Source organism: Rhizorhabdus histidinilytica, from assembly GCF_900167915.1.
Lineage (GTDB): Bacteria > Pseudomonadota > Alphaproteobacteria > Sphingomonadales > Sphingomonadaceae > Rhizorhabdus > Rhizorhabdus histidinilytica.
In genome coordinates this window covers 226,283-282,405 of sequence record NZ_FUYM01000007.1, presented here as the reverse complement: position 1 = coordinate 282,405, position 56,123 = coordinate 226,283, and the positions used below count along the sequence as shown (strand labels likewise).

Below are 56,123 nucleotides of genomic sequence, written 5' to 3'. Positions count from 1 at the left end.
GGGCGAAGACGCCGGCGGCCCCCGCCCTCCCTTCGCTGGGGGCATGGACGTCGCTCGACAAAGCGGCGCTGCTCGCCGCGTCGGGCTATGGCTTCGTCGAGGAGGAGGTCGACCGCTTCCTCCTCCCCGACAAGCCCGACGCCGCGTTCGAGGCGGCGCGGGCCGCTGCCCGCGCCGCGCCGATCCCGGTCCGCACGCTTGTCCGGCTGCTGCCGCCCTCGCTGCAGAGCGTGGGGCCCGACACCGCGCATGACGGCATCGTGACCTTTTGTGAGACCGTGTTCGCTCGCGCCCGCCGCGCCGGGGTCGAGACGGTGGTGTTCGGCAGCCCGCGATCGCGCCGCATCCCCGAAGGCTTCCCGCGCGCCACCGCCCAAGCGCAGCTCATCGACCTGTGCAAGCGGCTCGGCCCGATCGCCCAGGCGCACGGCGTCATCCTCGCGCTCGAACCGCTCAACCACACCGAGACCAACTTCATCAATCGGGTGAGCGAAGGCGGCGCCATCGTCCGCGCGGTCGGCCATCCGAGCGTCGGGCTGGTCGCCGACCTGTTCCACATGCGTATGGAGGACGAAGGGCCCGCCAGCCTGATCGAGAACGGCCCGCTGATCCGCCATGTCCAGATCGCCGAGAAGCAGGGGCGCCGCGCCCCCGGCGTGGCGGGCGAGGACTTCTCCGCCTATTTCGAGGCGCTGCGATCGATCGGCTATGCCCGGCGGCTGTCGGTCGAATGCCTGTGGTCGGACATCGCGCAAGAGGCACCGGTCGCCACCCGCACCATCCGGGCGCAATATCCGGCCGCCGCCGGCAAGGCCGCACGCGGATGATCGGCGCAGCCATCGCGCTGATGCTGGCGGCGTCCGCCCCGCCGCCACCCGACCCCGCCGCGGTCGACGCCTTCCTTCGCCGCGCCGGTGCCGCGGTCGGCGCGCCGGTACGGATCGACATGGCGCGGACGATGGGTCGCAACCGGGACATCTCACGCAAGATCACCGAACAGGTCCTTGCCGGCGAGAAGCGCGCGACGCTCGCGCGGGAGGCGGAGTTCGCCGAGAAGGGATGGCCGCTGCCCCGGCCCGGGCAGATCGTCCTCGTCTACGATTTCGAAGGCAAGCCGAGCTTCATCTACCGGGTGGTCGCCGCGCAGGTCCTGCCGCTCGGATCGGTCGCCCCCTGGCACCTGATGACGGAAAGCCCCGCGCTGCGCGACCTGTCGGCGTGGCGCAAGGCCCATTTCGGCCTATGGAAGGACGCGATCGCCCGGATGAGCCCCGACGAGGTCGAGCGCATGCCGGTCGTCTGGACCCGCTTCGAACCCGTCTTCCCGGCCGCCAGCCCGCCGCGCTGAGCGGTTCCGTCATCTCCCCGGCCCGGCGGTCAGCGCTGCCGGGCCACCTCCGCCGCCGCGATCGCCGTCAGGTTCAATATCCCGCGCGAGGTGACGCCGGGGGTGAGGACGTGGATCGGCTGGCTCAGCCCCATCAGCATCGGCCCCACCGTCGGCGAACTCGACGAGGCACCGAGCGCGGTCAGGGTGATGTTGGCGGCGTCGAGATTCGGCATGACCAGCAGGTTGGCCGACCCCTCGAAGCGCTGGTCGGGGACGAGCCGCTCGCGCAGCGACTGCGACAGCGCGACGTCGGCATGCATCTCCCCGTCGACGCACAGGTCGGGCGCGATCAGGCGGACGATCTTGACCGCCTCGCGCATCTTGCGCGCGCTGGGGCTGTGCGACGCGCCGAAATTGGAGTGCGACAGCAGCGCGACGCGCGGGTCGAGCCCGAACTGCCGCACCGCCCGTTCGGCGAGCACCGTCATCTCGGCGATCTGCTCGGGCGTCGGATCGGGCACCATATGGGTGTCGGTGATGAACAGCGCGCCCGCGTCGAGGATCAACCCCGACAGCGCATAGACGCGCTGCGCGCCCTCCGCCCGGTCGATCGTGCGCAGCACATGTTCGACCTGGCCCCAATATTCCGAGTTGCAGCCGACCAGCGCCGCCTCGACATGGCCGGTCCGCAGCAGCATCGCCGCGGTGACGGTCGGCCGGCGGTAGACGTGGCGGACGATTTCGGCCGAGGGCACGCCGCGCCGGCCGGCGACGGCGCGATAGGCGTCGACCAGCGGGCCGAGGATATCATGGTCGGTCTCCGGATCGACCAGGTCGACGTCGCGGTCGAGCTCGAAGCGCAGGCCGAGGCGCGGCATCTTCTCCGCCAGGATGCGGCGGCGCGCGACCAGCGTCGGGCGGACGAGACCGTCGTCGAGCGCATCCTGGACGGCGCGCAGCACGCGCTCGTCCTCGCCCTCGCCATAGGCGATCCGGGCGCGGGCGCCGCGCGCACCCTCGAATACCGGCATCATCAGCTGGCCCGAACGCGCGTTCTGCTGCGCCAGGCCGCGGCGATAGGCGTCGATGTCGATCGGCCGCCGTGCGACGCCCGAGGCAATCGCCGCCTGCGCCACCGCCGGCGCGATCTCGACGATCAGGCGCGGGTCGAACGGGGTCGGGATGATATAGTCGGGCCCGAAGGTGAGCTTGCCGCCGCCATAGGCCTGGGCGACGCTCTCATGCGCGGGCAGGCGGGCGAGCGCGGCGATCGCCTCGGCCGCCGCGACCTTCATCGCCTCGGTGATCGCGGTTGCGCCGACGTCGAGCGCACCGCGGAAGATATAGGGGAAGCACAGGACGTTGTTGACCTGGTTGGCATAGTCCGAGCGGCCCGTCGCGACGATCGCGTCGGGCCGCTCGGCGCGGGCGATCTCGGGCAATATCTCGGGCTCGGGATTGGCGAGCGCGAAGATCAGCGGCCGGTCCGACAGCAGCGGCAGCCATTCGGGCCTGAGCACGCCGGGCGCCGACAGGCCGAGGAAGATGTTCGCGCCCGGCAGAACCTCGGGCAGAGTCCGCGCGTCGGTCGTTCGGGCGTAGCGCGCCATGTTCGGTGCCATGCCCTGCCGCCCGGCATGGACCACGCCGTCCTTGTCGGTCAGCGTGACATTGTCGGCCGGCAGCCCCATCGACACCAGCAGGTCGACACAGGCGAGCGCCGCCGCCCCCGCGCCCGAGGTCACGAGCTTCGCCTCGGCGAGGCTGATGTTCTGCAGCACCAGCGCGTTGCGCACCGCCGCTGCCACAACGATCGCGGTGCCGTGCTGGTCGTCGTGGAAGACCGGTATGTTCATCCGCGCCTTGAGCGCCGCTTCGATCTCGAAGCATTCAGGCGCCTTGATGTCCTCCAGGTTGATGCCGCCGAAGGTCGGTTCGAGCAGCGCCACCGCCTCGACGAAGCGGTCGGGATCGGTGGTGTCGATCTCGATGTCGAACACGTCGATCCCGGCGAACTTCTTGAACAGGACGGCCTTGCCCTCCATCACCGGCTTCGACGCCAGCGCCCCGATCGCGCCGAGGCCGAGCACCGCGGTGCCGTTCGAGATCACCGCGACGAGGTTGCCGCGCGCGGTATAGTCGAGCGCCTTGTCGGGATCGGCGGCGATCTCCTCGCACGGTGCGGCGACGCCCGGCGAATAGGCGAGCGCGAGGTCGCGCTGGTTGACCATCCGCTTCGTCGGCTCGATGCGCATCTTCCCCGGCTTGGGGAATCGGTGATAATCGAGCGCAGCCCGACGAAGCGTGTCTTCCATGGTGGGATCATTCCTGTGCAGGCAAGGCGGTCCGGACCCCGACGCTGTACCAGCGCCGCCGGATTCTTCAATGATGCTGCGGGTATGGAACGATGCCCGGTACGTCTGGCGGCGCGGGCCGCCGGTTCCGCCTCAGCGGTCCTCGCCCTCCATGATCACCAGCTCGCAGCCGTCGCACGCGGCGCGCCGGATCGCGGCCGCCTCCTGATATTCGGGCGAATTGTAGAAGGCGAGCGCGCTATCCACCGACGCGAAGCGGTGGAGGAAATAGCGGTCGAAATGCGTCGTCCCCTCGACGATGTGGACCTGGCCCGACCGCGCCAGCGTCTGATAGGGAAAGCGCTGGCCGATATCCCCGATGATCCGGGCATATTGGTCCTGCCCCTCCATGTCGCGCATCCGCGCGCGGGCGATCCAGTAAGCCGACATCGCTCTTCCTCCCTTTCATCGTCCCTTGAAATCGGGCGCCCGCTTCTCGGCGAAGGCGCGCAGGCCTTCCCGGAAATCCTCGGTCGCGAAGATCGCCTTGGCGCTTTCATAGGCGTGCGAGCCGAGCAGCCCTGGATCGACGAGGCCGGCGCGGCGGGCGAGGTTCTTCGCCGCCTGGATCGCGAGCGGCTGCTTGGCGGCGATCCGGCCGGCCATGGCGAGGGAGGTTTCCATCAGTTCGCCGGCCGGAACCACCCGGTTCACGAACCCCCACAGGTGGAGCTGCGCCGGACTCATCATGTCGCCGGTGTAGAGCAGCTCGGCGGCGATCTTGCGCGGCAGGACGGTCGGCGCGACGACCGCCGACACCGGCCCGAAGCCGACGAAATTGGCGTGGGCGTCGCCGATCCGCGCATCCTCCGCCGCGATGACGATGTCGGCGAAGCAGCAGATCTCGAACCCGCCGGCCGCCGCCACGCCGTTGACCGCGGCGATGACCGGCTTGGGGAATTCCTCCAGCCCGCGGAAGAAGCGCGGCGCCAGCGTGTAGAAGCGGTCGCGAAGCCCGGGGTCCTTCTCCCACTGGTCGAGCTGGCCGATGTCCGCCCCGACGCAGAAGGCGCGTCCCGATCCAGTGATGATCAGGACGCGGATCGCCGCGTCCTCGGCAGCCTCGGCCAGCGCCGCGTCGAGCGCCTCGATCATCGCGACGGTGATCGCGTTGAGCGCGTCGGGCCGATCGAGCGTGATCGTCGCGATCGACCCGGTCGTCTCATAGCGTATCGGTGCAGCCATTGGTTCGGTTCCTATGCGTTCAGCAGCATGTCCGCGAGCCGGTCGGGCGCATCGAGGGCGACCTCATGCCCGCAGGCGACGTCGATCGTCGACCAGCCGGCCCCGGCCTCGACCTTCGCCATCGGATCGAAGCCCAGCGCCGCATAGCCGGCCCATCCAGTCGCGCGGACATAGGTCTTGCGCGCGATCCTCTCCCAGGCGCCGGTGAGCTCGACCGGCTCGCAGAAGCATGGGAGCGGGTGCGGCGTGCAGAGCGCCTCGACCATCGCCATGTCGGCTTCGTTGAGGCCGAACAGCGTGGCGGAAAGCGGCGGCACCAGCCGGCCGCCATTGGCCGCCGCGGATCGCAGCAAGCCGGTCGCCACCTCCTCGGCCGCGCAGATGTCGAGCAGCGACTTGCCGGCCTCGGGCAGGATCGCGTCGAGGAACAGCAGCGCGGCGATCCGGTCCGGCATCGCGTCGGCGACCGCCGCCGCGACCATCCCGCCATAGGAATGGCCGCACAGCACGACATCGTCGAGCCCCTCCCACCGCAGGAGGTTGGCGACGTCGTCGACATGGGTGCGGAAACCGACCGGTCCCGCCGCCAGATGCGATCTCTCGCCAAGCCCGGTCAGGGTCGGGGCGAAGACGCGATGTCCGGACGCGCGCAGCAGCGCGGCGGTCCGCGCATAGCACCATCCGCCCCGCCAGGCGCCGTGGATCAGGACGAAGGTCTTGCTCATCGCCGCGCCTCCGATCCATGGCCGGCCCCGAGCTGCCGGCGCGACCAGTCGGACAGGGTGAAGCGCCCGTCCTTCACCCGGGCGACCGCGATGTCCGCCACGTCGAGCCCGGCATGGTCGTCGGCCGTGTAGCGATAGACGCCCTGCGGTGTCGCGAGGGTGAGCCCTTCGAGCGCGTCGCGGATCGCCGCCGGGCTGGCGCTGCCGCCGCGTTCGATCGCGGCGGCGATCAGCCGTATCGCGACATAGCCGTCGACCGCATATTGGGACGGGCCCTGGCCATGGTCGCGGCGGAAGCCGGCCGCCATAGCGCGGGCCGCGTCGCCGACCGCCGAGGCCGGCGCCTCGTCGGCGAGGGTGGCGATCGAGGTCGCGACGAACAGCCCTTCGGATGCCGCACCGGTTTCGCGCAGGAAGGCGCCGCTGGCGACGCCATGGCTCACCACCACCGGCAGGCCGACCTGCGCCGCCACATAGGCGCGGGTGAAGCCGACCGCCGGCGGACCGGTCAGCCACGCCATCACCGCCTGCGCGCTGCTGCCGCGAAGCGCGGCGATGGTCGCGCCGAAATCCTTGGTGTCGACGCGGACGGCCTGCTCCTCGACCAGCGCGATGCCGTAGCGATCGAGCAGGGTCCGCTGCTTCGCCCAGCCCGAGCTCGCGAAGCGGCTGTCGTGATCGTAGACGACTGCGAGGCGGGTGACGCCGCGATCGCGGAGGAAGCGGAGGAGCTGCTCCCCGACGAGCCGGCCGGCCAGCGAGGTCATGAAGACATGGGGCCGCACCGGATCGACCTGCCCGTCCGCGGCGCCGGTCGAGAGATAGGGGATTCCGGCCTGCTCGACATGCGGGATGATCGCGAGGCTGATGTTGGAGAAGGAGCTGCCGACGACGGCGGACGCGCCCGCGCCGACGAGGCGGGCAAGGGCGGCGATGCCGGGCTCGACCTGGGTCTGATCGTCCTCGACGTGCAGCTCCAGCCGGCGCCCGCCGAGCAGGCCGCCGGCCGCGTTGATCTCCGCCACCGCCTGCATCGCGCCATTCTCGCCTTCGCGCCCCGCCGGGTTGTTGCCGGTCCGCGAGGAGAGCTGGCCGATGACGATCGGCGGCAGGGCCTCGCGCGCCGCGGCCGGGCCGGCATGGGCCAGCGACAGCAGGCCGGCGAGCAGCGCCGCCACGCGCGACGGACGGGAGGAGCCTGTCGTCAATGGACCATCCTTTCCTGATCGGCCCAGAAGCGGCCGCGCAGCGCCTTCTTGTCGATCTTGCCGACGGCGGTCAGCGGCATCCGGTCGACGACATCCACAGTCTTGGGCGCCTGGTGCGCGCCCTTGCGCGCGCGGACCAGCTCGATCAGCCGGTCGGGATCCACCCGCTCGCCTGGCCGCGCGACGACCACCGCCTTCACCGCCTCGCCCCATCTGTCGTCGGGCACGCCGATCACGGCGACTGCCGATATCTCGGGCAGCTCGGCGATCACGTCCTCGATCTCGCGCGAATAGACGTTGAAGCCGCCGGTGATGATCATCTCCTTCTTGCGGTCGACGATATAGACGAAGCCGTCCTCGTCGACCGTGGCGAGATCGCCCGAATGGAGCCAGCCGTCCTTCAGCGCCTGCGCGGTCTCCTCAGGCCTGTGATGATAGCCCTTCATGATGCCGGGTCCGCGCACGCAGATCTCGCCGACCTCGCCCGGCGCCACCGGCCGGCCGTCCTCGCCGAGCACCTCGACCCGCATGCCGAGCACCGGCCGGCCGCAGGAGCGCAGCAGTTGCGGATTGCCCAGCGGATCATGCTCGTCCTTGCGCAGGGTGGTGGCGAAGGAGACGCACTCGCTCTGGCCATAGGCCTGCAGGAACACCGGCCCCATCGCCTCATGCGCTTCGGCGAGCCGGGCGGCGGACATCGGCGAGGAACCGTACATGATCGTCTCCAGCGAGGAGAGATCATGGTCCTCCGGACGGCCATGGTCGAGCAGCGAATAGAGCATCGTCGGGACGATGAAGCTCCAGTTGATCCGTTCCGCCTCGACGCAGGCGAGCCATTTCGCGGGATCGAAACCACGCTGAAACACCACCGTCCCGCCCCGGAACAGGGTCGGCACGATCGGCAGCACCCCGGCATGGGAGATCGGAGCGACCGCCAGGAAGCGGGGGTTCTCGGGCAAGCCCAGCGAGGTGGTGACGGTCTGCACCTGCTGCACCAGCGCCCGGTCGGGGATCTCGACGCCCTTCGACCGGCCGGTCGTGCCCCCGGTATAGGCGATCCAGTGGACGTCCTCCCGCCCGCAGGCGCGCCGTTCCAGGCGGCGGACCGGGAAGGGATCGGCCAGCGCGAGCAGGTCCTCCGCATCGCTATTGGGGCCGAGCGCCAGGATGTGGCGGACCGACGCCGCCCGCTGCCCGAGCGCCAGGCCGCGCTCCAGATAGGCGGGATGGACGACCAGCATGTCGACCGCCAGCTCGTCGCAGATGTGGAGATGATCGTCGACCGAGCCGAGCGGGTGCAACCCGGTGAAGGCCGCGCCGAGCAGGCAGGCCGCCATCTGCGCCATCCACGCCTCGGGCACGTTGACGGTGAGGATGGCGAGCGTCGCGCCGGGCCGCAGGCCGCGGGCGTGGAACAATTGCATGAACTGGCTGATCCGGGCCGCGCTCTGGGCGTAGCTGAGGCGCCGGTCGCCATCCACGAAGGCTTCGCGGCCCGGATAGCGGGTCAGCGCCTGCACGAGCAGGTCGGTATAGTTCACGTCGGACGTGGCGAGGGACAAGGGAAGGCCTTCCTGCACGATAAGGGGGTGGCTTGGGCTCACCAGTTCCAGGTCAGCTGCAGCGCGACGGTGCGCGGCGCCCCGGCGAGGCCGGCCGGAACCAGGCCGTTCGCGGCGACGGTGATCAGATATTGCTTGTCCGTCACGTTCTTCGCGACGATCCGCGCGCTCCAGCGGTCGTCCGCGCCGCGATAGCCGGCCGACAGGTTGATCAGGTCATAGGCCTTCTGGCTCATGATCAGCGCGTTGGACGGATCGTAATGGGCGCGGCTCTGCCAGTAATATTCGCCACGGACGAAGACCGTGCCGCTGCCCAGCGCATGCTCATATTGCGCGCTGGCGGACAGCGAGGAGCGCGGCGCGGCGGTCAGGCGGTTGCCGGTCGCGTCGAAGGTGTTGGTCGCGGCGTCGTAGCGCGGCGATCCCTGGACATAGGGGCGCAGCTGCGACGGGACGGCGGCATTGGGGAAGTGGCGATACTCGCTGTCGAGCAGCGCATAGTTGAAGGTGAAGGTCAGCCCATCCGCCGGCCGGGCGATCGTCTCGAGCTCGAGCCCCTTCACCCGGGCGCTGGCCGCGTTGCCGATCGCGACGACGCCCGGCGCCAGCAGCGACTGGATCTGCAGGTCCGAATAATCATAATAGAAGCCGGTCAGGTTGACCCGCAGCCGGCGGTCGAACCAGTCGCTCTTGAGGCCGGCCTCATAGCTCCAGATCGTCTCCGGATCGAAGGTCAGCGCCGCCAGGTTGGTGGCCGAGAAATTGGTGCCGCCGCTCTTGTAGCCGCGCGTGACCGAGGCATAGAGCATGACGTCGCGGGCGGCCTGCCAGTCGACGCTGACGCGGGGCGTCCAGGCGTGATAGTTGCGCGGCGGCGGCGACGCCGCGAAGCCGATCGTCGGCAAGGCCGGATCGAACGGCACCCGCATCAGCCTCTGGTCGATCCCGCGCCGGTCCTGCGTGTAGCGCAGGCCGAGGGTGAGGCCGAGCGCGTCGGTGAGGTGATAGGTCCCCTGCCCGAACAGAGCCTGCGACCGCACCCGCGCGACCGGGTTGACGGTGGTCTCGGTCGCCCGCGCCGGCGCCGTCACCGCGCTCGGCGGCGTCGTGTTGCGCAGGGTGCTGCGCTGCCATTCGCGGAAATAATAGGCGCCGAGCACGCCTTCGAAGCGCGGCAGGTCGATGCCCAGGTTGAGTTCCTGGCTGAACTGCTTCGACCGATCGGCCTGAAAACCATAGGTGCCGCGCAGCTCGGTCCCGTCGATGTCGACGTTCACGCGATAGGCGCTGCGCCGATAGGCGGTCAGCGACTTGAGCGTCAACACGTCGCTCAGCTCGACGTTGATCTCCTGGGATATGCCCCAGATGCGGGTCCGGCTGTTCTGCGGGCTGTCGAGCGCGGTGCGGCTATAGTCGCCGATCAGCGAGGTCGCGAGCGGCGCCGCCGCGACCGGCGCGAGCAGGTGCGAATAGGCGTCCATCCGCTCGAACGAACCGTTCCAGTCGAACCGGGTGATCGCCTCCACCGTGGCGCTCGGCGCGAAGCGGAGCTGGCCGCGCACGCCTTCACGGCGGGCATTGCCGACGTCCTTGCCGCCCGGCGCGATATTCTCGACGAAGCCGTCGCGGCGCAGGATGTTGCCGGCGATGCTCGCCTGGAGGACGCCGGGCACGATCGGCCCGCTGAGATAGGCCTGCGCCTGGACGAGGTCGTCGGTGCCGGCGCTGAGCTGTGCCCGTCCCTCGAAGCTGTCGGACGGCTTGCGCGAGATGATGTTGATCGTGCCGCCGACGGCGTTGCGGCCGTAGAGCGTCCCCTGCGGGCCGCGCAGCACCTCGATCCGGTCGACGTCGACGAAGTCGAGGAACTGGCCGAAGGCGCGGGCGATGTAGACGCCGTCCGACTGGACCGTCACGTCGGGATCGGAGCCGATGAACACATTGTTGCTGCCGATGCCGCGGATGTAGATCTGCGCGCTGGCGGTTGCCTGTCCGACGCTCAGGTTCGGCGTGGCCGAGACCAGGTCCTTGACGTTGACGATGCCCGACGCGTCGAGCTGCTCGGCCGAGAAGGCGGAGATCGCGATCGGCGTCCGCTGGAGCTGCGTCGCGCCGGTGCGGGTCGCGGTGACGACGATGTCCTGGATCGCCTGGCCGCCGGCATCGCCCTGCGCTTCCGCAGGCGCCTGCGCCTGGGCGCCGGCCCAGGCCAAGATCATCGCGGCGGTCGCCGCTCCCAGCTTCAACATCCTCGTCTTCACAGGCCCCTCCCTCCGCCACCCAGGCGGCCGTCGCCCGGTTCGGCGACGGTCCGTCCGCTGGTGCGTTGCTTATGCGGCCAATGTGGAGGGGCGACGGTCCGCTGTCTTTGGCCGATGCACCGGCTTGCTTGATCAATCGTCCGGCTTTTGCCCGCCGGCCGTCAGGCTCGACCGTCGCAGCGCGCCTGGCGGCGATCCGTTCCAGCGGCGGAAGGCGCGGTTGAAGGCGGCTTCCGACCCGTAGCCGATCATCTCCGCGATCTGCGCGATCGACATCTTGCCGTTCTCCAGCATGTCGGTCGCCCGCGCCATGCGGACCGCGGTCAGGAATTCGGTCGGGGTCATCTCCATCGCCGCGCGGAAGCGATCGGTGAAGGCGGAGCGCGACAGGCCGGCCGAGCGCGACATCGCCGCCAGCGTCCAGTTGAGGTTGGGCCGCGACTGGATCGCGCCGATCGCCTTGGCGATGAACGGATCGCGCAGGCCGCGCCCGAACCCCGGCCGCTTGTCGGCGAAATCGGCGAGGAAGGCGGACAGGCACTTGACGAGCAGCGCCTCCGCGAGCCGGGTCGCCGCCCCCTGCCCGGAAAGCCCTTCCTCCCCCTGCCCGATCACCTGCCGCAGGATCGCCTCGACGAATGGACCATGGCGGGTCGCGAAGCCGGGAAGATGGACGAACGGCGGCAATCCCCGCAGCAGCACCGCGGGCAGGCCATGATCGAAGAACAGCCGCAGCGCGGTGATCGCCACCACCGGATCGCCGGCCTCGGCTCCCGCGATGGTGAAGGGCGACGAGAAGAGCGACTTCCACCGCCCCTCGACCCCTTCGATGCCGCCGAGCACCTCTTCCAGCATGTCCTCCAGCGGCACGGGGGCGATACCGCGCCGTTCGGACAGGATGTAGCGCCCCGGATGCGGGAACAGCAGAATGTCCCCGGCCGACAGGTCGACCATCGTCGCCGGGTCGAAGGTGCCGCCGACGCATCGGCCGCGGGCGATGACGTAGAGCAGCGCGCACTCGTCCGGGACCGGGATCGAGGCCGACCAGGAGCCGCTGCCGATCGCGACGGTGCTGGCCAGCACCCCGGCGACGCGGACGCTGCGCAAGGCCTGGATCAGCGGCTCGCCCCGTTGCAGCAGGACGGGGTTGCCGATGATCGCCACATTCTCGTCGGTCGGATCGGACATGGCATTTTGAGTAATCCCAGTCCGCCGCTGGTCAAAGCGGCTTATCAGCAGCATCGCAGGATCGGCCTTCCGCTGGGCCGTCCCCATCCCTATCTTCGCCCGCGATGCCACCTGATCATGCTTCCCCCTCCGCCGCCCGCCCCGAACAGGGCTGGGCCACGCTCCGCCGCTTCCTGCCCTATCTCTGGCCGAAGGACGCGCCGGCGCTGCGCGCGCGGGTGGTGATCGCGCTGGTGCTGGTGCTCGCCGCGAAGGCGGCGGTGCTGCTGATGCCCTTCGCCTACAAGGCGGCGATCGACCGGATGGCGCCGGGGTTCGAGCCCGGCGTGATGATCGCGCTGGCGCTGGTCGCGGCCTATGCCGCCGCGCGCTTCGGCGGCGTGCTGTTCGACAATATGCGCAACGCCATCTTCGAACTGGTCGGCCAGGACGCCGGCCGCCGCCTCGCGGTCGAGGTGTTCGCGCAGCTCCACCGCCTGTCGCTGCGCTACCATCTCGAACGGCGCACCGGCGCGCTGACCAAGATCGTCGAGCGCGGCACCAAGAGCATCGATACGATGCTCTACTTCATGCTGTTCAACATCGGCCCGACCGTGTTCGAGCTGACCGCCGTCTGCATCATCTTCTTCGTGAAGTTCGGCACCGGGCTGGTCGCCGCGACGCTGAGCGCGATCGCCGCCTATATCCTGTTCACCCAGAAGATCACCGAATGGCGCGCCAAGATGCGGCGCGAGATGGTGGAGTTCGACACCCGCGCCTCGGCGCGCGCGGTCGACTCGCTGCTCAACTACGAGACGGTCAAATATTTCAGCGCCGAGCAGCGCGAGACCGACAATTACGGCCGGGCGGTCGCCGCCTATGCGCGCGCCGCGACCAAGAACGAAAGCTCGCTCGCCCTGCTCAACATCGGCCAGGCGCTGATCACCAACCTGATGATGGCGGGCGCGATGGGCTACAGCGTCTATGGCTGGAGCAAGGGCTGGTTCTCCCCCGGCGACGTGGTGTTCGTGAACACCATCCTGATGCAGCTGTTCCGTCCGCTCGACCTGCTCGGCATGGTCTATCGCGAGATTCGCCAGGGACTGATCGACATGGAGGCGATGTTCAAGCTTATCGATACGCCGGCCGAGGTGGTCGACGCGCCCGACGCGGTGCCGATCGCGGTAACCGGCGGGCTGGTCCGCTTCGAGGACGTCCATTTCGGCTATGATCCCGAACGGACGATCCTGAAGGGCGTCGATTTCGAGATCCGTCCCGGCGGCACCCTCGCCGTCGTCGGCCATTCGGGGGCGGGCAAGTCGACCCTCGCGCGCATCCTCTACCGCTTCTACGAGATCAGCGGCGGGCGGGTGACGATCGACGGCCAGGACATCGGCCACGTCACCCAGGCGTCATTGCGCCGCGCGATCGGCATCGTCCCGCAGGACACCGTGCTGTTCAACGACACGATCGGCTACAATATCGGCTATGGCCGCGAAGGCGCGACCCAGGCCGAGATCGAGGCGGCGGCAAGGGGCGCGGCGATCCACGACTTCATCCTGTCGCTGCCACAGGGCTACGACACCAAGGTCGGCGAACGCGGATTGAAGCTGTCGGGCGGGGAAAAGCAGCGGGTGGCGATCGCCCGCACCCTGCTCAAGAACCCGCCGATCCTGATCCTCGACGAGGCGACCAGCGCGCTCGACAGCCGCACCGAGGCCGACATCCAGGCGACGCTGCGCGGTGTCGAGCAGGGCCGCACGACGATCGTCATCGCCCACCGGCTGTCGACCATCGTCCATGCCGACGAGATATTGGTCCTCGAAGCCGGCCGCGTCGTCGAGCGCGGCACCCATGCCGAACTGATGGCGCGCGACGGGCTCTATGCCGACATGTGGATGCGCCAGGCGAGCGAGGCGGAGGAGAAGGAGGCGGCGTAAACGCTTCTGGCCGTCATCCCAGCGAAAGCTGGGATCTCCCTTCCCTTTTCCACCGCTGGTTGGAAGGGACACAAAGACAATGAGATCCCAGCTTTCGCTGGGATGGCGGCCTTTCAAGCCCTCTTCACCCATTCCCATATCTGTGGTGAAAGCGGGCAGGACCCCGGCCTTCGCCGGGGTGACGGGGGAATGATCAGGCGTGCAGGTCCGGCACGAACTTCGTCCGCTCACCTCGGCGCGCGGGATCGCGGCCTGGTATGTCGTGCTCTACCATATTCGCGAGCGCGCCGTCGGCTCGCTGCCCCCGGCGCTGATCGATTTCCTCGCCAAGGGCTATCTGGCGGTCGACTTCTTCTTCGTGTTGTCGGGCTTCGTCATCTGGCTCAACTATGGCCGGCTGCTCGGCGAGCATGGCGCCCGCGCGGTACCGCATTTCCTGTGGCGGCGGCTGGCGCGCATCTATCCGCTCCACCTGCTGATCCTGCTCGCCGCCGTCGCCTTCGCGGCGGTCTGCGTCGCCACAGGGCGCGGCATGCCGCAAGGCTATGCCTGGGACACGCTGCCCTTCCACCTGCTGCTGATGCAGAATTGGGGCTTCCTGCCGCTCGGCTGGAATGTCCCCGCCTGGTCGATCAGCTGCGAGCTGGGCGCCTATCTGCTGTTCCCGCTGCTGATCGCGGCGGTCGACTGGCAGCGGACGCCGACGCTGGTCCTGCTCGCCCTGCTCGCGCTGCTCATGGCGGGCCTGCACGGCCTGTTCTCCGTGATGGGCCAGCCCTTGCTGGGCAACGAGATCGCCCAACTCGGCCTGGCGCGCTGCCTGTTCGAATTCGGGATGGGGACCCTGGTCGCGGCGCTGTGGCTGCGCTGGCGCGAAGCGCCAAGGCGGCCCGCCACGATCGCCGCGCTGCTGTCCGTCATCGGAATCGCCGCCCGGCTGGCAGGCGCGCCCGAGACGCTCGCCTTGCCGTTCGTCTTCGTCACGCTGCTGCTGTTCCTGGCGCTGACGTCGGAGGGCCCCACACCGCTGAAGGGCCGCGTGATCCACTGGTTCGGCGAGATCAGCTATGCGACCTATCTGGCGCATTCGCTGCTGTTCCTGCTGTTCAAGATCCTGTTCGTCCAGGACGCGGGCGACGTGCCGCTGCCGCTGCTCGGCCTGTTCCTGCTGATCGTGCTGGCGGCGTCGGCGGCGCTCTACCACGGCTTCGAGCTGCCCGCGCAGAAATGGATGAACCGGCACGGGCCGAAACGGCCGGTCGAGCCATAATGTCTATACATTGATCGCGGCTCGACACCCCGGCATCTTCGGCTAGAAGAGGAGCCATGCCCACTCCCCTGGAAGCCCTTCAGCAGACCTTCGGCTATGCGCATTTCCGGGGGCGGCAGGCGGACGTGATCGACCGGGTGATGGCCGGGCTCAGCACGTTGGCGGTGATGCCGACCGGCGCGGGCAAGTCGCTGACCTACCAGATTCCGGCGCTCTGCCGACCCGGCACCGGGCTGGTGGTCTCGCCGCTGATCGCGCTGATGCACGATCAGGTCCGGTCGGCCGAGGCCGCCGGCATTCGCGCCGCCGCGCTCACCTCCGCCGACGACAATCGCGACGAGACGATCGACCGACTGCGCTCGGGTGCGCTCGACCTGCTCTACGTCGCACCGGAGCGCGCCTCGACCGAGGGTTTCCGCCGGCTGCTGAGCCAGGTGCCGCTGGCGCTGATCGCGATCGACGAGGCGCATTGCGTGTCCGAATGGGGGCACGACTTCCGCCCCGACTATCGCCTGCTGCGCGGGCTGCTCGACATGCGGCCCGACGTGCCGCGCCTCGCGCTGACCGCGACCGCCGACCGCCACACCCGCGACGACATATTGGCGCAGCTCGGCATTGCCCCCGACGGGCTGATCCTCGCCGGCTTCGATCGCGCCAACCTGCGCTACGGCATCACCCCGCGCGACGGCGTCGCCAGGCAGCTCGCCCGCTTCATCGAGGAGAATCCGGGCGCGGGCATCGTCTATGCCCCGACCCGCGACGCGACCGAGCGGCTGGCGGCGCAGCTGGCCGCCAACGGCCGCGCCGCGCGCGCCTATCATGCCGGGCTCGACCCCGCCGTCCGCGCCGCCAACCAGAAGGCGTTCGTCGCGTCGGAGGACATGGTGATGGTGGCGACCGTCGCCTTCGGCATGGGCATCGACAAGCCCGACGTGCGTTTCGTCGCCCATGCGGGCCTGCCCAAGTCGATCGAGGCCTATTATCAGGAGACCGGCCGCGCCGGCCGCGACGGCGATCCGGCCGCCACCCAGCTCTTCTGGGGCGCCGAGGACTTCGCCCGCGCCCGCCGCCGGATCGAGACCGACGTCGAGGAAAGCCGCCGGCCGGGCGAACGCCAGCGGCTCAACGCGATGGCGATGCTGGTCGAGGCGCCGGGCTGCCGCCGGGCGATCCTGCTGCGCCATTTCGGCGAGGACCCGCCCGCCCAGTGCGGCAATTGCGACAATTGCCTCAACCCTCCGACCGGGATCGACGCGACGATCGTCGCACAGAAGCTGCTCTCCGCCGCCTTCCGTACCGACATGCGCTACGGCGTCACGCACCTGTCCGACGTGCTGGCGGGCAAGGAGACCGACAAGATCCTGATGCTCGGCCACAACCGGCTGTCGGTGTTCGGCATCGCCGACGAGGCCGAGCAGAAACTGATCAAGCCGGTCGCCCGCGCGCTGCTCGCCCGCGACGCGCTGCGCGCCGACGAATATGGCGGCCTGTCCTTCGGCCCCGGCGCCCGCCCGATCCTGAAGGGCGAGGAACAGGTGCCGCTGATCCTGCCGCCCGAACGGGCGCGGCGGCGCAAGTCGCGCGATGGCGCCGACTATCCGCACGATCCGCTGTTCGACCGGCTGCGCGCGCTGCGCCGCGACCTGGCGCGCGAGCAGGGGGTGCCGCCCTATGTCGTGTTCAACGATTCGACCCTGCGCGAAATGGCCGCGCTCCGGCCCGAGACGCTGTCTGGCCTTGCGCAGATTTCGGGCGTAGGGGCGAAGAAACTCGAAACCTATGGCGAGACCTTCCTCGCCGCCATTCAAAGCCATGACGGCTGAGGGAGACGACCCAATGTTCCGCAAGATCGACGACAGCATCTCGGTCTCCCCGCAGATCAGCGTGGAGGACGTCCGGGCCGCGGCGGATCAGGGCTTCACCATGATCATCAACAACCGTCCCGAGCAGGAGGAACCCGGCCAGCCGGCGGGCGACGACATCCGCGAGGCGGCGCGCGCGGCGGGGCTCGCCTATGTCGCGATCCCGATCGGTCATGGCGGCTTCTCCGCCAACCAGGTCGACGCGATGCGCGACGCCCTCGCCAATGCGGGCGGGCCGGTACTCGCCTTCTGCCGCTCGGGCACCCGCTCGACCTTCGTCTGGGCCCTCGCCAAGGGCGCCGACGGCGAGGACCCCGATCTGCTCGCCCGCAAGGCCGCGGGCGCGGGGTACGACATCTCGCCGATCAAGCCGCTGCTGGGGACTCGGTAGAAGAGAATCTCCCTCCCTTTCAGGGAAGGGATGAAAGTTCTGCGAGGTCGGGATTGCCCCCGGCAATCCCTGAAACATGCCGGGGGCATGTTTCACCTCGCTGAAGGGTACGGAGCCAAGGGGCTCGATGCCCCTTGGCGGAGTTCTACGGGACGGCCGAGGAAGGCTCGCTCGCCACCCACCCCCCTTGAAAGGGAGGGGAGTTCTATTTCAATTCTCCCAGTTCACCCGCGCCCAGATCGGCAGGTGGTCCGACGCGAGCCGCGCGCGTTCGCTGACGTGGACGCCGCAGGCGACGAGGTGGAGGTCGGGAGTCAGGATGATCCGGTCGAGGCAGCCGACGGGGCGGCGGCTGTGGAAGCTGCGGCCGGTCGGCGCGATCTGGAGCTCGGGGGCGAATTCGCGGATGCAGCCGCCGTGCAGCGACCATTCGTTGAGGTCGCCCATCAGCACGGTCGGCATCTTGTGGCGCCGGCGGCGGATATGGTCGATGATCGCGCGGACCTGCCGTCGCCGCCACAGCCCCGACAGGTCGAGGTGCATGCCGACGACCCGGAGCTCGTTGCCGCCGATCCGCAGCTCCGCCATCACCGCGCCGCGCGGCTCGAGCGTCGGCAGGCGGATCGGCTCGTAATCGCCGATCTCGACCGAATGGCGGACCAGGATCGCGTTGCCGTGCCAGCCGATCCCGCCCGGCCGGATGTCGAACGGCACCGCCTTATACTCGCCCTGGCTGATCAGTTCGGCGGGCAAGGCGCTCTGCCGCGCGCCGAAGCGGCGGTCGGCCTCCTGCAGCGCGACGATGTCGGCATGGACCTCATGCAGCACGTCGAGGATGCGGTCGGGCCGCCGGCGGCGGTCGGTGCCGAGGCCCTTGCGGATATTATAGCTCGCTACGGTGATCATCTGGACGTGTTCTAGGCTTCCGGTCAGGGGCTCGCACTTCGCATGTCCCCGATCAACAACAAAAAAAGGGCCGATGGGTTGCCCCACCGGCCCAGTGCGTTCGCAGGAGGAACGCCCGGAGGGACCGCCCCTCGGGCGGCCCCAATTCGAAGATCAGTAGTTGTAGGCGCGCTCGCCATGCTCCGAGAGGTCGAGGCCTTCGACCTCGGCTTCGGGGCTGACCCGGAGGCCGGTGAGCGCCTTGGCGACATAGATGGCGATGGTGGTGCCGATCGCGGCCCAGACGATGGTCGCCAGCACGGCGAGCACCTGGGTGACGATCTGGCTGCCGATCGCATAGTCGGCGCCGCCAGGCCCGCCGAGCGACGGAGCGTAGACGATCGCGGTGCCGATCGCGCCGACCATGCCGCCGATGCCATGGATGCCGAACGCGTCGAGCGAGTCGTCATAGCCGAGCGCCGGCTTGAGCTTGGCGACGGCGACGTAGCAGATCAGCGAGGCGACGGCGCCGAGGACGATCGCGCCGAACGGGCCCGAATTGCCGGCCGCCGGGGTGACCGCGACGAGGCCGGCGATGATGCCCGAGCAGAAGCCGAGGGCCGACGGCTTGTGGCCGAACAGCTTCTCGACGACCAGCCAGGCGAGGCCCGCCGAGGCGGTGGCGACGAAGGTGTTGATCATCGCGAGCGCCGCCGATCCATTGGCTTCGAGCGCCGAGCCGGCGTTGAAACCGAACCAGCCCACCCACAGCAGGCCGGTGCCGACGAAGGTCAGCGTCATCGAGTGCGGCGCCATGATGTCCTTCATGTAGCCGATGCGCTTGCCCAGGATGATGCAGGCGACCAGCGCCGAGACGCCGGCGTTGATGTGGACCACCGTGCCGCCCGCGAAATCGAGCGCGCCCATTTCGAAGAACAGGCCGCCGGCCGCCCAGACCATGTGGGCGATCGGGAAATAGACGATAGTGAGCCAGACCAGCGCGAACACCATCACCGCAGCGAACTTGATCCGCTCGACGACCGATCCCAGCACCAGCGCGACGGTGATCGCGGCGAAGGTCATCTGGAAGCAGACGAACACATATTCGGGGATGACGACGCCGTCGGTGAAGGTTGCGGCGGTCGACTCCGGCGTGATGCCGGCGAGGAACAGCTTGCCGAAGCTCGAGATATAGGGCTTCAGGCCCTCCGACGCGTCGGGACCGAAGGCCATGGTATAGCCCCAGATCACCCAGACGATCATCGCCAGCGCCGCCGCGGCGCCGATCTGGGTCATCACCGACAGCATGTTCTTCGTGCGGACCAGGCCGCCATAGAAGAGGGCGAGGCCGGGCAGGATCATCGCCAGGACGAGGACGGTCGAGACCATCATCCAGGCGGTGTCACCCTTGTCCGGGGTGGGAGCGGCGGCTGCCGCGGCCTGCGCCCAGGCGGGCATGGCGGCCAGGGCGGTGACGGCAAGCGCGCCGAGGCCCGTCGCCAGCTTGGTGTGAAGCGTCATGTTTCCCCCTTTTCTCAGAGCGCGACGTCGTCGGTCTCGCCGGTGCGGATCCGCACCGCCTGCGCGACGTCGAGGACGAAGATCTTGCCGTCGCCGATCGCGCCGGTGTTGGCCGACTGCTGGATCGCCTCGACGACCCGGTTGGCCAGGTCGTCGGTGGTGACCACCTCGACCTTGATCTTCGGAACCATGTTGGTGCTGTATTCGGCCCCCCGGTAGATTTCCGTCTGGCCCTTCTGCCGCCCGAAGCCCTTGACCTCGGTCACGGTCATGCCCTGCACGCCGAGACCGGACAGGGATTCCCTGACCTCGTCGAGCTTGAACGGCTTGATGATGGCAATGACGAGTTTCATTCTGCCTCCCTCTTCTCAGCCCGATTGTGCATCGCAATAAGCGTGCCAAATCCCCGAACCTCGGGATTCACGGCGCCGATCGATCGAGAGGTTGAAAAGGCAAGCGGATGACTCGAAGACCGCCTGTCTAAAAGTTGAGCCTTGCCCTTTTTTTAGGCAGCGGTCCTCACCAGTCCCGGCTCTCCGCGATCGCCGCCTGCTCGCCGGGTCGGTCGGCGCGGCCGAGCGCGGCGTTGCGCGCGGGAAAGCGCCCATAGCGGGCGATCATGTCGTAATGCTTGTGCGCGAAGTCGAGCGAGCGGGCATTGCCGAGCGCGGTGAACAGCGCCAGCGAGCGCTGCTGGTCGGCGAGAAGCTCGCTGTGCTGGAACGGCATGTAGAGGAAGCTGCGCTCGTCGGGTGTCAGCCGCTCGTCGAAGCCGCGCTCGACCGCGCCCCTGGCTATCGCCAGCGCGAGCGGGTCGGTCGAGAAGGCGTCGGCATGGCCCCGGAACATGTTGCGGGGGAACTGGTCGAACAGGATGACGCCGGCCAGCGCCTCGCGCGGCGAGGCGAGAAAGCTCTCGGGCACGCGGCTGCGCCACTCCTCCCAAAGCTCCTCGAAGCGCTCGACGATCGTCTCGTCGGTCTCCCGCGATCGCACCCACCAGCGATCGGGCCCGAGTTCGTCGAACCAATAGCCGAGGATCGCCTCGGTGCCGTCGGCGGTGTCGGTCATCGCCGCACCGCTTGGCGCGGCGGGCGGCCGACCAGCGCCCGGATTTCGTCGATATGCGCCTCCACCGTGCGGCGGCCGATCGCGATCAGCTCGTCGGCGCGCGTGAAATCGTGGATCTCGACATGGCCGACCGGCAGGGTCAGCGCATAGTCGGGCGGATCGAGCGCCAGCGAGTGGCGCGCAAGTTCGGCCATCAGCAACATGGTAGAAGCACGAACGACCGCCATCGACGGATGGTTGCGCGTGGGCCGCGCGCGGATCGACGAGGCGACCCGGCGACCATGATAATCGCCCTGCAGATTCACCGAGAGCACCGGATATTTCGGCGCGATCCGGCGCGCCGCCGCGACCGGCACCGGCATCACCACCCCGCCGTCGACCAGGAACTTGCCGTCGAACTGCACCGGTCGGAACAGGCCCGGGATAGCGATCGACGCCATGATCGCCGGATTGACCGGTCCCCGGTCGATGATCACCGGCGTTCCGGCGACCAGGTCGCAGGCGACCGCCGCCGAAGGGATCAGCAGCTCCTGGAACTGGAGTCGGGCGAAATGCATCTCCAGGTCGCGCAATATGCCTCGTCCGCCCAGCATCGCGCCTGGCCGGAAGTGAATGTCGAGATAGGAAAGGACGCGCAGCCAGTTGGCCGAGCGCGCGATGCGTTCGAGCGGGTCGAGCTTGCCGGCGGCATAGGCGACCGCGGCGAGTGCGCCGATCGAAGTGCCGGCCGCCGCGCGGATCGGGATGCCGTTCTCCTGCAGCGCGCGCAGCACGCCGATATGCGCCCAGCCGAGCGCTGCGCCACCGCCCAGCGCGACCGCGATGCCCATCGCTTCCGCGCTCCCTTTCGCTACCGGATCAGGCCGCCGTGCCGCCGACCGTCAGCGCGGAGATCATCACGGTCGGCTGTCCGACCCCGGCGGGAACCGATTGGCCGCCCTTGCCGCAGATGCCGACGCCTTCGTCGAGCGCCATGTCGTTGCCGATCGCGGTGACCTTGGTCAGCACCGACGGGCCATCGCCGATCAGCGTCGCGCCCTTGATCGGCACGGTCAGCTTGCCGTTCTCGATCTTGTACGCCTCGGTGCAGGAGAAGACGAACTTGCCGCTGGTGATGTCCACCTGGCCGCCGCCGAAGCTCTTGGCGTAGATGCCGTTCCCGGCACGGGCGATGATCTCCTCCGGGTCGTCCTTGCCCCCATACATGAAGGTGTTGGTCATGCGCGGCATCGGCGCATGGGCATAGCTTTCGCGCCGGCCGTTTCCGGTCGGGTCGACCCCCATCAGCCGGGCGTTGAGCCGGTCGTGGATATAGCCCTTGAGGATGCCGTCCTCTATCAGCACGTTGCACTGGGTCGGCGTGCCCTCGTCGTCGATGGTCAGCGACCCGCGCCGGTCGGCGATCGAACCGTCGTCGACGACGGTGACGCCGGGGGCGGCGACCCGTTCGCCGATCCGGCCCGAGAAGGCCGAGGTGCCCTTGCGGTTGAAATCGCCTTCGAGGCCGTGGCCGATCGCCTCGTGCAGCAACACGCCGGGCCAGCCGGGGCCGCAGACGACGGTCATCTCACCCGCCGGCGCGGCGACCGCGTCGAGATTGACGATCGCCTGGTGCAGCGCCTCGTCGATCGCCCGGTTCCACTGCGCGGGCTCGAACAGCCGGTCGTAGAGATAGCGGCCGCCCATGCCGAAGAAGCCGGTCTCGCGCCGGCCGTTCTGCTCGACCACGACCGAGACGTTGAGGCGGACGAGCGGGCGCACGTCGAAGGCGGTGAAGCCGTCGGGACGGACGATCTCGACCACGCTCCACGATCCCGACAGCCCGACCGAGACCTGCTGGACGCGTGGATCGCGGGCACGCGCGGCGGCGTCGATCTGCTGGCACAGCTCGACCTTGCGGGCAAAGGGGATCAGGCCGAGCGGATCGTCGGCGGTGTAGAGCCGGCTGTTGGTGCGGCGCGGCGGCGCGGCGCGGCTGCCGGCCGCGGGATCGAGCAGACTCATCGTCTCACCCGCGCGGATGATCGCGGATTCGCTCAGCTCGTTGGCATGGGCGAAGGCGGTCGTCTCGCCCGACACGCCGCGCAGGCCGAAGCCCGCCTGGGTGTTGTAGTCGGCGGTCTTGAGCCGCCCGTCGTCGAAGCCGAAGCTCTCCGACGACAGATATTGCAGATAGAGCTCCCCGTCGTCGCAGCCCTTGAGCGTCTGCGCGGTGAGCCGCAGCGCGGCATCGGGATCGAGCGCGTCGCGATAGAGGAAATGGCGGGGGTCTGCGGGAAGGATCGTCATGACGCCGATATAGGCGCTCCGCCGCGAAGCCCAATAGCGATATTTGCGCCGATGCCGCCTGCGCCCGGCGGCGAAGGATCAGTGGTGGGCGCCGGCGCCCTTGCCGTCGAGGACGAAACGGCGATCGCAGTAACCGCAGTCGGCATAGCCGATGTCGGGATCGATCTCGATGAACACGCGCGGATGTCCCAGCGCCTCGCCGCCGGGGATGTCGCTCGCGCCGTCGCAGGCGACGCGGGTCGAGGAGACGGTGACGGTTTCGGGAGTCGGCGCCGGGATGCTCATGCGCGCCCGATTAGCAAGCGGCGCTGCGCCGCGCAACGACCAGCTTCATGGCAATACCCGATGGAATCACCGCCCGAAGCGGCTGTTCTCGAAGGCGACGGCGATCTGGCCCTTCTCGCCGATCGGCGCGACCGCCGATCCGTACACGCCGCGCGCGCCGCCGGTGCCGACGAACATGCCGACCTCGCCATGGACCTGCCGCCCGAGCCCGTTGACCGGAAGCTCGTCGCCGACCGGCCGGGGCCGCTCGGCCGCCGCGTTGAGCAGCTTCTCCTTCTCGGCCGGGCTGAGCGAGATCACGCGCTCCTCGGCATGGGCGATCGAGCTGGCGAGCAGCAAGGCGGCCAGCGCGAGACCATGGCGGACGGAAGGGCGATATGCTGTCATGACGTTCACCCTGATCCCTGCCATGTGAAGGCCAAGTGAACAAGCCGACCCCCATTTATTTCGACGGCGGCTGCCGCCCCAATCCCGGCCCGATCGAGACCGCGACGGTGATCCGCGGCGTCGCCGACATCCGGCAGGGTCAGGCGGGCGGCGACAATGAGGACGCCGAATGGACGGCGCTGCTTCACGCGCTGGAACGGGCGGCGGCCGAGGGGTTGTCGGACATCGTCCTGCTCGGGGATTCGCTGTCGGTGATCCGCCAGGCATCAGGTCGACAGGCGGGCCGCCGGCCCTGGCTCGACCGCTTCCGCGCAGCGGCGCAGCGGTTCGGCCGGGTGCGGCTGCGCCATGTCGGCCGCAAGCGCAACCTCGCCGGGATCGCCCTCGAAAAGATGCACCGGGGTCCATGACAGACTCGGCCCGGCCCGCGATCGACTCGGGCCGCCGCAACGACTCCTGACAGCGAGTCCGCCGTTCCGCAGGATGCGGGCGGGAGGATGAGCGGGTGCGGACGACAGGGACCAGGACAGCCGCCGCCTGGACGGCGGCGATCGCGACCGCGCTGCTGCTGGCAGGGTGCAGCAGGAAGGCGGTGAAGACGGTATCGACCCCGCCGCCGAAAGCCGCGACGCCCCGCCCGCAGCCGCCATCGGGCGCGACCGAGAATTTCCGCCTGCCCGACGGCGACGGCAACGGGGGCTACCGTACCGTCAATGCGGGCGTCTCCGATACCGAGGCGGTGTGGCACCTGCGCTCGGCGCTCAACGTCGCGGCGCTGAGCTGCGACCGGACCGGCAAGACCGGCATCACCGCCAATTACAACAAGATGCTCGGCCATCAGCGCAAGGCGCTCGCCGCCGCCTACAAGGCCGAGGGCGCGCGCTTCGGCAGCGCATCGGCCACCGACGCGCACGTCACCCAGGTCTACAACTTCTTCGCCCAGCCGCCCGCCCAGGCGCGCTTCTGCGCGGTCGCGACCGGCGTCGCCGCCGAGGCCGCCGCGCTGCCGGCCGAGAAGCTGCCCGGCTTCGCGCCGGGCGCGCTCGACCGGCTCGCCGCGCCCTTCAGCGAATTCTACGACGCCTATGCCCGCTACAAGGTCGAACTCGCGGCGTGGGAGAAGGGCGACCATGGCCCGGCACGCGCGGCGACGGCCTTCGCGATGGCCCCCGCCACGGCGACGGTCGCGACGGCCGCCGTCCCGTCCGGCCCGCCTTGGCGCATCCAGCTCGGCGCCTATTCGGGCGACCGCGCCGCCCGCGACGCCTGGACCAGGATCCGCCAGCGGATGAAGGGCGCCGCCGATTTCGAGCCGCGCTACGAGGAGGTTCCCGCCAGCCGGCTCGTCCGCGTCCGCATCGGCCCGGTCACCGACCGCGCCCAGGCGATCGCCCTCTGCGCCGCCGCCGCGGGTGCCGGGCTCGACTGCCTGCCGGTGCCGCCCAGGGCGTGATCATTTGTTCTTATTATGTTCTTGACTGGTAGGATTTGGCTTGAGACGGTTCGGTCATAGAAACCGAGGAGATGGCCGTTGACTGACAAGTCCAAGCCCGAGCCCACTTACGATACCGTCTGGCAGAAGCTGCTTCAGGAAGAAGCGGCGGAGAAAGCACGCAAGGAAGCAAAGCGGCGCGCCAGGGAATATGCGCCGGGATGGCCGGTCCGGGCCGATCGCGCTCCTTCCCTGACAGACGGCACCTTTGCCCCGATGCGATCCTACGGACAACAGCACCAGCCGACCTTGGAGGAACTCAGCTCTCGAGCGCTTCGCGCCGCCGAACGCGCCATGCAAGACAGTTCATACCGCAACCGATCCGCGCAAGCTGTATCGGCCCGCACCATGAAACCGCAGATCGCTGCTGCTCCGCAAGCACAGTCGGGTAGGCCTAACTATCTCTCAAACCCACTCTATAAAGCTCTCCAGATGGGGGTCGATCTAGGCAATTTCGCTTCGGATGCAGGCGGCGCGATGATGGGCGCCGAACTGCTATTTGGCGAACCGGGATTGGCCGGCGCCACCGTCGAGGGCATCGGCAGTACGGCCACAGTCCTTTCCGGTGCTGGTCAAGCGGCTATGGGAGACCATCATGCTTTCGAACGAGCAATGCGTGATGGCGTTTTGAATCATGGCGCTCTACGTCTGGTTCCCAAGACACTCCGTAACGATTTTGCTGATTATCTTTTCGGCAAGGCGTTGGATAATGCCATCCCACCACTGACGAAAGATCCTCGCGATTCCGAGTGACAAAGAAACATGAGCATGTTCGCGCTGTCGGTGATGGGTTTCTTCGGAACGATCTGGCTGCTCTCGATAGGGCTGATCACCGGAGAGATGCCTAATTCAGTGGGTGATATCAACAGGGCCACAAACCCGATATTTTTTTGGTTTCTGGCGATAACCTATGCTTTTTGTGCCGCGGTTTGCATCCGATGGATCATAGTCGAATGGCCATGAGGAACGGCCTGATAGGCGAGGTTCGGGAGCCATAGCGCGGCGAGGCGGGCGGCCATGGCCGGCCGCCCCGGTCATCCCCCTTTGCACCGGAGCCCCACAGCCGCTATGCCCCCGGCCATGAGCGACGCGGCGATCAGCATCCGAGGGCTTTCCAAGATCTACAAGGGCGGCAAGCAGGCCCTGTTCGACGTCGACCTGGACATTCCACGCGGCCAGATCTTTGGGCTGCTCGGCCCCAACGGCGCGGGCAAGTCGACGACGATCAACATCCTCGCCGGACTGGTCAACAAGACCGCCGGGCAGGTGTCGATCTGGGGCTTCGACATCGACAAGGACCCGCGCAACGCCAAGGCGTCGATCGGCATCGTGCCGCAGGAGATCGTGTTCGATCCCTTCTTCACCCCGCGCGAGACGCTCGACAACCAGGCCGGCTTCTACGGCATCCCGAAGAACAGGCGGCTGACCGACGAGCTGCTGCGCGCCGTCCACCTCGACGACAAGGCCGACGCCTATGCGCGGTCGCTGTCGGGCGGCATGAAGCGCCGGCTGCTGGTCGCCAAGGCGATGGTCCATTCGCCGCCGGTGCTGGTGCTCGACGAGCCGACCGCCGGCGTCGACGTCGAGCTGCGCCAGCAGCTCTGGGAATATGTGCGCGAGCTCAACGCCAGCGGCGTGACGGTGGTGCTGACCACCCATTATCTCGAGGAGGCCGAAGAGCTCTGCGACCGGATCGCGATCATCAACCATGGCCGGGTGATCGCCAACGAGCCGACCCGCGAGCTGGTCGGCAAGGCGCAGGAGAAGGCGGTGTCGGTCACGGTCGACCGCGATCTCGACAAGGCGCCCGACGCCATTTGCTTCGAGAAGGTCGAACTGAAGGGCAGCCGCACCCTCGTCATCACCTATTCCAAGGACAAGGTGAACGCGGGCGAGGTGCTGGCGGCGGTCCAGAAGAACGGGCTCGGCATCGTCGATGTTTCCACCCAGGAAGCCGACCTGGAGGATGTCTTCCTGGCTTTGACGCGCGCAGGGTGATGACCGAGCATTCCTTCGACGTCGTCGTGATCGGATCGGGCGCCGCGGGCCTCACCGCCGCGCTCAACCTGGCCGATCGCTTCAAGGTGGGGGTACTCGCCAAGGCGGGCATCTCCGACGGATCGACCGCATGGGCGCAGGGCGGCATCGCCGCCGTGCTCGAACCGGGCGACACCTTCGAATCGCATATCGAGGACACGATGATCGCCGGCGCGGGGCTCAACGACCGCCGCTCGGTCGAGTTCGTGGTCGAGCATGCGCCGCGCGCGATCGAGAAGCTGGCGGGGCTCGGCGTCCCCTTCAACCCCGGCGGGGAGGGTGGCGACGATCGCTGGCACCTGACCCGCGAGGGAGGGCACAGCCATCGCCGCATCGTCCATGTCGACGACGCGACCGGCCAGGCCGTCCAGCTCGCGCTGGAGAAGGCGGCGGTCGCGCACCCGAACATCACCCTGTTCCCCGACCGCGCCGCGATCGACCTGATCACCGGCCGCCATGGCGAGCGCTATTCGGGCGACGGCCATGTCTGGGGCGTCTACGCGGTCGACCGCAAGACCGGCGCGATCGAGACCTTCACCGGCCGCGCGACCGTGCTGGCGACCGGCGGCGCCAGCCGCGCCTATCTCTTCTCCACATCGCCGCGCGGCGCCACCGGCGACGGCATCGCCATGGCATGGCGCGCGGGCTGCCGCGTCTCCAACATGGAGTTCATGCAGTTCCATCCGACCTGCCTCTACCATCTGGAGGTCAAGAATTTCCTGATCACCGAGGCGATGCGCGGCGAGGGCGGACAGCTCAAGCTGCCGACCAACGGCCGCCGCTTCATGCCGCGCTTCGACAAGCGGGCCGAACTGGCGCCGCGCGACATCGTCGCCCGCGCGATCGACCATGAGATCAAGCGGCTCGGCCTCGACTATGTCCATCTCGACATCAGCCACCAGCCGGCCGAGTTCATCATCGGGCATTTCCCGACGATCCACGCCAAGCTGCTGGGCCTGGGCATCGACATCACGAAGGAGCCGATCCCGATCGTCCCCGCCGCCCACTATACCTGCGGCGGCGTGATGGTCGATCTCGACGGGCGGACCGACCTGCCCGGCCTCTACGCGGCGGGCGAGGTCACCCAGTCGGGGCTGCACGGGGCGAACCGACTCGCCTCCAACTCGCTGCTCGAATGCTTCGTGTTCGGCGATGCCGCGGCCGAGCATATCAAGGCCCATTTCGACGACATGCCGCCGCCCCCGCCGATCCGGCCGTGGGACGAGAGCCGGGTCACCGATTCCGACGAGGAGGTGATCGTCCAGCACAACTGGCGCGAGATCCGCCGCTTCATGTGGGACTATGTCGGCATCGTCCGGACGACCAAGCGGCTCGAACGCGCGCAGCACCGCATCGCGCTGCTGCGGCAGGAGGTCGCCGACTATTACGGCAATTTCCGCGTCACCTCCGACCTGATCGAGCTGCGCAACCTGCTCGATGTCGCCGACCTGATCGTGCGATCGGCGCTCCACCGCAAGGAGAGCCGGGGCCTGCACTACACGCTCGACTTCCCCGACATGCTCGAGGAGGCGAAGGACACCATCCTGGTGCCCTGACCGGTCAGGCGCGGACGGCGATTCGAGCCGGCCGCACCGGCAACGGCCGGTCGGCGGCGGATGGCGCCAGCAGCAGCCCGTCGACCACCCAGCGTTCGCGCGCCATATGCGCCTGCACCCGGGCGAGCAGCTTGACCACCGCCGGCCGATAGCTGGTCCAGTGCGCGACGATGTCGAGATTGGTGCAGCGGGCGACATGCGCCAGGAACTCCGCGCCCATCGCCTCGCATTCGCGCTTCATCTGCTCGGCAAGCCGCGCCTTGTCGGGCGCGCCGTTGCGGATGATCGGGTCGAACAGCTCGTGATGCTTGAACGCCTTGTAAGCGGTCAGGATGCGGGTCAGCTCCCAGCGCGATTGGCTGAGCAGGCGCGGATCGGGCTCGGCGTCGGGCGTCAGCAGCCGGTCGCCGCGGCGGATCACGGCCAGCGCCCTGGCCTGGTGCTCGTCGAGCCTGGCCATCAATATGTCGCGGTGAGATGTCATGCCGACAGCGCTGGGCGAAGATGATGACCAGGGGGTTACCATGGCGGCGGGGGCCCCTCTCCCTGCTACCAAAGTATGACGGACCGGAATGTTTCGACAGAACGGCCGAGAATCCCTAAGCCCATGACCATGCGCATGTTGTTCCGCAGCTTCCTGGCGACCGAGGCCGCCGGGGGAATCACCCTGATCGCCGCCGCCGCCGCCGCGATGCTCGTCGCCAACAGCCCGGTGGCACCCAGCTATTTCGAGCTTCTCCACACCAAGCTCGGACCGCTCAGCCTGCTCCACTGGATCAACGATGCGCTGATGGCGCTGTTCTTCCTGCTGGTCGGGCTGGAGATAAAGCGCGAATTCCTGCGCGGCCATCTCGCCCGCTGGTCGGATCGCGTGCTGCCCTGCATCGCGGCGGCTGCGGGCATGGCGGCGCCGGCCCTGCTCTACCTCGCCTTCACCGGCGGGACGGGCGGCCTCGTCCGCGGCTGGGCGATCCCGACCGCTACCGACATCGCCTTCGCGATCGGCGTGCTCGCTCTGCTCGGCTCGCGCGCGCCCGCGTCGCTCAAGCTGTTCCTGACCACCATCGCGATCGTCGACGACATGGGTGCGGTGGCGATCATCGCGCTCGCCTATACCGCAGCGATCAGCGGCCCGGCGCTGCTGGCGGCGATCGTCATCCTCGCCGCGATGTTCGGGCTCGGCCGGGTCGGCGTCCGGACGCTGTGGCCCTATCTGCTGCTCGCGGCGGCGCTGTGGCTCGCGGTGCTGCTGTCGGGGGTCCATGCAACGATCGCCGGGGTGCTCGCCGCGCTCGCGATTCCGCTGGGCGACAAGGATCACTCGCCGCTCGAACGGCTGGAGCACGGCCTCCACCCTTGGGTCGCCTTCGCGATCGTGCCGCTGTTCGGCTTCGCCAACGCCGGCGTCTCCTTCGCGGGAATCGGCGCCGAGCAGCTCCTCGCCCCGCTGCCGCTCGGCATCGCTGTGGGCCTGTTCCTCGGCAAGCAGGCCGGCATCTTCGGCAGCGTCCGCCTCGCCGTCGCGCTCGGCCTTGCGCAGCGGCCGGCCGGGGCGAGCTGGACCCAGCTCTACGGCGTCGCGCTGCTCTGCGGGATCGGCTTCACGATGAGCCTGTTCATCGGCGGCCTCGCCTTCAGCGACCCCCTGCTGATCGACGAGGTCAAGATCGGCGTGCTCGGCGGATCGATCCTGTCCGCGATCGCCGGCTTTGCGCTGCTGCGGTGGACGGGGAAGGCGCGCTGACCGCCAGGATTATTTCGTGAGCTTGTCCTTGAGGCTCTTCAGCGCCGCGAAGGGGCCGGTCACCGCCTCGTCCTCCGACAGCACCCCGGCCTCGCGCAGCACCGCGTCGGCGTCGGGCGCGCGCGGGAAGGGGTCGAGGCTCAGCGCCAGCGTCTCGGCCGCCGCCTCGCCCAGGTCGATCGCGCCGCCCGTATAGTCGATCGTGTCCCAGTCGTCGGGCGCCAACTCGATCTCCGCGCCTTCCTCGACCGGCTGCTCGGGCACGAAGCGCAGGTTGAACCCTTCGTCGATCGTCGCCGGCACCGGCGCGCCGCTGGCGACGCAGGCCTGCTCTGCCGTGGCGCGGAGCCGTCCTTCGGCGAGGATCGTCATCCCCTCGCGGCGCAGCACTGCCTCGGCCGACAGCGCGGCGAGCGACAGCAGCCCGAAGCGGGCGGCGAGCGCCGCGCGCTCCGCCTCATCGGCCTCGATCGCGATCGTCCGGCCGCCTTCGCCGAGCGTGTCGATCCGCACCGGCCGCGAGAATTCCGGCGCCGTCACCGCAGCCGCCCCGCCAGCACCGCCGCCCACGACGCCGCCTTCAACCCCGCCGCGATCGCGCGCAGCCGCTCGGCGACGAGCGCGGGCTTCGCCGCGGGCCCCGGCTCGCCGCGCCACAGGTTGCGGACCAGCGCTTCCTCAAGCGCCGGGGCGTCGTGGATCGTGTCGCGATAGACCGACAGCCGCCCGCCCATCGCCGCGACCATCTTACCGAGATGCTTGCCGACGACGACGTCGCCGATGCCGAGCTGGCGGACCTGGCCCTCCATGTCGTCGATGAACACCTCGGTCAGCAGCGCACCGGACGTGCGGCCCGCATCGCCCTCCGCATCGATCCGCATCAGCGCGAGCGACAGGATCGCCGCCACCATGTCGAAACGGCCGTCGAGCGTGTCGGGCACGCCGCCCTCGGCATACCAGACGGGATCACGCGCCTCGGCGACGATCGCGGTGTAGAGGGGAACCAGCTCCTCGCGCGGATCGGGACCGAAGCCGAAAATGGATTTCAGGAATTTCACTCTATCGTCCTCACGCCCGTTCAGCGGGCATCAAGCGTCGCCCTCTATACCGTGCGGGGGCATCTTGCCACCGGGCAGGTCCCGCGCATATTGAGGCGGTCCACGCTGGCCGCAAGCGGGCCATTTGTTGAGTTTCAAGGAGAAGTCGATGCCCCGGACCCTGCTGCGATCGGCGGCCATCGCCGGAACGATCGCGATTCTGGGCCTGACGGCCGGCTGCGCGCGCATCCGGGACCATAAGGGCTATGTCGTCGACTCGACCCTGATCAACACCGTCTCCCCCGGCGTCGACAATCGCGAATCGGTCGAGAAGACGCTGGGCCGGCCGAGCTTCGCCGGCCAGTTCGACAAGGACCGCACCTGGTATTATGTCGCCCGCGACACCCGTCAGGTCGGCTATCGCACCCCGAAAGCGGTGTCGCAGACCGTCCTGGCGGTCCATTTCGACGACAAGGGCAACGTCGCCTCGGTCGAGCGCACCGGCCTCGAAAAGGTGGCCAATGTCTCGCTCTACGGCGACAAGACCCCGACCCTCGGTAGTAAGCGCGGCTTCTTCCGCGAACTGTTCGGCAATATCGGCCGGGTCGGCTCGGTCGGCCAGTCGGGCGGTACGGCGGATAATCCCAACTGAGGCTTTGCCTCAGTTGGTTTGTTTGTTTAGCCCTCAGGCGCCGGGCGCAGGGCATCCGCCCTGCTTGGCTTTCCTCGCATAAGCGACAGCGCAGCCAGCGCGGGGCGCTGGCGAGCACGGAGCTCGGGCGCGCGGTCGCGCTTGCGAAGCCTGCGGCTCCGTTTCCCCAACAGACGTCACCCCAGCGGAGGCTGGGGTCCATGTCTCTCTCCAGCCAGATGCGCACCGGGGAGAGGACAGACATGGATGCCAGCCTTCAGCCTTTGGCTGAAGTTTATCCCGAGCGCCTGCCTTGCAGGCAGTCGAGGGGCTGGCATGACGGTTTGGGGGATTACGCCCCCTCCTGCTTGAGCGGCCGCGCCAGCAGGTCGGCGACCACCGCGTCGACCGTCGCCTCTCCCACGAGCAGCGCGCAGACCGCGTCGACGATCGGCATGTCGACCCCGGCCTCGCGCGCCGCCTCGGCGAGGACCGGGGCGGTTGCGGCACCCTCGGCGACGGTGCGGCGGTCGCGGAGCAGCTCGGCGGCGGGGACGCCCTCGCCCAATCCCTTGCCGAGCGAGAAGTTGCGCGAGCTGATCGACGAGCAGGTGAGGACAAGGTCGCCGAGCCCAGACAGCCCGGCGAGCGTCTCCGCCCGTGCGCCCCGCGCCAGGCCGAAGCGGGTCATCTCCGCGAAACCGCGGCTGATCAGCGCGGCGCGGGCGTTCTGGCCCAGCCCCGCGCCCTCGACCACGCCGCAGGCGATCGCCAGCACATTCTTGACCGCGCCGCCGATCTCGGCCCCGACCACGTCCTGCGACAGATAGGGGCGGAAGCCAGGCCGCCGCAGCCGCTCGGCCAGCGCGAGCCCCACCGCCTCGTCGGCACAGGCGAGCGTTATCGCGGTCGGGCGGCCGGCCGCCACCTCATGCGCGAAGGTCGGGCCCGACAGCACCGCGATCGGCGCGCCAGGGGCCACGTCGGCGGCGACTTCCGACATCAGCCGGCGGGTTCCGGCCTCGATCCCCTTGGCGCACAGCACCAGCGGCACGTCGCGGCGCGGCAGTTGCGCCAGCACCGCGCCGAGGAACTGCGCGGGCACCACCACCACCAGCGCGTCGCAATCCGACAGGTCGGCGAGGTCGCCGGTCGCGCGAATCCGCTCGCTGAGCGGCAGCACGGGCAGGAAGATCGGGTTGCTGTGCCCCTCGTTGATCGCGGCCACCACCTCGGGTTCGCGCGCCCAGAGCAGCACGTCGGAGCCGTCGCTCGCGATCACCTGCGCCATCGCGGTGCCCCAGGCCCCGCCGCCGATCACGCCCAGCCTGTCCAACTTCATCGTCATGCCTTCACTCCGGCGCCGCGCGCCTTTTCCGCAGTGGGATCGAGCGGCCAGCGCGCCCGCGCCGGCACCTCCATGTCGTCGACCAGCCCGGCGCCGAACCGCTCGGCCCCGGCCCAGGCGATCATCGCGCCATTGTCGGTGCACAACCAGAGCGGCGGCGCGGCGAAAGCGAGGCCGTTGCTTTCAGCGAGCGCCGCAAGCGCGGTGCGGATCGCCTGGTTGGCGGCGACGCCGCCGGCCACCACCAGCGCGCTGACGTCCCCGTCGATCGCGACGATCGCGCGGCGGGTACGATCGACCAGGCAGTCGACCACCGCCTGCTGGAAGGAGGCGGCGATGTCCTCGGCCCGGTGGATGCCGGCGTCGCGGGCGCGCAGCACCGCGCTCTTCAATCCGGCGAAGGAGAAATGCGGCTCGCCGCTGCCGACCAGCGGGCGCGGCAGCGGCACCGCCCTGGGATCACCCTTCGCCGCCGCGCGCTCGACCGCCGGGCCGCCGGGAAAGCCGAGACCGAGCAGCTTGGCGGTCTTGTCGAACGCCTCCCCCGCCGCATCGTCGATCGTCGTCGCGAGCCGGCGATAGTCGCCGACGCCCTTCACCAGCAGCAGCTGGCAATGGCCGCCCGAAACGAGCAGCAGCAGATAGGGAAAGGCGAGGTCCCGATCGGCGAGGCGCGGCGACAGCGCATGTCCTTCGAGATGGTTGACCGCGATCAGCGGTTTGCCGGCGGCGTGGGCGAGCGCCTTGCCGGTCATCAGCCCGACCATCACCCCGCCGATCAGGCCGGGCCCTGCGGTCGCGGCGATCGCGTCGACGTCGGCCAGGGTGACGCCGGCGTCGGCGAGCGCAGCCTCGACCAGCGGTACCGCCATTTCGACATGCGCGCGCGCCGCCAGCTCGGGGACGACGCCGCCGAACGGGCGATGCGCCTCCTCCTGCCCGGCGAGGCGGTGCGCCAGCACGCGACCGTCGCTGGTCACCAGCGCCGCGGCGGTCTCGTCGCAGCTTGATTCGATACCGAGGATCAGGGCCATGGCTGCGCATCTAGGGTATCGGCGAGAGAATGTTAACCTCGGCCGTCTAGCGCGGCGATCATGGCCACGATCGCCGCCGCTCCGCCCCGCCCGTCGCCGCGCGCCGCCTGGCTCGCGCGGCGCGTGCCGGCATCGGCGTTGTTCGGCATCGTCGCCGGCTGGCTGGTCCTCGACCTGCTGCTGCTCTGCCGCTTCCTCGGTCTCGCGCAGCCGATCGTCGCAATCGCCTGGGCGGTGCTGAGCGGCGGGCTCGCCTGGCTGCTGTTCCTGCCGCGCCGCCGCGATCGCGATGCCGGCCCGACCGTAGCCACCCTGCTCGGTTCGCTGGCGATCGCCATGCTGTTGCTGTTGCTCGGCGGCGAGGGGCGCCTTTTCTACGCCAATCTCGACTGGCAGGTGCGCGATGCGGTGCTGCGCGACATGACGGTCAATCCCTGGCCGTTCACCTATGCCTCGGGCGACCTGCTGCGCGCGCCGATCGGCATGTACCTCGTCCCCGCGCTCGCCGGAAAGCTCTGGGGACAGGCAGGCGCCGACCTTACCCTGCTCGCGCAGAATAGCCTGCTGTTCGGCCTGCTCCTCGCGATCGGGTCGACCCTGTTCGCGGACCGGCGGCGCCGGCTGATCGCGCTCGCCGTCTTCCTCGCCTTCAGCGGGCTCGACATCGTTGGGCAGCTTATCGCCCGCCATGGCGTCGGCCTCACCCCCACCGCCCATCTCGAAGGATGGGGGCCGACCCAGTTCTCCTCGACGATCACCCTCGCCTTCTGGGTACCGCTGCATGCGATCGCCGGCTGGATCTGCGTGATCGGCGTCCTGCTGTGGCGGACCGGCCGGATCGGGCTCGGTCCGCTGCTGATGCTGCCGCCGCTGGTCGCGCTATGGTCGCCGTTCGGCGCGATGGGGGCGATGCCGTTCATCGTCCATGCCGCGTGGAGCGACCTGCGCGGCGGCCGGATCGCCTGGGCCGACATCGCCCTGCCCGCCTGCGCGACGCTGATCGCGGCACCTGCGCTCGTCTATCTGGCGGCAGCAGGCGACGCCGTCGGCGCGCGCTTCTTCCCGATCCGGCCCGATCGCTACCTGGTCTTCCTGGGGGTCGAGCTGCTTCCGTGGCTGCTGATCGCCTTCAGCGGGCGGCAGGCGCGGTTCGGCGGACCGCTGCTCGCCATCGCCATGGGATCGCTGCTGGCGATGCCGCTGGTCCAGATCGGCTCATGGCTCGACTTCGCGATGCGGGCGTCGATCCCGGCGCTCGCCATCCTCGCCGTCCATCTGGGCGACGGGCTGGGCGGCGGCTGGCCGCTCTCGGCGCGACAACGGGCGGCGCTGCTGGCGCTGCTCGCAATCGGCAGCGTCACCGGCCTGGCCGAGATCGCCCGCGCACTGGCCTATCCGGTCTCGCCGCCGCCGCGCTGCGCCTTCGCGCGCGCCTGGGACGAGACTTTCCGGACCTTGCCCAAGGACAGCTATCTCGCCCCGCTCGACCGGGTGCCCGCGATCATCCGTCCCCGCGCGCCGGTCCGCGCGCTGCCCGACGCGACGACCGACTGCTTCCCGCAGGGCTGGCCGACGCCGCCGCTGTTCTGAGCCGTCGTCCGCGCGGGGTGGCTTCCGTCGCGCGCGGCGGCTAAGGACGCCGCCATGGACCACAATATGAATCCCGGCGCGCCCTGGCGGACAGAGGCGCGCGCGCTCCTGTCGCTCGCCCTGCCGCTGGTGATCGGCAATCTCGGCTGGTCGGCGATCGCGGCGACCGACCTGCTGCTGCTCGGCCGGCTCGGCCCCGACGCGGTCGCGGCGGGATCGCTCGCGCTCAACCTCTACCAGGCCTTCCTGGTGTTCGGCATCGGCCTGACCACAGCCGCGTCGCCGCTGATCGCCAGCGAGCGCGGGCGGCGGCTTCATTCGGTCCGCGACATCCGCCGCACCGTCCGCCAGACGATCTGGGCGGCGGCGATCCTCTGCCTGCCCGCCTGGGCGCTGTTGTGGAATGCCGAGCCGATCCTGATCCTGATCGGCCAGGACCCCGAATTGTCGGCGCAGGCGGCGACGCTGATCCATGCGCTGCAATGGGGGCTGCTGCCCTATTTCGTCTTCCTTGTGCTGCGCAACTATGTGTCGGCGCTCGAAAAGCCGATCTGGGGCGTGATCGTCACCCTCGCGACGGTGCCGTTCAACGCGCTGGCGGGCTGGGTGCTGATCTTCGGTCATCTCGGCTTTCCCGCGATGGGGCTGCACGGTGCGGGCATCGCCAGCCTGCTGACCTCGATCTTCATGGGCGCGGGCATGGCGCTGGTCGTCTCGGTGCACCGCCGGTTCCGCCGCTACCACCTGTTCGGCCGCTTCTGGGTGGCCGACTGGAGCCGCCTGCGCACCGTCTGGAGGATCGGCCTGCCGATCGCCTTCACCGTCGGCTTCGAGGTGACGGTGTTCAACGCGGCAGTGTTCCTGATGGGCCTGATCGGCCGCGCCGAGCTGGCCGCCCATGCCGTCGCGATCCAGATCGCCGCTTTGTGCTTCATGGTGCCCATGGGGATCGGCCAGGCCGCCACCGTTCGTGTGGGCTATGCCCATGGCCGGCGCGACCGGGCGGCGATCGGCCGGGCCGGCTGGCTCGCACTCGGCCTCGGCACGGCCTTCGCGGCCGGCACCGCGACGCTGCTGATCACCATCCCGCGCACCCTGATCGGCAGCTTCATCGATCTCGACCTGCCCGCCAACGCACCGGTGATCGGCTATGCCATATCCTTCCTGGCGATCGCCGCGCTGTTCCAGCTCGTCGATGCGACCCAGGCGATCGGCGCCGGCGTGCTGCGCGGATTGCAGGATACGCGCATGCCGATGATCTTCGCCGCAATCGGCTATTGGGTGATCGGTATCGGCACCGGCACGATCCTCGCCTTCCCGATGAAGATGGAGGGCGTCGGCATCTGGCTGGGGCTCGCCACGGGCCTCGGCGTGGTCGCGGTGCTGCTGGTGTGGCGCTGGGCGTGGCGTGAGCGTCTGGGCCTGCTCCCGGCCTGACGCCGCCTGCGCACGGTGCTCCCACCCCGGACGATCACCCTCTATGCAGGCGCCGCTATGACCACTTCGCTTCCCCGTCCTCTCCGTCTCGGCACCCGCGGATCGCCGCTCGCGCTGACCCAGGCCCGCATGGTGATCGCCGCGCTGCGGGCCGCCCATGGCTGGGACGAGGCAGCGGTCGAGATCGTCGCGATCAAGACCAGCGGCGACCGCATCCAGGATCGCGCGCTGGCCGAGGTCGGCGGCAAGGCGCTGTGGACCAAGGAGCTCGACATCGCCCTGGCCGATGGCGCGATAGACTTCGCGGTCCATTCGATGAAGGACGTCGAGACGATCCGCCCGGCCGAGATCGTCATCGCCGCGATGCTGCCCCGCGCCGACGTGCGCGACCGGCTGATCGGCGCCACCTCGCTGGCCGCATTGCCGCAGGGCGCGCGGGTCGGCACTTCCTCGCCGCGCCGATCCGCGCAGGTCCGGCGGGCGCGGCCCGATGTCGGGATCGTGCTGTTCCGCGGCAATGTCGACACGCGCCTGGGCAAGCTCGCGGCAGGCGAGGCAGAGGCGACGCTGCTCGCCGGCGCGGGCCTGATCCGGCTCGGCCGCGACGAGATCGGCCATCCCATCCCGATCGAGGAGATGCTGCCCGCGCCGGCCCAGGCCGCCGTCGGCATCGAGACGCTGGCGGAGCGCAAGGACGTGCGCGCGCTGCTCGGCGCGATCGACGACGCGCCGACCAACGCCTGCGTGTCGGCCGAACGCGCCCTGCTCGCCGCGCTCGGCGCCGATTGCCGCTCGCCGGTGGCCGCGCTCGCTGTCCGTTCGGGCGCGGGGCTGCTGCTGCGGGCCGAGATCATGACCGAGGACGGCAGCGAACATCGCTCGGGCGAGGCGATGCTGATCGAGACCGGCGACGCCGCCGCGCTCGCCCGCCGGCTGCTCGACGGCGCCTCGCCACGCCTCCGCGCGCTGTTCACCGGCGCATGAGCCGCCCGCCCCTCCTGATCCTCCGCCCCGAACCGGGCGCGAGCATGACCGCCAAACGTGCGTTCGGCGAAGGCTGGCGCCCGGTCGTCTCGCCGATCTTCCGGATCGAGCCGATCGCCTGGGGTGCGCCGCCCGCCGGGGATTATGACGCGTTGTTCGTCACCAGCGCCAACGCCGTGCGCCAGGCCGGCAAGGCGATCAGGCCCTATGCCGTGATTCCGGCCTATGCGGTCGGCGACGCGACCGCACGTGCGCTGAAGGCTGCGGGCTTCACCGACATCCGTACCGGGCGCGGCGACGCCGCGACGATGCTGGAGGCCGCCGCCGAGAACGGCGTTACCCGCGCCCTGCACCTCGCCGGCGAGGATCATCGCGACGCCGGGCTCGACACCATCACGATCGACCGGCGGATCGTCTATCGCAGCGCCGCGATCGAGCGGCTCGGCGACAAGGCACTGGCCGCGCTGCGCGAGGGCGGCGGCGCGGTGCTGCTCCATTCGGGGCGGGCGGCCGAGCATTTCGCCCGGCTGTGCGACGGTGCGCGGATTGCGCGGCGCCACGTCCGGATCGCCGCGTTGGCCCCGGCGGTGCTCGACGCGGCCGGCCCCGGCTGGCGCGCCGGGATCGCCGCCGACAAGCCGGACGACGCGGCGCTGCTGGCGGCGGCGGCGCGGCTGTGTCAATAAGATGGGCAGCGCAGGAGTAGAGACGAACCGCATGCCCGATCCCGCCATCGATCCCGTCCCGGCGCCCGGCGATGCCGGCGGCCGTCCGTCCCGCCGGTCCGTCCTGCCGGTGCTGCTGGCGCTGATCGCCGCGCTGCTGGTCGGCATGGGCGCGATGGCCTGGCTGTTCCACCGCTTCGACCAGGTGGCACAGATCGTCAAGCCGACCGTCCCGGTGATCGTCCCGCCCGCGCCCCAGCGGCGCCCCGCGCTGGTCAACATCGCGCCGCCGCCCGCTTCCGACGTCGTCGAGACGATCGTCGACGAGCGGATCGACCGGATCGAGGAGAAGGTCGACGATATCGACGAGCGCACCGCGGCCGCGACGAGCGAGGCGCATCGGGCCGAACGGCTGCTGATCGCCTTCGCCGCGCGCCGGGCGATCGATCGCGGCGCCCCACTCGGCTATCTGGAAGGGGTGCTGCGCGAGCGTTTCGGCCGCACCGAGCCGCAGGCGGTGGCGACCGTGATCAGCGCCGGCCGCCAGCCGGTGACGATCGACCAGCTCCGCAACGGGCTGGATGCACTGGGCCCGCAGCTCTCCTCGGCTTCGAATGATGCGGGCTGGTGGGAATCGGTCCGCCGCGAGCTGGGCGAACTTGTGGTGATCCGCCGCGCCGACGTCGCCTCGACCGCGCCGGTCGACCGCTACGCCCGCGCACGCGACAACCTTGCCGCCGGCCATGTCGACGCCGCGCTGCTCGAGGTCACTCGCCTGCCCAACCGCAGGGTCGCGACCGCCTGGATCGTCTCGGCCCGCCGTTACGTCCAATCCCGCGCCGCGCTCGACCGGATCGAGAGCGCCGCGCTGCTCGACCCGGTTCCGGCACCCGCGCCGATCGGGGCGAAGGCCCCCTGACCCAAGAATCTCCCTCCCCTTCGGGGGAGGGATGTAAGGGTGGAGTCCTGCGGGACGAGCGAGCAAGGTACGCTACCGCTCGCCACCCCCCCCTGCCCCTCCCTTGAAAGGGAGGGGGGATCAGAAATCCACCGCAATGCCCTTGAGCTCCCAATCGCCATAGCGGGTGGGGTCGGGACCGTCGCGGCCGCCGGCCTCGGGGGCGGGCTTCACCTCTTCGGGCTGCGGCACGGGCGGGTTGGGCGACAGGTGCGCCGGGGGTTTCACATGGGGCGGGCGTTTGCCGGACATCGCGATCGTTCCTTTCGCCGCCCGCATGATTGAACCGGGGGCCGTTTCTCCCCACATTGTGCGGGCAAGGAGCAAAGGCAAGAGATGAACATGCTGAAGACGACGATGCTGCTGGCGGCGCTCACCGCGCTGTTCATGGCGCTCGGCTTTACGATCGGCGGAACCGGCGGGGCGATGATCGCGCTCGTCGTCGCGGCGGGCATGAACCTCTTCACCTTCTGGAACGCCGACAGCATCGTCCTCAGGATGCACGGCGCGCGCGAGGTCGATGCGCAGAACTGCCCCGAACTGGTCGGGCTGGTCGCCGGTCTGGCGCGCCGCGCCAACCTGCCGATGCCGCGCGTCTACATCATCGACAGCGAGCATCCCAACGCCTTCGCGACCGGCCGCAATCCCGAGAACGCCGCGGTCGCCGCGACCACCGGCCTGCTCGCCATCCTCGACCGCGACGAGATCGAGGGCGTGATGGCGCACGAGCTGGCGCATGTTCGCAACCGCGACACGCTGATCATGACGATGACCGCGACGATCGCAGGTGCGATCTCGATGCTCGCCAATTTCGGCATGTTCTTCGGCGCAGGCCGCGACCGCGACGGCGGCCAGGTGCTCGCGACCATCCTGGCGGTGTTCGTCGCGCCCTTTGCGGCGATGATCGTCCAGCTCGCGATCAGCCGCGCCCGCGAATATGGCGCCGACCGCGGCGGGGCCGAGATTTCGGGCAAGCCCCGCGCGCTCGCCTCGGCGCTCGCCAAGCTGGCCAGCGGCGCCGCACACATCCCCAACCCGGTGGTCGAACGCAACCCGGCGGCGGCCGCGCTCTACATCGTCCCCGGCATGAAGCGCGGCGGCGACAGCCTGTTCGCCACCCATCCGGCAACCGAGAACCGCATCGCCCATCTCGAGGCGATCGCCAACGAGATGGGCGTGCTGACCCCGTCGCCCAATTTCGCTGCGCTTTCGGAGCGGCGTTCGGGTGGAACCTCGGTGCCCCGCACCCGGCGCCGGTCCAGCGCCCTCGATCCGCACGGGCGGGGTTGATCTCCCCGCTTCCGTTCGGCCCGAGCGAAGTCGAGGGAGAGGTTCCGCGTGACAACATCCCTCGACTTCGCTCGGGACGAACGGTTAGGGGAATCTGGTGACATCTGACTCCACCGGAACCCCCGCCCGCCGCGCCGCCTTGCGGCTGCTCGATGCCGTGCTGCGCCGCGGCCTCCCCCTTGAAGCCGCGATGGACGGCGCCTGCGGCGATCTCGACCGCGCCGACGACCGCGGCTTCGCCCATGCCATCGCCGCCGAGGTGCTGCGCCGCACCGCCGATCTCGACGCGCTGATCGACGGCGCGACCGAACGCCCGCTGCCCGCCGACGCCAAGGCGCGGATGGTGCTGCGCATCGCGCTCGTCCAGGCGCTGGCGCTCGGCACGCCGGGCCATGCCGCTATCACGACGGTGCTGCCGCTGGTCGACGGCGGCCCGCGCAAGCTGGTCCATGCCGTGTTCGGCGCGGTGATGCGCGACGGCGCGGTCCTTCCCGATCCACCCCACCTGCCGCCTGCCGTCGCCGATCGCTGGGCCGCGAGCTGGGGCAAGGACGCCGCCGAAGCCGCGCGCGCGTCGCTCGCCGGCCCGCCGCCGGTCGACCTGACGCTAAAACCCGACACCGACACCGCCGGCTGGGCCGGGCGGCTCGATGGCGAGAGCCTCGCCCCCGGCCATGTCCGCATCGCGGCGGGACGGCGGATCGTCGACCTGCCCGGCTATGACGAGGGTGCCTGGTGGGTACAGGACATCGCCGCAGCGATCCCCGCGCGGCTGCTCGGCACGGGCGAGGGGCGCCGCGCACTCGACCTGTGCGCCGCGCCCGGCGGCAAGACGATGCAGCTCGCCGCCGCCGGCTGGGCGGTGACGGCGGTCGACCTGTCCGAGGCGCGGATGGCGCGGCTCGTCGAGAATCTGGAACGGACCGGCCTGGGCGCCGAGACCCGCATCGCCGATGCGGCGGCCTTTGCCGAGGGCGCACCCTATGACGCGGTGCTGCTCGACGCGCCCTGCTCGGCGACCGGCATCTTCCGTCGCCACCCCGACGTGCTCCACCGCGCCGGCGCGCGCATCGTCGCGGAGGCGGCCGAGCTGCAGGCGCGGCTGATCGACCACGCGGCGGGGCTCGTCGCGCCGGGCGGGCGGCTGGTCTACGCGGTCTGCTCGCTGGAAGCCGACGAGGGCGAGCAGATCGCCAAGGGCTTCGTCGCGCGCCATCCCGACTGGCGGATCGATCCGGTCGCCGCGGACGAGCTGCCGCGGGGCTTCTCCCCCGACAAGGTAGGCCGCGTCCGGGTCCGTCCCGGCACCCTTGCCGATCGCGGCGGCGCCGACGGTTTCTTCATCGCGCGCTTCCGGCGCGGCTGATCTCCCCCGCCCCACGGCAGGCCGACCTTGCCCCTCCATCTTCACCCGGCTAATCGGACTCGATCATGACCAGCCCCGTCCTCATCTCGCCGTCCATCCTCTCCGCCGATTTCGCCAAGCTGGGCGAGGAGGTCCGCGCGATCGACGCGGCCGGGGCCGACTGGATCCACGTCGACGTGATGGACGGCCATTTCGTCCCCAACATCACGATCGGCCCGGCGGTGGTGAAGGCGCTGCGCCCGCACACCACCAAGCCGTTCGACGTCCACCTGATGATCTCCCCGGTCGACGCCTTCCTGGAGGATTTCGCCAATGCCGGGGCGGACATCATCACCGTCCATCCCGAAGCGGGCCCGCACGTCCACCGCACCATCCAGCGCATCAAGGGGCTGGGCAAGAAAGCCGGCGTCTCGCTGAACCCGGCGACACCGGCCAAGATGCTCGACTATATCCTGGAGGACGTCGACCTCGTCCTGGTGATGAGCGTCAACCCCGGCTTCGGCGGACAGAGCTTCATCGAGAGCCAGCTCCGCAAGATCGAGGCGATCCGCAAGATGATCGACAAGACCGGAAAGGACATCCATCTGGAGGTCGACGGCGGCGTCGACGCCAACACCGCGCCGCGCGTGATCGCGGCGGGCGCGACCGCGCTGGTCGCCGGCACCGCGACCTTCCGCGGCGGCCCGTCCCAATACGCCGCCAACATCGCGGGCCTGCGCCAGGCGTGAGCACGGGCGGATGAGCGACACAGGCGGGTCCGGCTTCGACGATCGCGTGGAGCCCGGTCGGCGCCTGATCCGCGTCGAGCACGACCGCAGCCATTCGCTCGCCGAACGCCTCGCCGGCCGCTTCCATGCGCTGGCCTGGCGCACCCCGGTCCACGGCCTGCGGCTCCGCGGCCGCTACCCGCTCAAGCTCTACGACGTGCCGCCCGATCCGATCGAAGGACTCGTCCGGCTCGGCGGCGCGATGCTCGACGGCGAGATATTGTGGCAGGGCGAAAGCGTCGCGATCGAAAGCTACGACTTCCGCCCGCGTGCGATGTCGGCGGCGTTCAGCGACCATCTGCAAAGCTTCGCCTGGCTGCGCGACCTCAACGCCGCGGGACCGCGCCAGCGGGTCGCACCGATCGCCGAGCTGCTGACCGGCCGCTGGCTCGGCGCGTTCGGCAAGCAGATCCACGAGGCCGCCTGGCGCCCCGACCTGTGGGGCCGCCGCATCCTGTTCTGGGGCTGCCACGCGCCGCTGATCATGTCGTCGGACGAGCTGCGCGCGCCGGTGCTCAACGCGCTCGCCCGCGGCGCCAAGCATCTCGACCGCAGCGCCGACAAGGCGGCGCCCGGCCTGCCCCGCGTCGCCGCCTGGGCCGGGGTGATCGCGGCCGGGCTGCTGATCCCGGGCGGCGAACCGCGCCAGCTCCATGGCGAAAAGGGCATGGAACGGGCGCTGGCCGTCGCGCTGCACGGCGACGGCGGCATCGTCAGCCGCTCGCCGGTCGAGCAGATGGACCTGATCGGCCTGCTCGCCATGCTGCGCCGCTATTATGAGATGCGCGGCCAGCGGCTGCCCGCCCCGATCGGCGACGCGATCGCCCGCGCGGTACCGCCGCTGCTGGGGCTGACATTGGGTGACGGGGGCCTGTCGAGCTGGCAAGGTGCCGCCCCGATCGACGGCGGCCGGATCGACGCGATCGTCGCGGCGTCGGGCGGCCGGGCCCGGCCGCTGCGCCAATCGCGCGACTGGGGCTATCAACGGCTGTCGGTCGGCCATAGCCGGCTGGTCGCCGACGCCGCGCCCCCGCCGGTCTCGCGCTTCGCGACCCATGCCTGCGCCTCGACCCTCGCCTTCGAGATGTCGGACGGGCCGTGGCGACTGATCGTAAATTGCGGCGGCGGCCGTGGCGCCAACAACGCGCTGCATCCCGATCTGGCGCAGGCGCTGCGCAGCACCGCCGCCCATTCGACGCTGGTGCTGGCCGACAGCAACTCGACCGCGATCCATGGCGACGGAACGCTCGGCAAGGGCGTGACCGAGGTCGAGATCGAACGGCAGGAGGACATGCACGGCAGCAGCATCGACATGCGCCATGACGGCTATGTGCGCCGCTTCGGCTTCAGCCATCGCCGCCGTATCGTCATCGGCCAGGGCGGGCGCGAGGTGCGCGGGCAGGACATGCTTATCCCCGAGGGACGGCGCGCGCGCGGTGACGGTGCCGACTATGCGATCCGCTTCCACCTGGCGCCCGAGGTCGACGTATCGGCGACCGCCGACGGCAGCGGCGCGCTGCTGCGCATCGCCGGCGGCGCGCTGTGGCGCTTCCGCGTCACCGGCGGCGAGGTCGGGATCGAGGACAGCCTGTGGATCGACTCGCGCGGCCGGCCGCAGGCGACACGCCAGCTCGTCATCGCCGGCACCGCCGCAGCCGAGGGGATCGATGTGAACTGGATGCTCGCCCGGTCCGAATAGACGCGCAGCCGCCGCAGCCGCATTGCGCCCGCCGCGCGGAAAGCGCACCATCGCGCCTGACATCACCACCGGAGAGGCCCCATGAACCAGTCCGTCATCCTCACCGTCGTCGGCAGCGACCGTCCCGGCCTCACCCGTGCGCTGGCCGATGCGGTCTATGCGGTGGGCGGCAACTGGCTCGAAAGCCACCTCGCACGGCTGGGCGGGAAATATGTCGGATCGGTGCTGGTCGAGCTGCCCGGCGACCGCCTCGCCGAGTTGGAGGCCGCGGCGCACGCGATCGACGCGGAGGGCCTGACCGTCGCACTCGTCCCCGCCGCCGCGCCCGTCGGCGATCGCGGCGGCCAGTCGCTCGGCATCGAGATCGTCGGGCAGGATCGGCCGGGCATCGTCCGCGAGGTGACGACCGTGCTCGCCGGGCTCGACGTCAATATCGAGGACTTCACCAGCGAAATCGAAGGCAGCGCCTGGTCGGGCGCCCCGCTGTTCCGCGGCCGGGCCAGGCTGCTCCTCCCCGCCACCGTCACGACCGACCAGGTCCGCGCGGCGCTGGAGGAGATATCGGGCGAGATCATGGTCGATTTCAGCCGGCAGGCCGAAGCGGTCTAGGGCCGACTCCTCAAACCCGCTCCATCATCATCCCGGCGAAGCCGGGATGATGATATTACAGCATGGTGCGGTTTATCTGAACCGCTCGTCCTGAGGAGCCATTGAGCGAAGGCGAAATGGCATCTCGAAGGATAGGAGGATCCTTCGAGATGGGCCTTCGCCAAGGCTCAGTCCCTCCTCAGGATGAGCGGACGCAAGTACGTCATTAAACGCACGATGCTCTAGCACCCGGTCCAGTGGGTGCCCGACAGGATCGCCCCGATATCGTAGGCCAGCTCCTCGCGGAGCCGGTCGAGGTCGGTACGGCGGCCGCCGGTGGCGACGATGCGGATCAGCTTGCCGATGCACAGCGCCTGGAGGATCATCGCCCCGGCGGGCGCCGCGCCCTCGGGATCGAGCTGGCGCAGGATCCGAAGCCAGGCGCGGTTCTGGTCCTCGATATGGGCGCGGACGATCGGCCGGAAGGCGGGATGGCGCGCCGCCTCCAGCCGGATCGCCAGGTCGGCGAGGCCGAGCAGGCCGAAGTCGGATGCCTCTCGGCGCAGGATCGCGGCGGTATGGCGGACGAGCTGTTCCTCGGCGAGCGCGGCGCGGTCGAGCCCCGCCAGCCCCTCGCGATAGCGCGCCTTGGTGCGCTCGAACAATTCGACCTGCACTTCGCCGATCAGCCCTTCGATCGTCGGGAAATGATAGGTCGGCGCCGCCCGCGTCAGGCCGGCGCGGTCGGCGACGGCGCGATAGGTGATGCCACCGGGGCCTTCTGCCGCCATGATGTCGATCGCGGCGTCGAGGACGCGCCGCCGGGTCTCGGCGGCCTTGCGTCCCTTGCGCGCAGCGATCCGCGCCGGCACGGGCGCATCGGCGGCGTCCGGCCGCTCGCGTAGCCCCGCGAAGGGCAGCGCTGTCGCCTCCGCCTCCTCGAGCGCGAGCGGCAGGATCACGAAGAACAGTCCGATGCACAGATCGAGTCCCGATCGCGCCACCCGCTCCCCGTCCGCGACGCCGAGCAGCGCGGCGATGTCGAGCCACAGGTCGTGGACCCGATCGAACCAGGAACGCGCCAGCCGGCGAGTGGCGTCGCGCCGGGCGGCGTCGAGCATGATCTCGCACCAGGCGAGCGTGTCGAAGCGGTGCCCGCCCGCGACATTGGCGAGGATGCGCAGGAAGAAGGCGTGGAAATCGACCGCGGGTCCCGCCTGGCGGCGCTCGGCGAAGCGCGCGAGCGACCCCGCATAATGGTGGAGGAGCTGACTCGACGCCTCGGCGACGATGTCGTTCTTGGTCTCGAAATAATAGGTCGTCGCCGCCAGCGACACGCCGGCCCGGTCGGCCACCATCTTGTGCGTGACCGCCGCCAGCCCCTGCTCGCCGATCACCGCGATCGCGGCGTCGGCGATCTCCTGCTGCCGCAACGCCGACCGCTTCTGCCGGGTCACGCGCAAGCCGGCGGCGGGGGATGGATGCGACGGACGAATGACGGCTTCTCCTGGAACGGCGCCAGCTCTCCATGCACAAGGACAGCGCGCTTGGGAACATTGCGTATGTCGGTCCGCCCGCGCCCCCGCCATCATCGGCCAAGGAAAGCGAGGCGGGACGATGTACAGGGATGCGCATGTCGGGGAAACGGCGGTCGGAGGGGCGGCGCTCGCCCTGCCCGCCTCCTGCGCCGCCTGCCCGGTGCGGGATTCGGCGATCTGCTGCGTGCTCGACCGGAGCGGGCTCGCCGCGCTCAGCCGGTTCGGCCGCCGCATCACCCTCCCCGCCGGCCAGACCCTGCTGTGGGAGGGCGAGGAGGCGATCACCGTCGGCAACCTGCTGTCCGGCATGCTCAAGCTGTCGACGCTCACCGGCGATGGGCGCGAGCAGATCGTCGGCATCGTCCATCCGTCCGACTTCATCGGCCGCCCCTTCGGCAGGAACAGCCCGCATAGCGTGACCGCGCTGACCGACGCCACGCTGTGCGTGTTCGGCCGAACCGCCTTCGACCGTTTCGCACAAGAACATGCCGCGATCGGCCAGGCGCTGCTCGAACGGACGCTGATCGAGCTCGACCGTGCCCGCCATTGGATGCTGCTGCTCGGCCGCAAATCGGCCTGCGAGCGGGTCGCGAGCCTGATCGTCGAGATCGCCGACCGGGCGGACGGGGGGCCGACGATCGACCTGCCGCTGTCGCGCCAGCAGATGGGCGACATATTGGGCCTGACGATCGAAACGGTCAGCCGTTCGCTGACCCGGCTCAAACGCGCGGGCGTCATCGCACTTCCCAGCCTGCGCCGGATCGCGATCCGTAAGCCGGACGAGCTTCGCGCCATCGCCGAGGGCTGATCCGGCGATTGACCAACCAAGCGATTGGTTTTAGACATCCGGGGCCGCATCGCCACCCCAGGGGGCCGATGCGCGCCACAGGGAGAGGCCGCAATGAGCGCCAGTCTGGACCAGGAAAGCACCGACTATATCGCGATCACCCGGCTGCAGGCCGCCTATGCCGACATGATCACGCGCCGCGCCTGGGACGAGCTGCCGTCGATCTTCTGCGAGGGCGCCCGGATCGTCGTCGACCGGATGGACGGAACCCCGCTCGACCTCGACGGCCCGGCCGGCCTCGCCGCCTTCGTGTCGAAGGCGATCGGCCATATGGACTTCTTCGAGTTCGTCATCCTCAACACCGTCATCGAGATCGGCGACGGCGAGGCGCACGGCCGCATGTACATGTGCGAGATCCGGCACGACGCCAAGGCCGGGCAGACCATGTCCTACGGTCTCTACCGCGACCATTATCGCAAGCAGGACGGCCGCTGGAAATTCGGGGACCGCCGCTACCGGGTGATGGGGCGCACCCAGACCACCGATTACAATATCTTCCCGATGGCGGCCGCCGACTTCGCGATCGGCGGGCAGGAGGCGGCGCGATGATCAGCTATGTCACGATCGGCGTGAACTCGATCGAGGCCGCGCTGCCCTTCTACGACGCGGTGATGGCGGCGCTGGGCCATGAGCGGATCATGCTGAGCGAGACGTGGATCGGCTATGGGCTGGCCGACGGCATCTACATGCCCAAGGTCTGGGTCTGCATCCCCGAGAACGGCAAGCCCGCGACGGTGGGCAACGGATCGATGGTCGGCCTGCACGCGCCGAGCCCGGAGGCGGTCGACCGCGCCCATGCCGCCGGTCTCGCCCATGGCGGCACCGACGAGGGCGCGCCCGGCCGCCGGTCGCGTTACCATCCGAGCTATTATATCGGCTATCTGCGCGACCCGGCGGGCAACAAGCTATCCGCCTTCTGCAATACCGACGTTTTCCCCGAACCCGAAAGCTGGGCGCGGGCCGCCGCCCGACAGGCGCCGCTCGGCTGATATCGCCAACCGGCCCGCGAGCCTGTATCCCCCTCGGAAACGGTCCCGGGAACAGGGGGAGAGGTCGATGACGGACGGGTCGGGTACGGAACTGCCGAAGCACCACAAGGCGACGCAGAACGAGAAGCTGGTGATCGCCGCCTCGTCGCTGGGCACGGTGTTCGAATGGTATGATTTCTACCTCTACGGCCTGCTCGCCACCTTCATCAGCAGCCAGTTCTTCTCGGGCGTCAACGAGACAACCGGCTTCATCCTGGCGCTGGCCGCCTTTGCCGCAGGCTTCGCGGTGCGGCCGCTCGGCGCGCTCGTGTTCGGACGGATCGGCGACCTTGTCGGCCGCAAGAACACCTTCCTGGTGACGATGGCGATCATGGGCCTGTCGACCTTCGCGGTCGGCCTGCTGCCCTCCTATGCCCAGATCGGCGTCGCCGCGCCCGTCATCCTCGTCGGGCTGCGACTGCTCCAGGGGCTAGCGCTCGGCGGCGAATATGGCGGGGCGGCGACCTATGTCGCCGAACATGCGCCCAACAACCGGCGCGGCCTGTATACGAGCTGGATCCAGACGACGGCGACGCTCGGCTTGTTCGCGGCGCTGCTGGTGGTGATCGGGGTACGCCGGCTGATCGGCGAGGACAGCTTCGCCGACTGGGGCTGGCGCGTGCCCTTCCTCGTCTCGATGATCCTGTTGGCGGTGTCGATGTGGATCCGCTTGCAGCTGGCCGAAAGCCCGGTCTTCCAGAAGATGAAGGACGAGGGCAAGACATCCAAGGCGCCGCTGACCGAGGCGTTCGGCCGCTGGAGCAACCTGCGCTGGGTGCTTGTCGCACTGTTCGGCGCGGTCGCGGGCCAGGCGGTGGTCTGGTACACTGGCCAGTTCTACGCGCTGTTCTTCCTGGAGAAGACGCTCAAGGTCGACGGCGCGACCACCAACGTCCTGACCGCGATCGCGCTCGCCATCGCGACGCCGGCCTTCGTTTTCTTCGGCTGGCTGTCGGACCGGATCGGGCGCAAACCGATCATCCTGACCGGCTGCGCGCTCGCCGCGATCGGCTATTTCCCGCTGTTCAATGCGCTGACTGCCGCCGCCAATCCCGCCCTCGCGCATGCGCAGGCGACCGCGCCGGTCGCGGTGATCGCGCACGGCGACGACTGTTCGGTCCAGTTCGATCCGATCGGCAAGAACCGGTTCGACAGCCGGAGCTGCGACATCGTCAAGGCGTTCCTCGCCAAGGGCGGGGTCAGCTACCACAATGTCGAGGCGCCGGCGGGTACGATCGCGCAGGTGCGGATCGGCGAGCGGACGATCGCCGCGCCCGATCCCGCCATCGTTTCCGGTGCGGCGCGGAAGGCGGCGATCGCGGCGTTCCAGGACGAGGCCGGCGCCGCGCTCCAGGCCGCCGGCTATCCCGCCTCGGCCGATCCGGCGGCGATCGACAAGGTGATGGTGGTGGCGATCCTGACCGTGCTCGTCCTGCTGGTGACGATGGTCTACGGCCCGATCGCGGCGCTGCTGGTCGAGCTGTTCCCCAGCCGCATCCGCTACACCTCGATGTCGCTGCCCTATCATATCGGCAATGGCTGGTTCGGCGGCTTCCTGCCGACGATCGTCTTCGCGATGGTCGCGGCGACCGGGGATATCTATTACGGGCTCTGGTATCCGATCGTCGTCGCCGCAGCGACGGTGCTGATCGGCCTGGTCGCGCTGCCGGAAACCGCCAGGCGCGACATCGACCAATAACCGGCCGGCGTCAGACCCGGATGATGAGCCCCTGGCCGTCCCAATCCTCGGCGGCGGATTTCATCTGGGTGAAGAAGCCGTCCATCACGGGATTATACTCGCACATCTCCAGCATGACGCCGATCTCCCGGCGCGTGTCGGCATAGATGACCCGCATGTCGCCCATGATCTCGGTGGTCGTGGCGCGATAGGGCATGTCGACACCCATCCCCGCCAGCCGGGCCTCCTCGACGTCGAGGTCCTCCACCACCACGGCATAATGGTGGACGCCATAGCCGCGGTCGGCGATCACGTCCCGATAGACCGAAGGCCCATCATCCTTCTGCATAATGAGCTCGATCATCGTGTTGCCGCAATAGGAGGCGGCGATCGAAAGGCCGATGCCGGTCGGCTGGCCGCGATAGCTATGCTCCCGCACCCGGAAGTCGGACAGCAGGAACCATGGCCCTACCCCCATCATCCGATGGAAGCGGCGGATCGCATCCTCGACATCCTCCACGACATAGCCGATCTGGCAGACCGCGCCGATCGGTTGCCCGAACCCCGTGTTGATCCGCCCGATGTTCCGGAAGCCGAAATCCATCATATCTCCTCCACCTGATGCGGCCGCAGCTCGGCGCCGGGCATGATCGTCCTGACGAAGAAATCGACGTCCAGCGGATGGCCGGCGAAGCTGACCGGAATGTCGATCAGGCTGGTGACCGGCGATGCGATGGCACGTTCCAGCGCCCCTGCCAGCTCATCGACTCTCGTGATGCGCTCGCCCCTGCAGCCATAGGCCTCGGCGACCCTGGAGAAGTCGGTGTCGACCAGCGACGGGCCGAGCTTCCCGTTCTGGAAGACGAACTGTTCGAGCGGCTTGTAGCAGCCCCAGCAACTGTCGTTCATGACGATCATGACGACCTTGATGCCGAGGCGGGATGCCGTCTCCAGCTCCTGCGAGGTCAGGCCCGCCGAGCCATCGCCACAGACCACGAAGACCGGACGGTCGTCGGCCTGGACCACCTTGGCGCCGATCGCCATGGGAAGGCCGCACCCCATATGGCCCATGCCGCTCTCGAACTTTGCCCTGTGGGGGCCCGCCGCTTCGAGGAAGGACATCGCCCAGGACGAGGTCTGCCCGCCGTCGACGCAGACGATCGCATCCGCGGGGAGCAGCCGCTTCAGCTCCCTCATGAAGGCCGGCGTGCCGGGCGGAACGGCCACCGCCGCCTCGTCCGCCACCGCCTCGATCGCGGCGACATAATCGGCGCGGGCGGCGACCAGCGAGGCGACCCAGGCCCGGTCGACCTTCAGCGACACGCCAGTCAGGCGGGCGTGGAGCGTCTCCAGCGTCTCGCGGGCGTCGCCAATCAGGCCGAGCGTGATCGCCGCATTCTTGCCCAGCATCGTCTCGTCGATATCGATCTGCACGATGCGCTGGCCCGCCGTCGGCGTGACGGCCGGGGGCTTGGCGACGGGAGTCCAGCTTCCGAACTTGCAGCCGACCGCGATGACGAGATCGGCCTCGCGGCCTGCCTGCAGTGCTGCGAAGCCGGCGTGCCAGCCCGGGCTGCCGATATGGCGCTCGCTGCACGGGTCCACCGCGCCCCAGCCCTGGACCGAGCTGATCGCGGGAATGGCGAGCGTCTCCGCCAGGGCCCTGAACGCGTCCACCGCACCGGACCGGATGACGCCGCCGCCGGCGACGAGCAGCGGACGCGTCGCCGTCCCGAGCAGGTCGATGATGGCGTCGAGTTCGCTATCGGCGGGACGGGGACGCGGCGCAGGGCCCGCCGGCATACGTTCGAGATCATAGATGCAGTTCATCGTCGACACGTCGACGGGGAGGTCGATATGAACCGGACCCGGTCGACCCGACCGCGCCAGCCGTATCGCGCGCTCCATCAATTCGCCGGCGCGCTGGGGATCGCGGATCTGCACCCCCCATTTGGTCACCGGCCTGAACAGCGCGATCTGATCGACCGCCTGCAGCATGTCGACATGGGGATCGAGCATGGGAAGCGGATTGTCCGCCGTCAGCACGATCATCGGGACATTGTCCGCCCAGGCCGCTGCGACGCCGGGAAGCAGGTTGGTTGCGCCCGGCCCCACCGTCGCGAAGCAAAGCGCCATCTCATCGCCCGGAATGGTGGCGCCGTGTGCCATATGGCCGGCACATTCCTCGTGGCGGGTCGTGACATAGCGGAAATCGGGGTCGCGGCTGATGCCGTCCATGAAGATGCCGAGCTGTCCCGAGGGCAGGCCGAACACCGTGCGGACGCCATATTTCCTCAGCAACTCTATGAGGATACCGGTCACGGTCGTCTTGATCATGCGGGGCATTGAAGGATCCTTGCGGGCATGTGGGAGAACGAGCTTCGACGATGCCGAAGCCGCGAAGACAGCAGCGGCCGGTGGAGCGCTCAGGCGGCGACGAAACGCAGCGGCAGTTTCTCGAACGAGGTGATGGTGTTCGACATCAGCACCTCCGGCTCACCGACGGCTTCGATGCGCTCGACCTTCTCGACGAGCATTTCGAGCAGGGCCAAAGCCTCTGTCCGGGTGAGCATCTGTCCGATGCAATTGTGGATACCGGTGCCGAACGAGATATGCTTTCCCGAGGCGCGCCCGATATCGAAACGTTCGGCATCCGCCCATATCGACGGGTCGCGTCCGGCCGATCCGAGGAAGACCAGAATGCCATCGCCCTGTCGGATCACTCGTCCGAACATCTCGATGTCGCGATGAGCGACACGGCCGAACACGCGCGCCGGCGAATAGTAGCGCAGCACCTCTTCGAACGCCTTCGTGCGCAGGGTCGGATCCGCGCGGAGCCGCGCATATTGCTCGGGATGGCGGGCGAAGCAGTGGAGCATGTTGACGATCGATCCGGCGGTCGTGTCGACACCTGCCGACAGCAGGCTCATGAGCAGCAGACCCGCCTGTTCCTCGCTGATCTCCCCACGTCCCTGGGCTTCGTAGATGGCCGCGCCGAGGCCATCGGGCTTCAAGGCATCGCGGGAGCATTGCGCCTGAACCCACCGCGTCGCTGCCTCCGCCCGCGCAACAAGCGAAAGGAACAGGTCGTTGACAGGGCCGAAGGTGTTGAGGATGGCGGCCCCGAAGGTGATGAGGTTCTCGCGTCCGTCGTCACGCAGTCCGACGGTGTCGCCGAAGGCCGAGAGCACGAAGGGCACCGCCAGGTCGTCGACGGCGTCGAAGTCGCCGTCGACCAGCACCCGGTCGATCGCGACCGCCGCCGCCGACCGGTAGGCGGCTTCGTTCGCGCGCAGCAGCTTTGGGGAGAGAATGCGGCCCATCACCGATCGGATCGGGCCGTGGTCCGGCGGATCGTCGGTCACCAGGATCGCAGGCAATGGAAAGTCGGGATGCGAGAAAGGCCGCTTGGCTGACGAGAAACTCTCGGAATCGCCGAGGATCCTGTGGGCGACCGCATAACGGCCGGTCGCCCACATGGCGTATTTCTCAAGCCAGATCAGGTCGCCGGCCTGGCGGATGGCCTGGTTGGTGGCCAAGGCATCGACGATCGCTTCTGGACTGAAGGGATCAGCCGCGAAGATCGGCGTTTGTGGCTCCTCGGCACGGATGATGTCGACCGGCATACTTCTTTCCCTGCGACTTCGCGGTGAGAAGCGGGTGCGGGAAAAGCGCAGCGGGGAAAATGGCGATTTATACTCATCCCGAGCCACCCGGCGATGGCGGCTCTTCCCATGCATCCTTCGATGACATAAAAATCCGGAAAAGATCAGCGGACGAAGAGGCGCCACGGGAGGATGCCATAGGCTCGCAAACGAGTGCCACGCTGCTTGCGGAGCTGACCAGGTCGATCGATGCCGTCATAACGGCGCGGGAGATCGAGAGCGCGTTGCTCCGGCCGATTGCCGGGGCGATCGGCGCGGACGCGACCGCCTTGTTCGAACTCGATGTCGACGATGGATCGCCGAGGGACATTCGCGAGGCGACCCTGAGCAGCTCGATCGTTGGGGTGCTGGCGCCCTATCGCCGCTCGCTGTTCCGGGACGATCCCCTTTATTCAACGCCGCCGAGGAAGCCGACCGCCATGTCCGCGATCATGCGGGAGACGAGCCGGCCCGAAATATCGGCCTATTACGACAATTTCCTGGTCCCGCAGGGTATCGGCGACATCGTCGGGGTCCATTTCCCGGTCATGACCCAGCTCGGCCAGCGGGCTTTTTCCGTCAGCTTCACGCGCAGGACGGGAAGCCCCTCCTATTCGCTGCGGGAAGAGGCGCTGCTCGGCGATGTGCTGCCGCTGATCGCGCTCGCCTGTGCCAACGTCGCCCTGCGTGAGGACCTGGCCGCGCTGCAGGCCCGGATCGATGGGATGACGCTGCCGGCGCATCGCTCATCCGCGGAAACGAGCTGGCATCGCTCGTTGCGCAACGGACCTGCCCTCGACGTCCTGACGGAGCGGGAGCGGGAAATCGCAAGCCTCGTCTATGACGGCCACACCAATTTATCGATGGCCAGCCTCCTGAAGATCAGCACCCGCACGGTGGAGAACCACCTGCGGAACATCTATGAGAAGATCGGCATCCGCAGCCGCATGCAGCTCGCCACCTGGATCAGGCTGAACAGAGCGAACTGAGGCAGGCGAGCCGCATCAGGCCGGCACGGCGAACCAGATGACATGGCGCGGCCCCTTGCCGTTGCTGCGCGCACGGACCGCGACCTCGTCGACCCGGAAGCCGGCGCTGCGCAGGCGGCGGACGAAGGCCGCGTCGGGCGCGGCCGACCAGACCGCGAGCACCCCGCCCGGCTTCAGCGCCGCCCGCGCCGCCGCCAGGCCGCGCGCCGAATAGAGCCATTCATTGGTGTCGCGGACGAGACCGTCAGGGCCGTTGTCGACGTCGAGCAGGATCGCGTCATAGGTCCCGGGCCCGGCCTGGATGATCTCTGCAACGTCGCTCTCGACGATCATCACCCGTTTGTCGTCGAGGCAGCCGGCCGCCAGTTCGGCCATCGGCCCGCGCGCCCATTGGATGATCTCGGGCACCAGTTCTGCCACCGTGATCCGCGCCGTCGCCGGCAGCGCGCCCAGCGCCGCGCGCAGGGTGAAGCCCATGCCGTA

The 56,123-nt window shown here is 69.3% G+C and carries 56 protein-coding genes (2 of these 56 running past the window's edge); 29 read left to right on the top strand and 27 right to left on the bottom strand.

The window, feature by feature from the left end; translation table 11 throughout:
* Positions 1-827 carry the 3' portion of a sugar phosphate isomerase/epimerase family protein gene (locus tag B5X82_RS16905; protein WP_079649347.1) on the top strand. It extends 73 nt beyond the left edge of the window, so only the last 827 of its 900 coding nucleotides appear in the window; its start codon lies beyond the left edge, outside the window; it ends in the stop codon at positions 825-827.
* Positions 824-1,348, top strand: coding sequence for an ASCH domain-containing protein (locus tag B5X82_RS16900; RefSeq protein ID WP_079649346.1), 525 nt, complete (start codon positions 824-826; stop codon positions 1,346-1,348). The genes B5X82_RS16905 and B5X82_RS16900 overlap by 4 nt, the downstream gene beginning before the upstream one ends.
* A gap of 29 nt (positions 1,349-1,377) precedes the next feature.
* On the opposite strand, the gene B5X82_RS16895 is transcribed toward B5X82_RS16900, so the two are convergent.
* The 8 genes from B5X82_RS16895 to B5X82_RS16860 form a co-directional block, all read right to left on the bottom strand.
* Positions 1,378-3,645, bottom strand: coding sequence for an NADP-dependent malic enzyme (locus tag B5X82_RS16895; RefSeq protein ID WP_079649345.1), 2,268 nt, complete (start codon positions 3,643-3,645; stop codon positions 1,378-1,380).
* 132 nt (positions 3,646-3,777) lie between these two features.
* Entirely contained in the window at positions 3,778-4,074 is a 297-nt protein-coding gene (locus B5X82_RS16890) for a DUF1330 domain-containing protein (protein WP_079649344.1), read from the bottom strand.
* Positions 4,075-4,089: 15 nt separating this feature from the next.
* The gene (locus B5X82_RS16885; RefSeq protein ID WP_079649343.1) at positions 4,090-4,869 is read right to left on the bottom strand and encodes an enoyl-CoA hydratase/isomerase family protein; all 780 of its coding nucleotides are present in this window, start codon (positions 4,867-4,869) and stop codon (positions 4,090-4,092) included.
* Positions 4,870-4,880: 11 nt separating this feature from the next.
* Positions 4,881-5,594 carry an alpha/beta fold hydrolase gene (locus B5X82_RS16880; RefSeq protein WP_079649342.1) on the bottom strand — a complete coding sequence of 238 codons (714 nt, stop codon included), beginning with the start codon at positions 5,592-5,594 and terminating at the stop codon, positions 4,881-4,883.
* On the bottom strand, positions 5,591-6,802 hold the full coding sequence (locus B5X82_RS16875; RefSeq protein WP_176152607.1) for an ABC transporter substrate-binding protein: 1,212 nt from the start codon (positions 6,800-6,802) through the stop codon (positions 5,591-5,593). Before B5X82_RS16875 ends, B5X82_RS16880 begins: the two co-directional genes overlap by 4 nt.
* Entirely contained in the window at positions 6,799-8,364 is a 1,566-nt protein-coding gene (locus B5X82_RS16870) for an AMP-binding protein (protein ID WP_079649340.1), read from the bottom strand. Before B5X82_RS16870 ends, B5X82_RS16875 begins: the two co-directional genes overlap by 4 nt.
* 38 nt (positions 8,365-8,402) lie before the next feature.
* Positions 8,403-10,625 carry a TonB-dependent receptor gene (locus B5X82_RS16865; RefSeq protein WP_139385125.1) on the bottom strand — a complete coding sequence of 741 codons (2,223 nt, stop codon included), beginning with the start codon at positions 10,623-10,625 and terminating at the stop codon, positions 8,403-8,405.
* A gap of 132 nt (positions 10,626-10,757) precedes the next feature.
* Positions 10,758-11,813, bottom strand: a complete 1,056-nt coding sequence (locus B5X82_RS16860; RefSeq protein ID WP_176152606.1) for a helix-turn-helix domain-containing protein — start codon at positions 11,811-11,813, stop codon at positions 10,758-10,760.
* A gap of 104 nt (positions 11,814-11,917) precedes the next feature.
* Between B5X82_RS16860 and B5X82_RS16855 the strand changes: the two genes are divergently transcribed.
* The 4 genes from B5X82_RS16855 (at position 11,918) to B5X82_RS16840 (ending at position 17,255) form a co-directional block, all read left to right on the top strand.
* Positions 11,918-13,732 (top strand): ABCB family ABC transporter ATP-binding protein/permease, encoded by a 1,815-nt coding sequence (locus tag B5X82_RS16855; protein WP_079649337.1) that lies wholly within the window; start codon positions 11,918-11,920, stop codon positions 13,730-13,732.
* Between the two features lie 199 nt (positions 13,733-13,931).
* Positions 13,932-15,002, top strand: a complete 1,071-nt coding sequence (locus tag B5X82_RS16850; protein ID WP_079649336.1) for an acyltransferase family protein — start codon at positions 13,932-13,934, stop codon at positions 15,000-15,002.
* Between the two features lie 56 nt (positions 15,003-15,058).
* Positions 15,059-16,825 carry a DNA helicase RecQ gene (gene recQ, locus B5X82_RS16845; RefSeq protein WP_079649335.1) on the top strand — a complete coding sequence of 589 codons (1,767 nt, stop codon included), beginning with the start codon at positions 15,059-15,061 and terminating at the stop codon, positions 16,823-16,825.
* Between the two features lie 13 nt (positions 16,826-16,838).
* Positions 16,839-17,255 (top strand): TIGR01244 family sulfur transferase, encoded by a 417-nt coding sequence (locus B5X82_RS16840; RefSeq protein WP_079649334.1) that lies wholly within the window; start codon positions 16,839-16,841, stop codon positions 17,253-17,255.
* A 210-nt stretch (positions 17,256-17,465) separates the two neighbouring features.
* Here the strand turns inward: B5X82_RS16840 and B5X82_RS16835 are convergent, their stop codons facing one another.
* The 8 genes from B5X82_RS16835 to B5X82_RS16800 all read right to left on the bottom strand — a co-directional run bounded on the left by B5X82_RS16835 (position 17,466) and on the right by B5X82_RS16800 (position 23,693).
* Complete coding sequence (locus B5X82_RS16835) at positions 17,466-18,161, bottom strand: endonuclease/exonuclease/phosphatase family protein (protein WP_079649333.1); 696 nt, start codon at positions 18,159-18,161, stop codon at positions 17,466-17,468.
* Positions 18,162-18,314: 153 nt separating this feature from the next.
* Entirely contained in the window at positions 18,315-19,661 is a 1,347-nt protein-coding gene (locus B5X82_RS16830; protein ID WP_079649332.1) for an ammonium transporter, read from the bottom strand.
* 14 nt (positions 19,662-19,675) lie between these two features.
* Positions 19,676-20,014, bottom strand: a complete 339-nt coding sequence (locus B5X82_RS16825) for a P-II family nitrogen regulator (protein ID WP_047170053.1) — start codon at positions 20,012-20,014, stop codon at positions 19,676-19,678.
* Between the two features lie 166 nt (positions 20,015-20,180).
* Complete coding sequence (locus B5X82_RS16820) at positions 20,181-20,732, bottom strand: DUF924 family protein (RefSeq protein WP_079649331.1); 552 nt, start codon at positions 20,730-20,732, stop codon at positions 20,181-20,183.
* Entirely contained in the window at positions 20,729-21,562 is an 834-nt protein-coding gene (locus B5X82_RS16815) for a patatin-like phospholipase family protein (protein ID WP_079649330.1), read from the bottom strand. Before B5X82_RS16815 ends, B5X82_RS16820 begins: the two co-directional genes overlap by 4 nt.
* Before the next feature lie 28 nt (positions 21,563-21,590).
* Positions 21,591-23,021 (bottom strand): metalloprotease TldD, encoded by a 1,431-nt coding sequence (gene tldD / locus B5X82_RS16810; protein ID WP_079649329.1) that lies wholly within the window; start codon positions 23,019-23,021, stop codon positions 21,591-21,593.
* 78 nt (positions 23,022-23,099) lie between these two features.
* Complete coding sequence (locus B5X82_RS16805; protein WP_079649328.1) at positions 23,100-23,306, bottom strand: zinc-finger domain-containing protein; 207 nt, start codon at positions 23,304-23,306, stop codon at positions 23,100-23,102.
* 66 nt (positions 23,307-23,372) lie between these two features.
* Complete coding sequence (locus B5X82_RS16800; protein WP_139385124.1) at positions 23,373-23,693, bottom strand: hypothetical protein; 321 nt, start codon at positions 23,691-23,693, stop codon at positions 23,373-23,375.
* Positions 23,694-23,728: 35 nt separating this feature from the next.
* Between B5X82_RS16800 and B5X82_RS16795 the strand changes: the two genes are divergently transcribed.
* The 6 genes from B5X82_RS16795 (at position 23,729) to nadB (ending at position 28,778) form a co-directional block, all read left to right on the top strand.
* Positions 23,729-24,103, top strand: coding sequence for a reverse transcriptase-like protein (locus tag B5X82_RS16795; protein ID WP_079649326.1), 375 nt, complete (start codon positions 23,729-23,731; stop codon positions 24,101-24,103).
* Positions 24,104-24,198: 95 nt separating this feature from the next.
* A complete protein-coding gene (locus tag B5X82_RS16790; RefSeq protein ID WP_079649325.1) occupies positions 24,199-25,146 on the top strand; it encodes an SPOR domain-containing protein in 948 nt (315 codons plus the stop codon).
* Positions 25,147-25,224: 78 nt separating this feature from the next.
* Positions 25,225-25,938 carry a hypothetical protein gene (locus B5X82_RS26435; RefSeq protein WP_125723935.1) on the top strand — a complete coding sequence of 238 codons (714 nt, stop codon included), beginning with the start codon at positions 25,225-25,227 and terminating at the stop codon, positions 25,936-25,938.
* Positions 25,939-25,953: 15 nt separating this feature from the next.
* Positions 25,954-26,148 (top strand): hypothetical protein, encoded by a 195-nt coding sequence (locus tag B5X82_RS16785; protein WP_139385123.1) that lies wholly within the window; start codon positions 25,954-25,956, stop codon positions 26,146-26,148.
* A gap of 117 nt (positions 26,149-26,265) precedes the next feature.
* Positions 26,266-27,183, top strand: coding sequence for an ABC transporter ATP-binding protein (locus tag B5X82_RS16780; protein WP_079649324.1), 918 nt, complete (start codon positions 26,266-26,268; stop codon positions 27,181-27,183).
* The gene (gene nadB, locus B5X82_RS16775) at positions 27,183-28,778 is read left to right on the top strand and encodes an L-aspartate oxidase (RefSeq protein WP_079649323.1); all 1,596 of its coding nucleotides are present in this window, start codon (positions 27,183-27,185) and stop codon (positions 28,776-28,778) included. Before B5X82_RS16780 ends, nadB begins: the two co-directional genes overlap by 1 nt.
* A 4-nt stretch (positions 28,779-28,782) precedes the next feature.
* Here nadB and B5X82_RS16770 read toward each other — a convergent pair whose 3' ends face one another.
* Positions 28,783-29,262 (bottom strand): hypothetical protein, encoded by a 480-nt coding sequence (locus tag B5X82_RS16770; RefSeq protein WP_125723934.1) that lies wholly within the window; start codon positions 29,260-29,262, stop codon positions 28,783-28,785.
* A 129-nt stretch (positions 29,263-29,391) separates the two neighbouring features.
* On the opposite strand from B5X82_RS16770, the gene nhaA reads away from it, so the two are divergent.
* Complete coding sequence (gene nhaA, locus B5X82_RS16765) at positions 29,392-30,522, top strand: Na+/H+ antiporter NhaA (protein ID WP_079649379.1); 1,131 nt, start codon at positions 29,392-29,394, stop codon at positions 30,520-30,522.
* Positions 30,523-30,531: 9 nt separating this feature from the next.
* Here nhaA and B5X82_RS16760 read toward each other — a convergent pair whose 3' ends face one another.
* Both B5X82_RS16760 and B5X82_RS16755 read right to left on the bottom strand, forming a co-directional pair.
* The gene (locus B5X82_RS16760) at positions 30,532-31,092 is read right to left on the bottom strand and encodes a DUF177 domain-containing protein (RefSeq protein WP_139385122.1); all 561 of its coding nucleotides are present in this window, start codon (positions 31,090-31,092) and stop codon (positions 30,532-30,534) included.
* Complete coding sequence (locus tag B5X82_RS16755; RefSeq protein ID WP_079649321.1) at positions 31,059-31,580, bottom strand: ubiquinol-cytochrome C chaperone family protein; 522 nt, start codon at positions 31,578-31,580, stop codon at positions 31,059-31,061. Before B5X82_RS16755 ends, B5X82_RS16760 begins: the two co-directional genes overlap by 34 nt.
* 148 nt (positions 31,581-31,728) lie before the next feature.
* On the opposite strand from B5X82_RS16755, the gene B5X82_RS16750 reads away from it, so the two are divergent.
* Positions 31,729-32,211, top strand: coding sequence for an outer membrane protein assembly factor BamE (locus B5X82_RS16750; protein WP_079649320.1), 483 nt, complete (start codon positions 31,729-31,731; stop codon positions 32,209-32,211).
* Positions 32,212-32,542: 331 nt separating this feature from the next.
* On the opposite strand, the gene B5X82_RS16745 is transcribed toward B5X82_RS16750, so the two are convergent.
* Both B5X82_RS16745 and tsaD read right to left on the bottom strand, forming a co-directional pair.
* Positions 32,543-33,538: an NAD(P)H-dependent glycerol-3-phosphate dehydrogenase gene (locus B5X82_RS16745; protein WP_079649319.1), complete on the bottom strand. Its 996-nt coding sequence runs from the start codon at positions 33,536-33,538 to the stop codon at positions 32,543-32,545.
* Entirely contained in the window at positions 33,535-34,572 is a 1,038-nt protein-coding gene (gene tsaD / locus B5X82_RS16740; RefSeq protein WP_079649318.1) for a tRNA (adenosine(37)-N6)-threonylcarbamoyltransferase complex transferase subunit TsaD, read from the bottom strand. The genes B5X82_RS16745 and tsaD overlap by 4 nt, the downstream gene beginning before the upstream one ends.
* A gap of 60 nt (positions 34,573-34,632) precedes the next feature.
* On the opposite strand from tsaD, the gene B5X82_RS16735 reads away from it, so the two are divergent.
* From B5X82_RS16735 to B5X82_RS16715, 5 genes are read left to right on the top strand one after another with little or no spacing between them, the layout of a single operon-like run.
* Entirely contained in the window at positions 34,633-36,162 is a 1,530-nt protein-coding gene (locus B5X82_RS16735) for a hypothetical protein (protein ID WP_079649317.1), read from the top strand.
* 54 nt (positions 36,163-36,216) lie between these two features.
* Positions 36,217-37,599 (top strand): MATE family efflux transporter, encoded by a 1,383-nt coding sequence (locus B5X82_RS16730; protein WP_079649316.1) that lies wholly within the window; start codon positions 36,217-36,219, stop codon positions 37,597-37,599.
* Positions 37,600-37,656: 57 nt separating this feature from the next.
* Complete coding sequence (gene hemC, locus B5X82_RS16725; protein WP_079649315.1) at positions 37,657-38,583, top strand: hydroxymethylbilane synthase; 927 nt, start codon at positions 37,657-37,659, stop codon at positions 38,581-38,583.
* Between the two features lie 44 nt (positions 38,584-38,627).
* Positions 38,628-39,269: a uroporphyrinogen-III synthase gene (locus B5X82_RS16720; RefSeq protein WP_235862712.1), complete on the top strand. Its 642-nt coding sequence runs from the start codon at positions 38,628-38,630 to the stop codon at positions 39,267-39,269.
* Between the two features lie 31 nt (positions 39,270-39,300).
* Positions 39,301-40,167 (top strand): hypothetical protein, encoded by an 867-nt coding sequence (locus B5X82_RS16715; RefSeq protein ID WP_079649313.1) that lies wholly within the window; start codon positions 39,301-39,303, stop codon positions 40,165-40,167.
* A gap of 120 nt (positions 40,168-40,287) precedes the next feature.
* Here the strand turns inward: B5X82_RS16715 and B5X82_RS16710 are convergent, their stop codons facing one another.
* Complete coding sequence (locus B5X82_RS16710) at positions 40,288-40,458, bottom strand: DUF1674 domain-containing protein (RefSeq protein WP_079649377.1); 171 nt, start codon at positions 40,456-40,458, stop codon at positions 40,288-40,290.
* Positions 40,459-40,542: 84 nt separating this feature from the next.
* Here B5X82_RS16710 and htpX point away from each other — a divergent pair, with 84 nt between their 5' ends.
* The 5 genes from htpX to B5X82_RS16685 all read left to right on the top strand — a co-directional run bounded on the left by htpX (position 40,543) and on the right by B5X82_RS16685 (position 45,937).
* Positions 40,543-41,496, top strand: a complete 954-nt coding sequence (gene htpX, locus B5X82_RS16705; RefSeq protein WP_079649312.1) for a zinc metalloprotease HtpX — start codon at positions 40,543-40,545, stop codon at positions 41,494-41,496.
* A gap of 97 nt (positions 41,497-41,593) precedes the next feature.
* A complete protein-coding gene (locus tag B5X82_RS16700) occupies positions 41,594-42,862 on the top strand; it encodes an RsmB/NOP family class I SAM-dependent RNA methyltransferase (protein ID WP_079649311.1) in 1,269 nt (422 codons plus the stop codon).
* Between the two features lie 65 nt (positions 42,863-42,927).
* Entirely contained in the window at positions 42,928-43,590 is a 663-nt protein-coding gene (rpe, locus tag B5X82_RS16695; protein ID WP_079649310.1) for a ribulose-phosphate 3-epimerase, read from the top strand.
* A gap of 10 nt (positions 43,591-43,600) precedes the next feature.
* Positions 43,601-45,328 (top strand): heparinase II/III family protein, encoded by a 1,728-nt coding sequence (locus B5X82_RS16690; RefSeq protein WP_079649309.1) that lies wholly within the window; start codon positions 43,601-43,603, stop codon positions 45,326-45,328.
* Positions 45,329-45,409: 81 nt separating this feature from the next.
* On the top strand, positions 45,410-45,937 hold the full coding sequence (locus tag B5X82_RS16685; protein ID WP_079649308.1) for a glycine cleavage system protein R: 528 nt from the start codon (positions 45,410-45,412) through the stop codon (positions 45,935-45,937).
* Positions 45,938-46,158: 221 nt separating this feature from the next.
* Here B5X82_RS16685 and B5X82_RS16680 read toward each other — a convergent pair whose 3' ends face one another.
* A complete protein-coding gene (locus B5X82_RS16680; protein WP_176152605.1) occupies positions 46,159-47,373 on the bottom strand; it encodes a TetR/AcrR family transcriptional regulator in 1,215 nt (404 codons plus the stop codon).
* Between the two features lie 160 nt (positions 47,374-47,533).
* Between B5X82_RS16680 and B5X82_RS16675 the strand changes: the two genes are divergently transcribed.
* The 4 genes from B5X82_RS16675 to B5X82_RS16660 all read left to right on the top strand — a co-directional run bounded on the left by B5X82_RS16675 (position 47,534) and on the right by B5X82_RS16660 (position 51,028).
* The gene (locus tag B5X82_RS16675; RefSeq protein ID WP_079649306.1) at positions 47,534-48,262 is read left to right on the top strand and encodes a Crp/Fnr family transcriptional regulator; all 729 of its coding nucleotides are present in this window, start codon (positions 47,534-47,536) and stop codon (positions 48,260-48,262) included.
* Positions 48,263-48,355: 93 nt separating this feature from the next.
* Positions 48,356-48,850 carry a nuclear transport factor 2 family protein gene (locus tag B5X82_RS16670; RefSeq protein WP_079649305.1) on the top strand — a complete coding sequence of 165 codons (495 nt, stop codon included), beginning with the start codon at positions 48,356-48,358 and terminating at the stop codon, positions 48,848-48,850.
* Complete coding sequence (locus B5X82_RS16665; RefSeq protein ID WP_079649304.1) at positions 48,847-49,290, top strand: VOC family protein; 444 nt, start codon at positions 48,847-48,849, stop codon at positions 49,288-49,290. The genes B5X82_RS16670 and B5X82_RS16665 overlap by 4 nt, the downstream gene beginning before the upstream one ends.
* Positions 49,291-49,357: 67 nt before the next feature.
* Positions 49,358-51,028, top strand: coding sequence for an MFS transporter (locus B5X82_RS16660; protein ID WP_079649303.1), 1,671 nt, complete (start codon positions 49,358-49,360; stop codon positions 51,026-51,028).
* A gap of 10 nt (positions 51,029-51,038) precedes the next feature.
* Here B5X82_RS16660 and B5X82_RS16655 read toward each other — a convergent pair whose 3' ends face one another.
* From B5X82_RS16655 to B5X82_RS16645, 3 genes are all read right to left on the bottom strand, one after another.
* On the bottom strand, positions 51,039-51,614 hold the full coding sequence (locus tag B5X82_RS16655) for a VOC family protein (protein ID WP_079649302.1): 576 nt from the start codon (positions 51,612-51,614) through the stop codon (positions 51,039-51,041).
* Positions 51,611-53,353, bottom strand: coding sequence for a thiamine pyrophosphate-binding protein (locus tag B5X82_RS16650; RefSeq protein ID WP_079649301.1), 1,743 nt, complete (start codon positions 53,351-53,353; stop codon positions 51,611-51,613). Before B5X82_RS16650 ends, B5X82_RS16655 begins: the two co-directional genes overlap by 4 nt.
* A gap of 80 nt (positions 53,354-53,433) precedes the next feature.
* The gene (locus B5X82_RS16645; protein ID WP_176152604.1) at positions 53,434-54,633 is read right to left on the bottom strand and encodes a cytochrome P450; all 1,200 of its coding nucleotides are present in this window, start codon (positions 54,631-54,633) and stop codon (positions 53,434-53,436) included.
* A gap of 263 nt (positions 54,634-54,896) precedes the next feature.
* On the opposite strand from B5X82_RS16645, the gene B5X82_RS16640 reads away from it, so the two are divergent.
* Complete coding sequence (locus tag B5X82_RS16640; RefSeq protein WP_176152603.1) at positions 54,897-55,640, top strand: helix-turn-helix transcriptional regulator; 744 nt, start codon at positions 54,897-54,899, stop codon at positions 55,638-55,640.
* A 15-nt stretch (positions 55,641-55,655) separates the two neighbouring features.
* On the opposite strand, the gene B5X82_RS16635 is transcribed toward B5X82_RS16640, so the two are convergent.
* On the bottom strand, positions 55,656-56,123 hold the 3' portion of the coding sequence (locus tag B5X82_RS16635) for a spermine/spermidine synthase domain-containing protein (RefSeq protein ID WP_079649299.1). 207 nt of this gene lie beyond the right edge of the window; 468 of the gene's 675 nt are visible here — the last part of the coding sequence; the start codon falls outside the window, past its right edge — the gene reads right to left on this strand; it ends in the stop codon at positions 55,656-55,658.

Excerpts from the sequence above, each read along its gene's own strand:
- B5X82_RS16900 (WP_079649346.1), top strand. The coding sequence starts at position 824 with ATGATCGGCGCAGCCATCGCGCTGATGCTGGCGGCGTCCGCCCCGCCG.
- B5X82_RS16895 (WP_079649345.1), bottom strand. The coding sequence starts at position 3,645 with ATGGAAGACACGCTTCGTCGGGCTGCGCTCGATTATCACCGATTCCCC.
- B5X82_RS16890 (WP_079649344.1), bottom strand. The coding sequence starts at position 4,074 with ATGTCGGCTTACTGGATCGCCCGCGCGCGGATGCGCGACATGGAGGGG.
- B5X82_RS16885 (WP_079649343.1), bottom strand. The coding sequence starts at position 4,869 with ATGGCTGCACCGATACGCTATGAGACGACCGGGTCGATCGCGACGATC.
- B5X82_RS16880 (WP_079649342.1), bottom strand. The coding sequence starts at position 5,594 with ATGAGCAAGACCTTCGTCCTGATCCACGGCGCCTGGCGGGGCGGATGG.
- B5X82_RS16860 (WP_176152606.1), bottom strand. The coding sequence starts at position 11,813 with ATGTCCGATCCGACCGACGAGAATGTGGCGATCATCGGCAACCCCGTC.
- B5X82_RS16855 (WP_079649337.1), top strand. The coding sequence starts at position 11,918 with ATGCCACCTGATCATGCTTCCCCCTCCGCCGCCCGCCCCGAACAGGGC.
- recQ (WP_079649335.1), top strand. The coding sequence starts at position 15,059 with ATGCCCACTCCCCTGGAAGCCCTTCAGCAGACCTTCGGCTATGCGCAT.
- B5X82_RS16840 (WP_079649334.1), top strand. The coding sequence starts at position 16,839 with ATGTTCCGCAAGATCGACGACAGCATCTCGGTCTCCCCGCAGATCAGC.
- B5X82_RS16835 (WP_079649333.1), bottom strand. The coding sequence starts at position 18,161 with ATGATCACCGTAGCGAGCTATAATATCCGCAAGGGCCTCGGCACCGAC.
- B5X82_RS16830 (WP_079649332.1), bottom strand. The coding sequence starts at position 19,661 with ATGACGCTTCACACCAAGCTGGCGACGGGCCTCGGCGCGCTTGCCGTC.
- B5X82_RS16825 (WP_047170053.1), bottom strand. The coding sequence starts at position 20,014 with ATGAAACTCGTCATTGCCATCATCAAGCCGTTCAAGCTCGACGAGGTC.
- B5X82_RS16820 (WP_079649331.1), bottom strand. The coding sequence starts at position 20,732 with ATGACCGACACCGCCGACGGCACCGAGGCGATCCTCGGCTATTGGTTC.
- B5X82_RS16815 (WP_079649330.1), bottom strand. The coding sequence starts at position 21,562 with ATGGGCATCGCGGTCGCGCTGGGCGGTGGCGCAGCGCTCGGCTGGGCG.
- tldD (WP_079649329.1), bottom strand. The coding sequence starts at position 23,021 with ATGACGATCCTTCCCGCAGACCCCCGCCATTTCCTCTATCGCGACGCG.
- B5X82_RS16805 (WP_079649328.1), bottom strand. The coding sequence starts at position 23,306 with ATGAGCATCCCGGCGCCGACTCCCGAAACCGTCACCGTCTCCTCGACC.
- B5X82_RS16800 (WP_139385124.1), bottom strand. The coding sequence starts at position 23,693 with ATGACAGCATATCGCCCTTCCGTCCGCCATGGTCTCGCGCTGGCCGCC.
- B5X82_RS16785 (WP_139385123.1), top strand. The coding sequence starts at position 25,954 with ATGTTCGCGCTGTCGGTGATGGGTTTCTTCGGAACGATCTGGCTGCTC.
- B5X82_RS16780 (WP_079649324.1), top strand. The coding sequence starts at position 26,266 with ATGAGCGACGCGGCGATCAGCATCCGAGGGCTTTCCAAGATCTACAAG.
- nadB (WP_079649323.1), top strand. The coding sequence starts at position 27,183 with ATGACCGAGCATTCCTTCGACGTCGTCGTGATCGGATCGGGCGCCGCG.
- B5X82_RS16770 (WP_125723934.1), bottom strand. The coding sequence starts at position 29,262 with ATGACATCTCACCGCGACATATTGATGGCCAGGCTCGACGAGCACCAG.
- nhaA (WP_079649379.1), top strand. The coding sequence starts at position 29,392 with ATGCGCATGTTGTTCCGCAGCTTCCTGGCGACCGAGGCCGCCGGGGGA.
- B5X82_RS16750 (WP_079649320.1), top strand. The coding sequence starts at position 31,729 with ATGCCCCGGACCCTGCTGCGATCGGCGGCCATCGCCGGAACGATCGCG.
- B5X82_RS16745 (WP_079649319.1), bottom strand. The coding sequence starts at position 33,538 with ATGACGATGAAGTTGGACAGGCTGGGCGTGATCGGCGGCGGGGCCTGG.
- tsaD (WP_079649318.1), bottom strand. The coding sequence starts at position 34,572 with ATGGCCCTGATCCTCGGTATCGAATCAAGCTGCGACGAGACCGCCGCG.
- B5X82_RS16735 (WP_079649317.1), top strand. The coding sequence starts at position 34,633 with ATGGCCACGATCGCCGCCGCTCCGCCCCGCCCGTCGCCGCGCGCCGCC.
- B5X82_RS16730 (WP_079649316.1), top strand. The coding sequence starts at position 36,217 with ATGGACCACAATATGAATCCCGGCGCGCCCTGGCGGACAGAGGCGCGC.
- hemC (WP_079649315.1), top strand. The coding sequence starts at position 37,657 with ATGACCACTTCGCTTCCCCGTCCTCTCCGTCTCGGCACCCGCGGATCG.
- B5X82_RS16720 (WP_235862712.1), top strand. The coding sequence starts at position 38,628 with ATGACCGCCAAACGTGCGTTCGGCGAAGGCTGGCGCCCGGTCGTCTCG.
- B5X82_RS16715 (WP_079649313.1), top strand. The coding sequence starts at position 39,301 with ATGCCCGATCCCGCCATCGATCCCGTCCCGGCGCCCGGCGATGCCGGC.
- B5X82_RS16710 (WP_079649377.1), bottom strand. The coding sequence starts at position 40,458 with ATGTCCGGCAAACGCCCGCCCCATGTGAAACCCCCGGCGCACCTGTCG.
- htpX (WP_079649312.1), top strand. The coding sequence starts at position 40,543 with ATGAACATGCTGAAGACGACGATGCTGCTGGCGGCGCTCACCGCGCTG.
- rpe (WP_079649310.1), top strand. The coding sequence starts at position 42,928 with ATGACCAGCCCCGTCCTCATCTCGCCGTCCATCCTCTCCGCCGATTTC.
- B5X82_RS16690 (WP_079649309.1), top strand. The coding sequence starts at position 43,601 with ATGAGCGACACAGGCGGGTCCGGCTTCGACGATCGCGTGGAGCCCGGT.
- B5X82_RS16685 (WP_079649308.1), top strand. The coding sequence starts at position 45,410 with ATGAACCAGTCCGTCATCCTCACCGTCGTCGGCAGCGACCGTCCCGGC.
- B5X82_RS16675 (WP_079649306.1), top strand. The coding sequence starts at position 47,534 with ATGTACAGGGATGCGCATGTCGGGGAAACGGCGGTCGGAGGGGCGGCG.
- B5X82_RS16670 (WP_079649305.1), top strand. The coding sequence starts at position 48,356 with ATGAGCGCCAGTCTGGACCAGGAAAGCACCGACTATATCGCGATCACC.
- B5X82_RS16665 (WP_079649304.1), top strand. The coding sequence starts at position 48,847 with ATGATCAGCTATGTCACGATCGGCGTGAACTCGATCGAGGCCGCGCTG.
- B5X82_RS16660 (WP_079649303.1), top strand. The coding sequence starts at position 49,358 with ATGACGGACGGGTCGGGTACGGAACTGCCGAAGCACCACAAGGCGACG.
- B5X82_RS16655 (WP_079649302.1), bottom strand. The coding sequence starts at position 51,614 with ATGATGGATTTCGGCTTCCGGAACATCGGGCGGATCAACACGGGGTTC.
- B5X82_RS16650 (WP_079649301.1), bottom strand. The coding sequence starts at position 53,353 with ATGCCCCGCATGATCAAGACGACCGTGACCGGTATCCTCATAGAGTTG.
- B5X82_RS16645 (WP_176152604.1), bottom strand. The coding sequence starts at position 54,633 with ATGCCGGTCGACATCATCCGTGCCGAGGAGCCACAAACGCCGATCTTC.